Consider the following 57671-nt stretch of genomic DNA (forward strand, 5'->3'; position numbering starts at 1 on the left):
CGGCCCAGCAGGGCCAGGGTGCGTCCGCCCTCGGCGTACCCCCGAATCTGGTCTATGCCTTTCCGGCCGCGCACGCTCAGCAGAACAACCGGCACCCCCGGCGCGAGCTCGGCGAACTGCCGGGCCACCGCCTCCGGGTCGGCGGACGTGTCGGCCTTGCTCAGCACCAGCACGGGCTTCGCCCCGGACTCCCAGGCCAGCGCCAGCAGCCGCTCGATCCGGGCGTCGTCGGGCTCGGGGTGGATCGGCTCGACCACCGCGACCGTGTCCATGTTGGCGGCCAGTAACTGGCCGGTGGCGTCCTTGTCGGAGGTGCGGCGGATCAACGCGGTACGCCGGGGCAGCACCGCCTCCAGCGTGACCCGGCGATCGGGCCAGCGGCGGGTGACCACCCAGTCGCCGGCGCAGGGCAACTTGACCGGGTCGTTCGCGGCGGCGAGCAGAAGGCTGCCGGCCAGGCTGGCCCGGGTGACACCCGACTCGCCGAGCACGGTGCAGACACCACGGTCGGCCCGCAGCACCCGGGCCGGTTCGGCGTCGGGACGGTCGAAGGGACGGTACGAGGATGCGAGGGAGTCGTCCCAGCCGAGCCGGGACAGGTCTTGCGACATGGGAACCCTTTGCGGGACGGGAGGGCGCCTGGCCGGGCGGTCAGGCGTCGACCTCCGGGTGAAGGGACGCGAAAACGAGTAACGGCACGTTCCCCACCTCCTCCGCGGGTCGGACCGGCGCGTCTGCGATCGACGGTAGGTCGTGGGCTACTTTGGCGAAAGCGAATTCCGTGCCGCTCGGCGAACCCGAGCCCCTCCCCCGCCGTACCGATAGGGTTTGGCACGTGACGATGGATCCGCTCGTTCTGCTCACCGATGTCGACCGGGCCACCGACAACCTGCTGCGCGCCGCCGCGGACCTCGACCCGGCGGTGGTGTCGGCGCCGTCGCTGCTGCCCGGCTGGACGGTCGGGCACGTGCTGACGCACATCGCGCGCAACGCCGACGCGTACACGAATCTGCTGACCTGGGCCCGCACCGGCGTGGAGACGCCGGCCTACGCGTCGCCGGCGGCGCGCGAGGCGGCGATCGCCGAGGGCGCCGGGCGTCCGCTGCGCGAACAGCTCGCGGACATCCGGGCCGCGCACGAGCGGTTCGCCGACGCGGGCGCCGCGATGCCGGCCCAGGCATGGACCTTCCAGCTGGACTCGATCAAGCTGCCGGCCGCCGGGGTGCCGTGGGCCCGGCTGCGCGAGGTCGAGGTGCACCACGTCGACCTCGGCCAGGGCTACACCCCCGCGGACTGGTCCGACGCGTTCGCGCTGCGTCTGCTCCGCGAGATCGTCACCACCGCGAGCACCGACTTCCCGCCGATGATCCTGCGCCCGTACGGCATCGACCACCCGCTGACCATCGGCACGGCGGACGACCCGCCGGTCGTGGGCGGCCCGACCAAGTCCCTCGCCGCCTGGCTGTCCGGCCGCGGCGACGGCGCCGACCTGACCGTCTCGCCGGACGGCGAGCTCCCTACCCCAGCGAGGTGGAAGTGACCATGGCCTACACCGGAGACGTCTCCCGCGGCGGCGCGCCCGCCGTCCGCACGCTCGACCACCTGACCATCACGAAGGTCTCGGTCGGCCCGATGGACAACAACGCGTACCTGCTGCGCTGCGGCGACGACCAGCTGCTGATCGACGCGGCCAACGACGACGAGACGCTGCTGGCCCTGATCGGCGACGCCGGCCTGGCCACGGTGGTCACCACCCACCGGCACGGCGACCACTGGCAGGCCCTCGAGGACGTGGTCTCGGCGACCGGCGCCCGCTCGCTGGCACACGCCGACGACGCCGGCGAGATCCCGGTGGTCACCGCCACGCTGGCCGAGGGCGACACGGTCACCGTCGGCGACTGCTCCCTCGAGGTGATCCACCTGGTCGGACACACGCCGGGCTCGATCGCTCTGCTCTACCAGGACCCGAACGGCCACGGCCACCTGTGGACCGGCGACAGCCTGTTCCCGGGCGGCGTGGGCAACACGCACGGCGACAAGGAAAACTTCGCGTCCCTGATCGACGACGTCGAGCGCAAACTCTTCGACCGCCTCCCGGACGACACCTGGTTCTACCCGGGCCACGGCAAGGACTCGACGCTCGGCGCCGAGCGCCCCCACCTCGCGGAGTGGCGCGCCCGCGGCTGGTGAGCAGCCGTCCATCTGCCCACCCGACCGCCGGCCAGATGACCACCGAACTAGCGGCCAGATGACCACTGATATAGCGGCCAGATGACCGTTGATCATGATGCGCTCCACGGCCGCATGGAGATCATCGGGTTCTGGCCGTCCCTCAATCGAAGGGGTTGACCAGCGGGACGCCGGTTCGAGCGACGTCAGCGACGTTACCGGTGACCAACGTCAGCCGGTGAACACTTGCCGTCGCGGCCATCAGGCCATCGATGACCGGCGGCGGCTCATTCGTGGCGCTCATCCGGCCCCACTCCTCGGCGACCTGCACTGTCACGGGTAAAAGGCGTTCCCGGTACGCGGCCGTCAGCCCGGAAAGCCAGCGTTCCAAGACGTCGGCCTGCTTGGGGTCACGTGGCCGAAGCCGGCCGATGCCGCGCCTGATCTCGCCGATGACCAACGTGCTGAGATAGACATCGGCGTGGGAGTGGTCGGCGTGCCACTTCGCGACGCGGGGGTGTGGCGCGGTCTTGCGGAGCTCGGAGACGACATTCGTATCAAGTAGGTACGCCACGGTCATCCGGCCAGATCGATGTCACGTGGTTGCTCACGCGGACGGTCGATCTCGGCATCGAGGTCGACATCATCGAGGGTGTCGACACGCAGGTACTCCATCAGGCCGACCTGCTCGCCTCGGAGCCGTCGGTATTCCGCGATGTCGATGACCACGGCGACCTCCGCGCCGTGCTTCGTGACAATCTGCGGCTCACCCGCCTCCGCAGCGCGCAGCACCTCGCTGAAGCGTTGCTTGGCTTCTTGCATCTGCCACCGCACGGGGAACACCTCCATGTCTAGACAGTCTAGACTTTAGCCTACCGGGCGGCTTGCACCCACCTTTCTTCACGAGGCCCGTGGCGGAGTGACGCAAGCAGTCCGAGCAAACGTCCGGCTGCCCGGTTCGTGGCTGTTCCCGGGCGGCGTGGGCACCACGCACGGCGACAAGGAGAACTTCGCGGCCCTGATCGACGACGTCGAGCGCAAACTCTTCGACCGCCTCCCGGACGACACCTGGTTCTACCCGGGCCACGGCAAGGACTCGACGCTCGGCGCCGAGCGCCCCCACCTGCCGGAGTGGCGAGCCCGCGGCTGGTGACCGGCCGGTCACCCTGCCCACCCAACCAGCGGCCAGGTGACCACTCAAGCGGGCACTGGCGGGGATGCTGCCCGCTCAGAAATGCCGGTTGATTCCGTACGGCGTCAGCCGCTCGTCCCACCCGCTGAACAGGTTGGTCATCCCGCGCACGGTCTGGAACCCAGCCCCCGCCGGAATCTGCACCGGCGTCTGGGTGCCGACCGCTAGTCCGTCGCTCGCCGTCGTGAAGACCAGAAAGCCGCTGCGGCGACGGCCGTCCAGATCGGTGATCCGGCCGAGCTCCCGGGACCACCGCGGCCCCGTCCGCTCCACCAGTAGGAGACGATCGGCGGTCAGGACCAGCAATGCGATCTCCTGCCGGAAACTCGCCGGCAGGTACCCCAGGTCGGTGCCACGGCGGGCCTGACCCGGCTCGCCGTGATGGAACAACCGTACGTCCGGCAGGACCGCGACCGGCCCCACCGTGACGTACCGGGCGTCGGCCGGCACGATTGCGGCCACCAGGTCGGCGCGCGCCATCTCGGACACCGCGCCCATCTGACCGAAGAATCGTCGCAACGTGTCAGCCAGGCCCATCTACTTCTCGCTGCCTTTCCGATGAGCGGACGGTCTTTCCGATGAGCGGATGGTTCGGCGTCGATCAGATATTCGACGAGAACGCGGCGAAGGTAGCGGCGGCGCACAGTGCAGTGACCGGGATACCCCACCATCGGGCGCGGGGCACGAGGAACCACCACGCGACCATGGGAGCGACGACGAGCGCCGCCATCAGCAAGCCGAACGTCACGGCGCCGGGCGTTGACCTGTGTCCCCCCGGCCACGGGTGGATCTGCCACATCATCGCGAGGTAGCCGCCGAAGGCGAAAAGCGCCCCGAGGTACGCGAGCACCAGCGCGACCACCACCCGGACGACCAGCACGCCTGTCAACACCTTCCGAAGATCCTCGTACGGGCCGAGGCTGATGACGCCGCCTCGGGAATCAGTCGAGGCGGAACTCCCGGACGAGGTTGCGCAACTGCCCCGCAAGCCGGGCCAGATCGGTCGCCGCGTTCTGGGTCTCGCCCGCACCGACCCGGGTCAGCGAGGCGTCCTGCATCACGGCCTGGAGCTCGCTGGAGATCCCGTCGACCGCCGTGACGGCGCGGGACACGCTGTCGGTGATGTCGATCGTGGCGCGGCCCTGGTCGTCGACCGCGACGCCGATGACGTCCTGGGTGCCGTTGATGTCACCGACGATGCGGGTCACCTCGGCCGTGGCACGGCGCATCGCCTGCGAGTCGTGCTGGATCGCCTCGATCCGCCGGGAGATGTCCTCGGTCGCCGCGGCGGTCTCCCGGGCCAGGTCCTTGACCTCCCCGGCGACCACCGCGAAGCCCTTGCCGTAGTCCCCGGCCCGGGCGGCCTCGATGGTGGCGTTGAGGGCCAGCAGGTTGGTCTGCTCGGCGATCGAGTTGATCAGCTTCACCACGTCGCCGATCTCGGCGCTCGAGGTGTCCAGCTGCTCGGCGAGCCGGCCGGAGGTCGCCGCGGCCGCCGCCGCGTCGGCGGTGATCCGCCGGGCGTCGGTGGTACGCGCGGCGATCTCGTCGATCGAGGAGCTGATCCGGCCGATGCCGCCGGCGGCCGAGCCGACCACGTCGTGCACCGTCCCGGCCGCCGCGGCCAGCGTGTCGGTCCGGGCCACGGTCGCCTGGGCGCCGTCGGTCAGGCTTGCGCTGGTCGCGTGCAACTCCTCGGAGGCGCTGCTGAGGGTCGCGGCGGCCTCGTCGAGATCGAGGAACGCCGAGCGGACGTTCTCCGACGCGCGGCTCATCGCGATGGTCAGCTCGGTCAGCTCGTCCGAGCCGGTGATCCGGGGGTGCACCGACAGGTCCTTCTCGGCGATGGCGTTCGCCACCCGCAGGCAGTCCGCCAGCCGGCGGCTGATGTGCCGGGCCAGCAGCATCGCGGGGCCGAGCAGCAGGACCGCGGCCAGCGCGCTGGCGACGATCGTCAGGTTGCGGGCGGAGCGCTGGACGGAGTCGGCGTCGGCGCTCGCCTGCTGCGACTCGGCCGCGATGGCCTTCTCGACCGGGCGGAGCGCGCTGATCAGCGTGTCGGAGGCCTTCTGGAACTGGGGCAGCGCCGCCCGCGCCCGGTCCTGCGACGGGTCGGTGACGCCGAGGTTCGCGAGGCTCACCAGGCGCTGGCTGAGCGTGATCAGCGTCTCGACCTTGTCGTCCAGGCCCTCGGCCGCAGCGCGCACGGACGACGGGGCCGAGTCGGCGTGCAGCGCCTCGATGCTGTCGCGCAGCGTCGCGGCGTCGCCGCCGAGCCCGTCGAGGGCTGCCCGGCGCTGGTCGGCGGTGCGCGCGACCATGGCCGCGAGCACGTCGCCACGGAGAACGGCCTGCGCGGCGGCGACCGCCTTGTCGGCGCGTTCCGCGTCGGTGGCGCGGACCAGCCGCTCCTGCGCCTGCTGCTGCCGCGCCGCGGCGAGCAGCCCGATCCCGCCCACCGCGAGAACGAGCACCAGGCCGGCGATGGCCAACGCGCCGATCTTGCGCCCCAGGCTCAACCGTGGCATGAGATCCCCCCTGTGTTCATCCCCCTTCGCATCGGTGAGTGCGAGGACTAGTTGAGGATTGAAATTCCCTCATTTTCATGACGTGGCCGTCGATTGAACGGACGCTCCACCAGGCTCGGGAAGGAAGAGACGTGCTCGCCAAGCCAGCCCTCGCGACGTTCGCCGTCGTGGCTGCCGTCGTTGTCGGCAGCGCCACCCTCACCTATGCCGCCCCGACCGGAGCGGACTCCGCCGCCGCGGCCGTGCCGGCCGACGTGCGCCAGGCCGGGACTCTCGTCGTGGCTGCGGAGTTCGGCTACCCGCCCTTCGAGGACTACGATGACCAGAAGAAGCCCGTGGGCGTCGACGTCGACCTGGCCACCGCGATCGCCGAACGGCTGCAGCTGCGCCTGGACTTCCGCGACGTCCCCTGGGACGACCTGATCCCCAACGTCACCGGGCGCAAGGCCGACGCGATCATGTCGGCGATGACCGACAACGCGGAGCGGCAGAAGCAGCTCACCTACGTCGACTACCTGGTCGAGGGCTCGCAGGTCGTGGTCGCCGGCGGTAACCCGCGCAACATCAGTGGCATCGACGGCATCTGCGGTCGCCGTGTCGCCCTCCAGGCCGACACCACCCAGGACGACCTGGCGCAGGCCCAAGCCGCCCTGTGCGCCGCCGCCGGGCGGAAGAAGCCGACCATCTTGCGGCTCGGGTCGGACGAGACGTACCCGATGCTGAAGGCAGGCAAGATCGACGCGGTCGTCGACGGCTACACCAGCGCCGCCTCCCAGATCAAGGACGGCGGGGGCGCCTTCGCCCTGGCCGGGGTCCAGGTGGAGGCCAGCCCCATGGGCATCGGCATCTCCCGGGACCGCACCGACCTGCGCCACGCCGTGCAACTCGCGCTGCGCGAGATCATCGCCGACGGCACGTACGTGAAGATCCTCGACAAGTGGGGTCTGAAGGCCGAGGCGCTGACCACCGCGGCCATCGACGGCGGCGTCTAGCGCCGCCCGCCCCCGGCCCTACTCGCCGGCCGGGGGCTGCGCCGCCACGAACGCGGCATCCTTGTCGATCTTGCCAAGCTTCGCCGCGCCGCCGGGCGAACCGAGATCCTCGAAGAACTCGTAGTTCGCGTTCGTGTAGTCCTTCCACTGTTCCGGGACGTCGTCCTCGTAGAAGATCGCCTCGACCGGGCAGACCGGCTCGCACGCGCCGCAGTCGACACACTCGTCCGGGTGGATGTAGAGCATCCGGTTGCCCTCGTAGATGCAGTCGACGGGGCACTCCTCGACGCACGCCCGGTCGAGCACATCGACACAGGGCTCGGCGATGATGTAGGTCATTCAAGCAATGTAGAACAGGCCCTCAGCCCCGCCGCCAACCGGCCTCACAGAGCGGCTATCACCTGCGCCGACTCGACCGGGATCGAGAACATCGGATAGTCGTACGCGATCGCGTTGTCGTGCTCCTCGGGCGAGGTCGCCGCCGTGCAGTCGGTCAGCGTGATCACCCGATAGCCGTTCTCGTACGCGCTGCGCATCGTCGACTCCACGCAGCAGTTCGTCAGGAACCCGCCCAGGATCACCGTCTCGATGCCCCGGCTGCGCAGGATGAAGTCGAGGTTGGTGCTCGCGAACGTGTCGAGGCCGCGTTTGCCCTCGATCACGATGTCCCCCGCCGCCGGGGTCAGCCGGTCGACGATCGCCGCGCCCCACGTCCCCTTCACGAAGGCGTTCCCGTCGACAACACCTTTCAAGATGCCGTACGGGTGCCGCGACAGCTCGCCGTAGCCCGGCGCGAACGTGATCGGCGCATGCATGATCGTCACGCCGGCCCGGCGGGCGGCCTCGACCAGCGCCACGGTCTTGTCCAGCATCCCGGTCTTGTCCATGACCGGCGCCACCGCGCCGTGCAGCACGCCGCCGTCGGTGGTGAACTCGTTCTGGTACTCGATCAGCACGACCGCGGTCTTCGCCGGGTCCAGTTGCAGCGTCTCCGACATACCCAACCTCCTGTGGCCCTGGTCACCGTTCTCCAAAGCAAGCACGCCAGATCCTCCGAAGCAAGCACGCCCCTGGCTACGCTGGCAGGAAAGAGGCATCGGAGGTAATTCGGTGAACCTGCGACACGACCCGATGCGCTGGGGCCAGCCCCCGCACCACTCCCCCGAGCCCTGGCCGCCATCCCACCCCGGCGCCGGTCCCGCGCTGCCCGGCTGGCTCGAGGAGCGCCTCTTCGACCAGCGGATCGTCATGGTGCGCGGCCCGCTCACCAACGAGGCCGCCACCGGCATCGCCGCCGCCCTGCTCACCCTCGACACGGCCGGTCCCGCCCCGGTCCAGCTGCACGTGGCCAGCGACGGCGGCGAGCTCGGCGCCGCGCTCGCCGTGATCGATGTGATCGACGCGATGACCGCGCCGGTGCACGCGCTGGTCACCGCCCAGGCCGGCGGCGCCGTGGTGGCCGTGCTCGCGGCCGCCGACAAGCGCGCCGCCTACCGGCACGCCCGGTTCAAGCTCACCGAGCCCCGCGCGGCCGGGGTGACCGGCACCGCCGACGAGGTGACCCGCGCCGCCGGGCAGCACCTGCGCGAGCTGGAAGAGGTGGTGCTGCGGCTGGTCGAGGTCACCGGGCAGACCCGCAGCCGGATCGAGGACGACCTGCAGGCGGGCCGCTCCCTCACCGCGCAAGAGGCGGTGGAGTACGGCCTGATCGACGAGATCGTCGGGAAGGCATGAAAAAAGGGGCCCCGCGGGGCCCCTTTTTCACCGAAAAGCTCAGGCGACCTTGACGCCCATCGAGCGCGCGGTGCCGGCGACGACCTTGATCGCCGCGTCGAGGTCGTTCGCGTTGAGGTCGGGGAGCTTGCGCTCCGCGATCTCCTTGATCTGCTGCGCGCTGAGCGTGCCGACGGTCTGCGTCAACGGGTTCGACGCGCCGGACTGGATGCCCAGGGCCTTGCGGATCAGGAAGCTGGTCGGCGGGGTCTTGTAGGCCAGCGTGTGGCTGCGGTCCTCGTAGACCGACACGATCACCGGGATGATCTCGCCACGGTTCTTCGCCGTCGCCTCGTCGTACTCCACCTTCACGGCACGCATGTTGGCCCCGGTCGGACCAAGCATCTTGCCGAGGTCGACCATCGCGGCGTTACCCGCCTCAAGCGCGAGGGTTACCTCATGGGTCTTCTTCTTGGGCGGCATTGCGTAGGGCTCCTTTAGGTGAGCTGCACGGGCCGTAAGACGCAGCTCGCCAGCTAGAAATCAACACACGACAACCCCGGGACCTTACTACCGCGTCGCCGGACGGGTCAAAACGGGGGTCCCGGGTTCCACCGGCAAGTGTAGCGCGACGCTCGGGCGCACCCGTCAGTAGGTGTCACAGAAGCAGGACTTCATCAGCGAGCGCACCGTGTTCACGTAGTCGGCGGACGGCAACTTCTTGCTGGCGGCCGCCGCATCGACGGTGCCGGACCCGACGTGGTAGGCCGCGATCACGGCGTTGAGCAGGCACCACGATGTGGTCGAGGAGCACTTCGACGTACTCAAGCTGTAGTTGTCGCTCTTGAAGTAATGATCGCCCATCCACTTGGTCAGCCAGGCCAGGTAGTTGGCGCCGAGGATCGCGTTCTGCTTGTAGTCCCTGACGTCGTAGGACTGCTCGAACCGCGTGTTGATCATGTCGACCGTGCCCGGCATCAGCTGCATCAGGCCGAACCCGCCGTCGCAGTTCACGATGTTGGACTGCCAGCCGCTCTCGTTCCACGCCACGCTGCGCACCAGGTCGGACGACACGGTCAGGGTCGGCGCGCTCGTCGGCCAGTAGTGCTTGGCGGCCGCCGCGTTCAGCGCCGCCTTGGCCGACTTCTTCGAGACCGCCTTGCCATCGTAGTGGTAGCAGTCGGCGTGCTGGAAGTTGTTCACCGGCCCGGTGGGCGTCGGCTTGGTCGTCGCCTTCGTCTTCGGCTTCGCCGACGTCTTGGACGGGCTCGGCGACGGCGTCGGCGACTCGGCGGCCAGATCGTCGACCGTCGGCTCCGCCGACGGCGGCTCGGTGTCCCAGACCGGGCCGGAGTTCGGCTGCGTGGCCGCCGCGTTCTTGTCGTGGCCGGTCAGCCCGCACCCCGCCGCAACGACCAGCGCGACCGCCGCCGCCAGCACCTTCGCTCGAAGACCCATCGACGAAATACCTCCCCGTTAGACGCCGGAGGCGAAATCTAACAGGCTTCGCACAGTGTTCGCCGCCCGGCAAAACGGACAAAGGGCTCATCGTTCGTCGATTGACCCCGCACCCGCGACAGCAACCGAGACCGGCGACAATGGGAGCATGCAGACCCGCACCGACCTCCGCAATGTCGCCATCATCGCTCACGTCGACCATGGCAAAACCACCCTGGTCGACGCCATGCTCCGGCAAGGCGGACAGTCCCACGCGCGCGGCGAGATGACCGACCGCGTCATGGACTCCATGGACCTGGAGCGGGAAAAGGGCATCACCATTCTCGCCAAGAACACGGCCATCAGCTACCAGCCGGTCAACGGCGACCCGGTCACCATCAACATCATCGACACTCCCGGCCACGCCGACTTCGGCGGCGAGGTCGAGCGCGGCCTCACCATGGTCGACGGGGTGGTGCTGCTGGTCGACGCGTCCGAGGGCCCGCTGCCGCAGACCCGGTTCGTGCTGCGCAAGGCGCTGCAGGCCCGGCTCCCGATCATCCTGGTGATCAACAAGGTGGACCGGCCCGACGCCCGGATCAAGGAGGTGGTGGACGACACGTACGCCCTCTTCTTCGATCTTGATGCGGACGAGTCACAGATCGACTTCCCGATCGTCTACGCCTGCGCCCGCGACGGCATCGCCTCGCTCAGCCAGCCCGCCGACGGCACCGTCCCGCAGGACAGCGAGAACCTCGAGCCCCTGTTCACCACGATCCTCGAGACCATCCCGGCGCCGACCTACCACGAGGACGCGCCGCTGCAGGCCCACGTCGTCAACCTCGACTCGTCGCCGTTCCTCGGCCGGCTCGCCCTGTGCCGCGTACACGAGGGCACGATCCGCAAGGGTCAGACCGTCGCCTGGTGCAAGACCGACGGCACCATCGCCAACGTGCGCATCTCCGAGCTGCTGATGACCGAGGGCCTCGAGCGCAAGCCGGCCGAGAGCGCCGGCCCCGGCGACATCATGGCGATCGCCGGCATCCCCGACATCATGATCGGCGAGACCCTGGCCGACGCGGAGAACCCGCAGCCCCTGCCCCTGATCACCGTCGACGAGCCGGCCATCTCGATGGTCCTGGGCACCAACACGTCGCCGATGGTCGGCAAGGTCAAGGGCGGCAAGGTCACCGCCCGCATGGTCAAGGACCGCCTCGACCGCGAGCTGATCGGCAACGTCTCGCTGCGCGTGCTCCCGACCGACCGCCCCGACGCGTGGGAGGTGCAGGGCCGCGGCGAGCTCGCCCTGGCCATCCTGGTCGAGCAGATGCGCCGCGAGTCCTACGAGCTCACCGTCGGCAAGCCCCAGGTGGTCACCAAGACCATCGACGGCAAGGTGCACGAGCCGGTCGAGCGCCTCACCATCGACGCCCCCGACGAGTTCATGGGCGCGATCACCCAGCTGCTGTCCACCCGCAAGGGCCGGATGGAGCAGCTCACCAACCACGGCACCGGCTGGCTGCGGATGGAGTGGCTGGTCCCGGCGCGCGGCCTGATCGGCTTCCGCACCGAGTTCCTCACCGAGACCCGCGGCACCGGCATCATGCACCACCTCTTCGAGGACTACGAGCCCTGGTTCGGCGAGCTGCGCACCCGCAGCAACGGCTCGCTGGTGGCCGACCGGGCCGGCGTGGTCACCGCGTTCGCGATGACCAACCTCCAGGAGCGCGGCCAGCTGTTCGTCGAGCCCACCACCGAGGTCTACGAAGGCATGATCGTCGGCGAGAACTCCCGCCAGGACGACATGGACGTCAACATAACCAAGGAGAAGAAGCTCACCAACATGCGCTCGTCGACCGCCGACGAGACGGAGAAGCTGATCCCCCCGCGCAAGCTCTCCCTCGAGCAGGCCCTCGAGTTCTGCCGCGAGGACGAGTGCGTCGAGGTCACCCCCTCGGCGGTCCGCATCCGCAAGGTCATCCTCGACCAGCAGACCCGCGGTCGCCAGGCCGCCCGGCGCAAGCACCAAGCCTAAAAACATTCAGAGGTACGCCCGGCGGGCTCCCCAACCGCATCGAGGCCGTACCCGATTCACCTCGCGAGCTCTCCCGGTGGTCGCGCCTTTGCCGCGACCGCCGGGCTGAGCTGCCCACTCAAGCTTTCCAACCCTCAGGCTTTCGCGTGGTTCAGTTCTCTTTTGCGGTCGCGGCTCGACTTCGCCAGGCTGGCCAGCGTCGCGAAGGCCAGCGTGCCGATGATGATCAGCAGGCTCAGCCAGATCGAGATCTCCGGCGCCCAGTCCACCCCCGCTCCGCCGTTGATGAACGGCAGGGTGTTGGTGTGCAGCGCCTCGGAGAAGAGCTTGACGCCGATGAAGGCCAGCACCGCGGCGAGGCCGTAGTTCAGGTAGACCAGGCGCTCGAGCAGGCCGCCGAGCAGGAAGTAGAGCTGACGCAGACCCATCAGGGCGAAGACGTTCGCGGTGAAGACCAGATACGGCTCTTTGGTGATGCCGAAGATGGCCGGGATCGAGTCGAGGGCGAACAGCAGATCGGTGGTCCCGATCGCGATCATCACGATCAGCATCGGGGTGAACAGGCGCTTGCCCGCCGAGGTCACCGTGGTCAGCCGCCCGCTGCCGAACGAGGAGGAGACCGGCAGGGCCCGCTTCGCCCACCGGATCAGCACGTTCTCCTTGAAGTCCGACGCGTCGGCCTCACCCTCCTTCAGCAGCGTCACCGCGGTATACACCAGGAACGCGCCGAAGATGTAGAAGACCCAGGAGAACTGCGTGATCATCGCCGCGCCGGCCGCGATGAACAGGCCGCGCATCACCAGCGCCAGCACGATGCCGATGAGCAGCACCTTCTGCTGGAACTGCCGGGGCACCGCGAACCGGGCCATGATGATGACGAAGACGAAAAGATTGTCGACGCTCAATGAGTATTCGGTGAGCCAGCCGGTGTAGAACTCGCCCGCGTAACTACCGCCCGCAACGATCCAGACGCCGACCCCGAAGAGAACCGCCAAGCCGACGTAGAACGCGACCCAGGCGCCCGACTCCTTCATCGAGGGTTCGTGCGGTCGCCGGCCGATGATCAGCAGATCGACGGCCAGGACGGCGACGAGGGCGACAAGGGTGGCGATCCACACCCAGGCGGACACAATCAACGAGGACCTCCGGCAGACACGGGTCATCGCCGTGAACGCCCGAGGTCGAGCGAGCACAGCGACGTGCGGCTGTCGGAGGTCTCTTCCGCCGCCTGAGCGACCACCGGCCCCGGGTAGCCCCACCAGGGACATTCCGTGCTGACGAGACCGGTGCGAGGGAATACTCCCCTCCTACGGCAGCCATTGTGTCTCATCCCGAGACCAATGGCACGGCACCACGAAAAGGCATGTCCCGGCCGACGACCGAAACCACCCATCCAGTTAGGTTCCGCTAACCAGTCTAGCGCGCCGCCGACGGACCTCGTTCATCCCCAGCTGACGACCAGGTCACCCCCGCTGTGACCAGCGCCGCCCCGCTCAAGCTTCCTAGGAGGCTAGCTCACTCGCCCCGACCACCCGCACCCCGCACCCGACGGCCACCCGCACCGCATGAACCGCAGTCGCCCGCACCGAAACACGCAACCAGCGACAGCCACCCACCCCGCCGGACCGCACCGGGCCCCCGCCCGGCCGCACCGCACCGTGCCGATCCTGGCCGCACCGCACCGCCGGGCCGCACCGCGCCGCCGGGCCGCACCGCACCGGGCCGGACCGCACCGCGCCGCTCCTGATCGCACCACGCCGCACCGCCGGGTCGGACTGGGCCGCACCGCACCGCGCCCGGCCGCACCGCGCCGCCGGGCCGGACTGCATCGCACCGGACCGCGCCTGGCCGCACCGCACCGCACCGCACCACCGGGCACCGGGCACCGGGCACCGGGCACCGGGCACCGGGCACCGGGCACCGGGCACCGGGCACCGGGCACCGGGCACCGGGGCGAACGACGACCGCCCGCGCCAGGGCACCGGGGCGAGCGACTGCCGTCCCTACTTCACGCCGGCCATGTCCATGCCGCGGAGCTCCTTCTTCAGCTCGGCCATCTCGTCGCGGATGCGGGCGGCCAGCTCGAACTGGAGCTCTCGGGCCGCCGCCAGCATCTGGTCGTTCAGGTCCTGGATCAGCTGGGCCAGCTCGGCACGGGCCATGCCGGCGCGGGCCGTGCCGCTCGACGCGCGGGCCTTCGACCTGGTCTCGGGGACCGGGGCCTTGCCACGCGAGATCTGACGGCCGCCGCCGCCGACCATCGGGCCGCTGACCGCGGCGTCGGTGTCCTCGGCCTCGCGGTAGATGTCGTCGAGGATGTCGTGGATCTTCTTGCGCAGGGCCTGCGGTGTGATGCCGTTGGCCTCGTTGTGGGCGATCTGCTTGGCCCGGCGCCTGTCGGTCTCGTCGATCGCGTCCCGCATCGACGGGGTGACCTTGTCGGCGTACATGTGGACCTCGCCGGAGACGTTACGCGCGGCCCGGCCAATGGTCTGGATCAGCGACCGCCCGCTGCGCAGGAAGCCCTCCTTGTCCGCGTCGAGGATCGCCACCAGCGACACCTCGGGCAGGTCGAGGCCCTCGCGCAGCAGGTTGATGCCGACCAGCACGTCGTAGTCGCCCTTGCGCAGCTCTTTGAGCAGCTCGACCCGGCGCAGCGTGTCGACCTCGGAGTGCAGGTAGCGCACCCGGATGCCGTTTTCCAGCAGGTAGTCGGTGAGGTCCTCGGCCATCTTCTTGGTCAGCGTGGTGACCAGGACCCGCTCGTTGCGCTCGGTGCGCAGCCGGATCTCGTGCATCAGGTCGTCGATCTGGCCCTTGGTCGGTTTCACCACGACCTGCGGGTCGACCAGGCCGGTCGGCCGGATCACCTGCTCGACGAACTCGCCCTGCGCCTGCTGCATCTCCCACGGCCCGGGGGTCGCCGACAGGAACACCATCTGGCCGACCCGCTCGAGGAACTCGTCCCACCGCAGCGGCCGGTTGTCGGCGGCGCTGGGCAGCCGGAACCCGTGCTCGATGAGGATCCGTTTGCGGGAGGCGTCACCCTCGTACATGCCGCCGATCTGCGGAATGGTCTGGTGCGACTCGTCGATGACCGTGAGGAAGTCGTCGGGGAAGTAGTCGAGCAACGTGTACGACGGTTCGCCGTAGGTGCGGCCGTCCATGTGCATCGAGTAGTTCTCGATGCCGTTGCAGAAGCCGACCTGGCGCATCATCTCGACGTCGTACGTCGTGCGCATGCGCAGCCGCTGCGCCTCGAGCAGCTTGCCCTGCCGCTCCAGCTCGGCCAGCCGCTCCTCCAGCTCGGCCTCGATGCCGCGGATCGCCCGCTCCATCCGCTCCGGGCCGGCCACGTAGTGCGTGGCCGGGAAGATGATCAGCTCGCTGACCTCGCGGATCACCTCGCCGGTCAGCGGGTGCAGGTAGTACAGCTTCTCCACCTCGTCGCCGAACAGCTCGACCCGGACGGCCAGCTCCTCGTACGCCGGGATGATCTCCAGCGTGTCCCCGCGCACCCGGAAGGTCCCCCGTTGGAAGGACATGTCGTTGCGCGCGTACTGGATGTCGACCAGGCGGCGGAGCAGCTTGTCGCGGTCGACCTCCTCGCCGACCTTCAGCCGGACGGAACGGTCCACGTACTCCTGGGGGGTGCCGAGGCCGTAGATGGCGCTCACCGTGGCGACCACGACCACGTCCCGCCGGGTCAGCAGGGACATGGTGGCGGAGTGGCGCAGGCGCTCGACCTCCTCGTTGACCGAGGAGTCCTTCTCGATGTACGTGTCGGTCTGCGCGATATAGGCCTCGGGCTGGTAGTAGTCGTAGTAACTCACGAAGTATTCGACGGCGTTGTTGGGCAGCAGCTCGCGAAACTCCTTCGCCAGCTGGGCGCAGAGCGTCTTGTTGGGCGCCAGCACCAGCGCGGGCCGCTGCAGCCGCTCGATCAGCCACGCGGTCGTCGCGCTCTTGCCGGTGCCGGTGGCGCCGAGCAGCACCGTGTGCCGGTCGCCGCGCCGGACCCGTCGCTCCAGCTCGTCGATGGCCGCCGGCTGGTCACCGGCGGGCTGAAACTCACTGACGACCTCGAACCGGCCGTCGAGAACTGGGATGTCGAGCGCCATGGGGACAACCGTACGTCGGGGGTATGACAAGTTCTCCGGGTCGCGGGACCCTCTCGGCGAACCTCTGTGCTGAGGGTGCACATTCGCCGTGTTGTCCGGCCTTGCGGGCCTCGCCTAGCCTGTTCGGGTAGGCCGCTCGCGGCGGCCGCCCGGCACGATGACGGATCACCACACGGTCCGTCCGTCCGGACCGTGGTCGATGCGCCCCGGACTCTTCCGGGCATGCGCACCCACGGGGGTCGCGCTGAGCGCTGACCGGCCGCCGCGAGCGCCCTTCTCGTCTCGGCACAGGTACGGCCTGGGCCGCGCCCGCCGCCTATCCACCCGCGCACCGTCGGGCACCCGCGCGGCCGTCACGCCACCTCGCGCACCATCGGGCACCCGCACGGCCGTCACGCCACCCCGCGCACCCGCGCGGCCGTCACGCCACCCCGCGCACCATCGGGTACCCGCACGGCCGTCACGCCACCCCGCGCACCCGCACGGCCGTCACGCCACCCCGCGCACCATCGGGCACCCGCGCGCCCGTCACGCCACCCCGCCCACCGTCGGGCACCCGCGCGGCCGTCGGCCAGCGACTCGTCGACCAGGCCGGGCCGGGTTACTCGCCGGGCTCCCAGCCGGTTTCCTCCGCCCAGTCGTCGGCCGCCCGCGCCTCCGCGTCGAACCACGGCTCCTTGGCCTCGCCGTACGCGAAACGGTCTTGGTGCTCGCAGGACCACTCGGCCTTCGCCGCGGCATAGGCGTCCCGCGCCGCCGGGATCGCGCGCAGGTGGTCCCGCATGAGCAGGGCGAACCGCCAGCCCGGCGAACCGGCCACCCGGACGTGCAGGTTGACCGGGCGACCGGGGTCGGCGTTGCCGTGCAGCCTCTTCGGCCAGGTCTCGCCGGGCACTCCGCGCGCGTTGTCGGCCCACTCCCCCGCGCGCCGCGGGAAACCGGCCTCGGCCAGCCGGTCGGCCAGCGCGTCGGCCTCGTCGAGGGTGCGCACGGCCAGCATCAGGTCGATGACGTCCTTGGCCGGCAGCCCGGGCACCGCGGTCGAGCCGATGTGCTCGATCGCGGCCTCCGCGCCGATCGCGTGCCGGATCCGGGCGATCAGCCGAGCCGCCTGCCCGGGCCAGCTCGGGTCGGGCTCGGCGATCACCAGCTCGTGGCCGGCCGGGGCGGCGACGTGCAGCCGCAGGTGCTGCTCGAACGGCACGAGCCGCTCCCGGTAGAGCAGGTCGACCTGCCCGTGCAGTTGCTCCATCGTGCCGTTGTTGTCCACCACGACGTCGCAGGCGGCCCGGCGCCGGGCGTCGTCGGCCTGCGCGCCGATCCGCGCGGTCGCCTCCTCGGCGGTCATCCCGCGGGTCTGCTCGAGACGCCGCAGGCGCAGCTCATGCCGGGTCTCCACGACCAAGACCAGGTGGTACGTGGGTGGCAGCCCCGTCTCGACCAGGAGCGGCACGTCGTTCACCACGATGGCGTCGGGCGCGGCCGCCCGGGTCATCTCGACGGTCCGCTCGCGCACCCGGGGATGGATGATCCGCTCGAGCCGGCGGCGGGCTTCCTCGTCGCCGAAGACCTTGGCCGCCAAGGCCGGCCGGTCGAGGTCACCCGCGCCGGTGAGCACGCCGGACCCGAACACCTCGACGATCTCGGCGAGCCCCGGCGTCCCGGCCGCCACGACCTCGCGGGCCAGCTTGTCCGCGTCGATGATCACCGCACCGCGCTGCGCGAGCCGCCGCGCGACCGCACTCTTGCCCGCCCCGATCCCGCCCGTCAACCCGACCCTCAGCACCGCCCAATTATCGCCGTTGAACGCGGCCTGAGCCCGTCCGCCCCCGCCCGCACATGCCCAAGGCCACCCGGGCCGCCCGCGCATGGCGAAGGCCCGGACACCCACCCAACGCGGCCCGGACACGGCGAACTGCCGCCGCCCGGACACGGCGAACGGCCCCCGCGGCCCGGACACGGCGAAGGGCCGCCCCTAACCGGGACGGCCCTTCGTGCTGCTGCTACGTGCTACCTCAGTTCTTGCCGCCGGCCAGCTTCTCGCGCAGGGCAGCGAGAGCCTCGTCGGTGGCCAGGGTGCCGGACGGCTCCTCGGCGGCGCGCGCCGGAGCCGGCGAGCTCGACGAGGTGGCCGAGGCGGCGGCAGGGCCACCAGCGGCGGCCGGCGCCGGGTTGAGCGCGGCCTCGGCGTCGGCGTCGCGGGACGCCTGCACCTGCTTGGTGTGGGCCTCCCAGCGCTCGCGGGCGTCGGCGTACTGCTTCTCCCACGTCTCGCGCTGCTTCTCGAAGCCCTCGAGCCACTCGCCCGTCTCGGGGTCGAAGCCCTCCGGGTAGATGTAGTTGCCCTCGGCGTCGTAGGTCGCGGCCATGCCGTAGAGGGTCGGGTCGAAGTGCTCCTCGCCCTCGACGAAGCCCTCGTTGGCCTGCTTGAGCGACAGCGAGATGCGCCGGCGCTCCAGGTCGATGTCGATGACCTTGACCAGGACGTCGGAGCCCACCTGGACGACCTGCTCGGGCAGCTCGACGTGCCGCTCGGCCAGCTCGGAGATGTGCACCAGGCCCTCGATGCCGTCGTCGACGCGGACGAACGCGCCGAACGGAACCAGCTTGGTGACCTTGCCCGGGACGATCTGGTTGATCGCGTGGGTGCGGGCGAACTGACGCCACGGGTCTTCCTGGGTCGCCTTCAGCGACAGCGAGACACGCTCGCGGTCCAGGTCGACGTCGAGCACCTCGACCTCGACCTCCTGGCCGACCTCGACGACCTCGGAGGGGTGGTCGATGTGCTTCCAGGAGAGCTCGGAGACGTGCACCAGGCCGTCGACGCCGCCGAGGTCCACGAACGCGCCGAAGTTGACGATCGAGGAGACGACGCCCTTGCGGACCTGGCCCTTCTGCAGCTTGTTGAGGAACTCGGTGCGCACCTCGGACTGCGTCTGCTCGAGCCACGCACGGCGGGACAGGACCACGTTGTTGCGGTTCTTGTCCAGCTCGATGATCTTCGCCTCGAGCTCGCGGCCGACGTACGGCTGCAGGTCGCGGACGCGCCGCATCTCGACCAGCGAGGCCGGCAGGAAGCCGCGGAGGCCGATGTCGAGGATGAGACCACCCTTGACGACCTCGATGACGGAGCCACGCACGACGCCGTCGTCTTCCTTGATCTTCTCGATCGTGCCCCAGGCCCGCTCGTACTGAGCGCGCTTCTTGGACAGGATCAGGCGGCCTTCCTTGTCCTCCTTGGTGAGAACAAGAGCCTCGATGTGGTCACCGACCGACACCACTTCCGCGGGGTCCACGTCATGCTTGATCGACAACTCGCGCGAGGGGATGACGCCCTCGGTCTTGTAGCCGATGTCGAGCAGGACCTCGTCCCGATCGACCTTGACGACGGTGCCTTCGACAATGTCGCCGTCGTTGAAGTACTTGATGGTCTCGTCGATGGCGGCGAGGAATGCTTCCTCGGACCCGAGATCGTCGACGGTGACCTTGTTGGCGCTCGAGGTGGCCTCGATGCTGCTCGTCATGTGGACAGTTGCTCCGAACGGATGGTTTTGTGGTGTCTCTCGCGCTCCACGAAACTGCCGACGGGCACGACACAACCGAGCGAGAAAGACCGGACCGGGAAAGATCAGATCCTTGCAGTCGATCGTGCTGCGACCGACGACCACGGAGCCTGCTCCCTGCCGAGGCACACGATCCGCGAGCGCATCGACTAGCTTACCGTGCGCATTACCACAGGTTGCAAGCCCTCCCGACGACCGCGGCACAATGTTCGGAGGAAACCCCCCAGTCTGCCCGAAATATGCCGAATCAGGACCGCGACACGCCCTCGCGTACCGTGGTTGTGTGATCGATGTTCCGAGTCCCGGGACGGCTGTCCCGGCCACCGAGACGACGGTGCTGCGCCGGCCGGTTACCGACGACGAGAGCCGACATGCCAGCCGCGCCTGGTGGGATCTCGACGCCGACGCCTACCAGGGCGAACACGGCGCTTTCCTGGGCGACAACGACTTCGTCTGGTGCCCCGAGGGGCTTCGCGAGGCGGATGCCCGGCTGCTCGGCGACGTGCGCGGCAAACGGGTGCTCGAGTTGGGCGCCGGTGCCGCCGCCGGCGCGCGCTGGCTGGAGGGGCAGGGCGCCGACGCGGTGGCCATGGACCTTTCCGCGGGCATGCTGCGCCAGGCGCGGGGCGGGGAGGAGCGGTCCGGCGTACGCGTGCCGCTCGTGCAAGCCGACGCACTGGCCCTCCCGTTCGCGGAGAGCATATTCGACATCGTCTGCACCGCCTTCGGGGCGATCCCGTTCGTGGCCGACTCGGGTGCCGCGATGCTCGAGGTGGCCCGGGTGCTCAAGCCCGGCGGCCGATGGGTGTTTTCGATCACTCACCCGATGCGCTGGATCTTCTGGGACGAGCCGGACGAGAGCGGCCTGATCGCGCGGAACTCGTATTTCGACCGGCGGCCGTACGTCGAGGTCGACGAGCAAGGCCGGCCGACCTACGTCGAGCAGCACCGCACGCTCGGCGACCGGGTGCGCGAGCTGGTCGCGGCCGGCTTCGTGCTGCGCGACCTGATAGAGCCCGAGTGGCCCCCCGGCCACGACCAGATCTGGGGCCAGTGGAGCCCCCTACGAGGCCGCCTGTTCCCCGGCACCGCCATCTTCATAGCCACCCTGCCAACAGCCCAACCCACCTAAGGCCCAGCCCACCAAGGAGCCGCCCCGCCCAGAGGCCAACCCACCCAGAGCCGACCCACCAGAGCCGACCCGCCCAGGAGCCGACCCCGTCCGGGGCCAACCCGCCCGGGGCCAACCCGCCCAGGGCCAACCCGCCCAGGGCCAACCCGCCCGGGGCCAACCCGCCCGGGGCCAACCCGCCCGGGGACCACAATTCACCCCGGTGTCTGCGGGGTGCCCCCCATCCGGCAACGGCCCGCGATCGCCCCGCTGATGAGGAGAGGCCGCTTTTCGGCACCGCGGGGTTTGCGGTACCGAAAAGCGGCCTCTCCTCATCAGCCTCGAAGGGGCGATCGCCCGCGGAGCGAAGCGAAGCCAGCCAGCTCAGCCGCACGTGACAGTCCCCCCACGCGACTCATCCGGTCAACCGCACCCACCCGGCCAAGCCAGAGCAAAGCGAAGCCAGCCAGCTCAGCCGCACGTGACAGTCCCCCCACGCGACTCACCCGGTCAACCGCACCCACCCCGCCAAGCCAGAGCAAAGCGAAGCCAGCCAGCTCAGCCGCCGGTCAACCGCACCCACCCGGCCAGCCAGCTCAGCCCAGGAAGTTCTGCCCAGCGTCGAGAAGGGCTGCCAAGACCGTGAGACCCGCCGGTATCAGCCGGTAGTAAACCCACGTACCCCGCCGGTCCGCGTCGACCAGGCCGGCCTCGCGCAGCACCCGCAGGTGGTGCGAGATGGTCGGGCCGGTCAGGTGGAAGGCGCCGGTCAGGTCGCAGACGCAGACCTCGCCGCCGCCCGCGGAGGCGATCATCGAGAGCAGCCGGAGGCGCACCGGATCGCCGAGTGCCTTGAACATCGGAGCAAATCTGCTCGCCTGCGCCGGGTCCATCGGGCCCTGCGCGATCGGAGCGCCGTCGGCCGGCACGACCGCGGGCTCCCCGCTCGATTTTCTCAGCATCGGCCCAGCCTTTCCACGGGCCACCAGCCGCACACACGCCGGTCAGTCGTGTTCCGCAACCGGCACTCATCGCCGCCCACGACACCTCCGCTCTCCGAACAAGCCGCGCCGACCATACATCTACAACCTGTAGGGGGGAATCGCACCCGCCAAGCGGCCGAATCGCGTGTCCTAGTGATCGGCGCCGTTCCAGTCGCGGCCGGAGCCCACCGAGACCTCCAGCGGCACCGACAGCGGGTGCGCGCCGCCCATCTCGCGGCGGACCAACTCTTCGAGCACCTCTCGTTCGCCCGGGGCCACGTCGAAGACCAGCTCGTCGTGCACCTGCAGCAGCATCCGCGAGCGCAGGCCGGACTCCCTGATGGCGGCGTCGACCCGGAGCATCGCGACCTTGATGATGTCGGCCGCCGAGCCCTGGATCGGCGCGTTGAGGGCCATCCGCTCGGCCATCTCGCGGCGCTGACGGTTGTCGCTGGACAGGTCGGGCAGGTAGCGGCGCCGGCCGAGGATGGTGGCCGTGTAGCCGTCCTGCACCGCGCGCCGCACGACCGCCTGCAGGTATTCGCGGACGCCGCCGAACCGCTCGAAGTATTCCTCCATCAGCCCGCGGGCCTCGTCCACCCCGATGGTGAGCTGGTTGGACAACCCGTACGCGGAGAGGCCGTACGCCAGTCCGTAGTTCATTGCCTTGATCTTGCGACGCTGGTCGGGCACGACCTCCTCCACCGGGACGTGGAAGACCGACGAGGCGGTGGCGGCGTGGAAGTCGAACGCCGAGTTGAACGCCGCGATCAGCGCCTCGTCGCCGGAGAGGTGCGCCATGATACGCATCTCGATCTGGCTGTAGTCGGCGGTCATCAGCTGTTCGAAGCCCTCGCCGACGACGAACGCGCGACGGATCCGCCGGCCCTCCTCGGTGCGGATCGGGATGTTCTGCAGGTTCGGGTCGGTCGAGGAGAGCCGGCCGGTCGCGGCGACGGTCTGGTTGAACGTGGTGTGGATGCGCCCGTCGTCGGAGACCGACTTGAGCAGACCGTCGACAGTGGATTTGAGCTTGGCGACGTCGCGATGCCGTAGCAGGTGCGCCAGCAGCGGGTCCGCGGTCTGCGCGTACAGGCTCTGCAGGGCGTCGGCATCCGTTGTGTACCCGGACTTGATCTTCTTGGTCTTGGGCAGGCCGCGCTCGGTGAACAGGATCTCCTGCAGCTGCTTGGGCGAGCCGAGGTTGAACTCCCGGCCGACCACCTCGTGCGCGGCCTGCTGCGCCGCCTTGACCTCGGCCGCGAAATGCGCCTCGAGCTCGGAAAGGTAGTGCGTGTCGGCGGCGATGCCCAGGTGCTCCATCTCGGCGAGCACGCGGGACAGCGGCTGCTCGACCTCGGTCAACAACAGCTGGGAAGCGCCGCCATCGCGGGACAGCTCCTCGGTCAGCACGTCGGCCAGGTCGAGGGTGGCGCGGGCCCGCAGCATCAGGCCCTCCTCCGCCGCGGAGTCGTGATCGTCGAGACCGGCCAGCAGGTCGAGCTGACCGCTCGGCGGCTCCTCGACGCGCAGCTCGCGCTTGAGGTAGCGCAGGGCGAGGTCGGTCAGGTCGTACGCCCGCTGGTCGGGTTTCGCCAGGTAGGCCGCGAGGGCGGTGTCGACGCGGACGCCCTCGAGGCGCCAGCCGTGCGCGCGCATGGCCAGCGACGCGGGCTTGGCGTCGTGCACCACCTTGGGCCGGTCGGGGTCGGCCAGCCACGCCGCGACCGCGGTCTCGTCGGCCTGGTCGAGCGCGGCCGGGTCGAACCACCCGGCCGGGCCGTCGCCGGTGGCGACCGCGATGCCGGTGAGGGTGCCCGTGCCGCGGCCGAAGGTGCCGGTGACGGCGACGCCGACCGGCGCCTCGGCGGCGTGCCGGGTGAGCCACGCGGCGACCTCGCCGGCGCGCAGTTTTTGCCCGGACAGGTCGAACCCGGCCTCGGCCTCGGGCTCGACCGCGTCGAGGTACGAATACAGCCGCTCCCGCAGGACCCGGAACTCGAGCGCGTCGAAGACCTGGTGGACCGCCTCGCGGTCCCACCCGTGCCATTTCGCGTCGGCCGGCGTCAGCGGCAGGTCGAGCTCGCGCTTGAGCGCGTTGACCTCGTAGTTGCGCAGCACCCCGGCCAGGTGGGCGCGCAGGTTGTCGCCGGCCTTGCCCTTGATCTTGTCGACGTTGGCGACGATGCCGTCGAGACCGCCGAACTCGGTGATCCACTTGGCGGCGGTCTTGTCGCCGACGCCGGGCACGCCGGGCAGGTTGTCGCTGGCCTCGCCGACGAGCGCCGCCTTCTCCCGGTAGCGGGACGGGGGCACGAAGTATTTCGCCTCGATGGCCTCGGGGGTCATCCGCCACACCTCGGAGACGCCGCGCACCGGGTAGAGGATCGTGGTGTGCTCGTCGGCCAGCTGGAACGCATCCCGGTCGCCGGTCGAGATGATCACTTCCATGCCGGCCTCACGGCCCTGGCGGGAGAGGGTGGCGATCACGTCGTCGGCCTCGAAGCCCTCCTTTTCCACCACCGGGATGCGCAGAGCGTCGAGGACCTCCTTGATCAGGCTGACCTGGCCCAGGAACGGCTTCGGCGTCTCGGAGCGGCCGGCCTTGTACTCCGGGTAGATCTCGGTGCGGAAGGAGATGCGGGAGACGTCGAACGCGACCACGATGTGCGTCGGCTTCTCGTCGCGCAACATGTTGATCAGCATTGAGGTGAAGCCGAACACCGCGTTCGTCGCCTGGCCGGTGGCGGTGCTGAAGTTTTCCACCGGCAACGCGAAGTAGGCCCGGTATGCCAGCGAGTGGCCGTCGAGCAGCAGCAAACGGGGGGTCAGGGCGTCGTCGCTCACGTCCAGGAACTCTAGCCCTGGGGTACGACAGAAACTCCGACCGCCCCGGTCGCCTTTACAACACCTTGCTGAGGAACGCCTTGGTCCGGTCCTGCTTCGGATTCGCGATGACCTCGGCCGGCGGCCCCTGCTCGACCACGACGCCGCCGTCCATGAACACGACGGTGTCGCCGACCTCCCGGGCGAAGCCGATCTCGTGGGTCACCACCAGCATGGTCATCCCGTCCCGGGCCAAGTCCTTCATCACGTCGAGGACCTCGCCGACCAGTTCCGGGTCGAGCGCGCTGGTCGGCTCGTCGAACAGCATCAGCTTGGGCCGCATCGCCAGCGCGCGGGCGATCGCCACCCGCTGCTGCTGTCCACCGGAGAGCTGGCCGGGGTAGTTGTCCTTCTTCGCACCGAGCCCGACCCGCTCGAGGAGGCCGGCCGCGCGGTCGCGTACGGCAGCCTTGTCCTCCTTCTTCACCCGGCACGGCGCCTCCATGACGTTCTGCAGGACGGTCATGTGCGGGAAGAGGTTGAACCGCTGGAACACCATGCCGATCTGCTGGCGCTGGCGGGAGACGTCGCTGTCCTTCATCTCGTGCAGCTTGCCGCCGCGCTCGTGGTAGCCGACCAGGTCGCCGTCCACGAAGATCTTGCCGGCGTTGATCTTCTCGAGGTGGTTGACGCAGCGCAGGAACGTCGATTTGCCGGAGCCGGACGGGCCGAGCACGCAGCACACCTCGCCCGACTTGACGACCAGGTCGATGCCCTTGAGCACCTCCAGCGAGCCGAACGACTTGTGCACGTTGTCGGCCCTGACCATCTCGGTCATGTGGACCCCCCTCCGTCGGCGGCGATCCGGCCGCTCTGCTCGGCCTCGATGTCGCGCAGCTTCTGCCGGGCGCGACCGGTAGCGCCGTAGCCCTTGCCGAAATGCCGCTCCAGGAAATACTGACCGATCATCAGGATCGTGCACAGGATCAGGTACCAGATCACGGCGGCGACCAGCACCGGGAACACCACGAACGTCCGGGCCGCCACCGCGTTGAGCTGGAAATACAGCTCGAACGTGACCGGCACGTAGGCCACCAGCGAGGTGTCCTTGACCATCGCGATGACCTCGTTGCCGGTCGGCGGCACGATCACCCGCATCGCCTGCGGCAGCACCACCCGGCGCAGCACCTGCGCCCGGGACAGGCCCAGCGCGGTGGCCGCCTCGGCCTGACCGGAGTCGACCGACTGGATGCCGGCCCGGACGATCTCGGCCATGTACGCGGCCTCGGACAGGCCCAGCGCGAGCATGCCGGCCACGAACCCGGCCAGCAGGTCGCTCGCCTTCACGCTGAAGAACTGCGCGTTCAGGTCGTCGATGCCGAACAGCTTGCCGATCTGATGGTCGAACGGCAGGCCGAACCCGATCCGGGTCCACAGGATGTTCAGGTTGCCGAACAGCACGGCGAGCACGAGCCGTGGCACCGCCCGGAAGAACCAGGTGTAGACGAACGCGACCGACTTCAGGACCGGGTTGTCCGACAACCGCATGATCGCGATGAAGACGCCCAGGACGATGCCGATCAGCATCGACGTGATGGTCAGCAGGATCGTGCCGCGCAGGCCCTCGAGCACCGGTTCGGTGAACATCACGCCGCGCTTGCCCGGCGCGTACGAGACGAAGATGAACTTCCAGTTGAACTGGTGGTTCGTCAGCAGCACGTGCACGAACATCGCGGTCAGCACGCTCATCACCGCGATGAGAACCCAGCGGCCGGGGTGCCGCACGGGCACGGCCTTGATCGGTTCAGGCCGTGCCCGCTCGGTGGTTGTCTGGTCGGTCATCGACGGATCAGACGGTCGGGTTCACCGCGGGGTCGGTGATCCCGCCCGCGTCGACGCCCCATTTCGCCAGGATCGTCTTGTAGGTGCCGTCGGCGATCAGCGCCTTCAACGCGCCCTGGACCGCCACCGCCATCGTGTCGGCCTGGTCCTTGGGCAGCACGTAGCCGTACGGCGCCGAGTCGTAGATGGAGCCGAGCAGGGCCAGCTGGCCGTTGGTCTGCTTCACCGCGTACGCGCAGACCGGCGAGTCGGCGAGCATCGCGTCGTCCTTGCCGGTCACCACGGCGTTGGTGGCGTCCGACTGGGCCTGGTACTGGTCGACGGTGATCTTCGCCTTGCCGCCGTCGGTGCACTTCTTCGACCGGGCCGCGATGTCGTCGGCCTGGACCGTCGAGGTCTGCACGGCGATCTTCTTGCCGCAGGCGTTGTCCGGGTCGATCGTGGCGCCGGCCTTGGCCGCCCACTGGGTGCCGGCGCTGAAGTAGCTCACCATCGTGACCTCCTTCAGCCGATCCTTGTTGATCGTGAAGGAGGAGACGCCGGCGCCGTACTTCTTGCTGTTCACGCCCGGGATGATGCTGTCGAACTTCGCCGACTGCCACTCCGCCGTCAGGCCCAGCTTCTGGGCGACGGCGTTGAACAGGTCCACGTCGAAGCCGATGACGGTCTTGCCGTCGGCGTCCAGGAACTCACTGGGCGCGTACGTCGAGTCGGTGCCGATGACGAGCTTGCCGGCCGCCTTGATGTCGGCCGGGACCTTCTCGGCCAGGCTCGTGTCGGCCGAGGCGCTGGTCGTCGGCGTCGTGCCGCTGCCGGTGCTGCCGGACTCCGAACCGCAGGCGGCCACGGAGGTCGTCAGCGCCACCGCGACGGCCAGCCCGAGGATCGCCCGACGGCCTGAGGGGGTGCGGAACATAAAAAACTCCTCTGTTGCAAGAAATATCGGGTTAAGCGACGCCCAGGTAAGCGTCCTTGACCGCCGGGTCGTGCAAGAGCTCGGCCCCGGTGCCTTCCTTCACGATCCGTCCAGTTTCCAGAACGTACGCCCGGTGTGCGCGGGAAAGCGCCTGCTGAGCGTTCTGCTCGACCAGCAGGATCGTCGTGCCCTGCTGGTTGATCTCCACGACGATGTCGAAGATCTGCTGGATCAGCATCGGTGCCAGACCCATCGACGGCTCGTCCAGCAGCAGCAGCTTCGGCCGGCTCATCAGGGCCCGGCCCACCGCGAGCATCTGCTGCTCGCCGCCCGACAGCGTGCCCCCGGACTGCTTCTCCCGCTCCTTCAACCGCGGGAACAGGCCGAACACCCGCTCCATGTCCTCGTCGATCTCGGCGCGGACCCGGCGCGTGTAGGCGCCCATCTCGAGGTTTTCCCGCACCGTCATGCCGGGGAAGATGCCCCGTCCCTCCGGCGACTGCGACACCCCGCGGACCACGCGCAGGTCGGCGCGCATCTTCGTGATGTCCTGGCCGTCGAACTTGATCGTGCCCTGCGACACCGGCCGCAGGCCCGAGATGGCCCGCATGGTGGTCGACTTCCCGGCGCCGTTGGCGCCGATCAGGGCGACGATCTCGCCCTCGCCGACGGTCAGGTTGATCCCGTGCAGGGCCTGGATCCGGCCGTACGCGAGGGAGATGTTGTCCAGCTCAAGCAGCATCGGTGGGCACCCCCAGATACGCGGCGACGACCGCCGGGTTGTCCCGCACCTCGGCCGGAGTCCCCTCGGCGATCTTCTTGCCGAACTCCAGCACCACGATCCGGTCGGTCACGCCCATCACCAGGCGCATGTCGTGCTCGATCAGCAGCACCGTCACGCCGAGATCCCGGATCCGGCGGATCAGCTGCAGCAACTCCACCTTCTCGGCCGGGTTGAAGCCGGCCGCCGGCTCGTCCAGGCAGAGCAGGGTCGGGTTCGTCGCCAGGGCCCGCGCGATCTCCAGCCGGCGCTGCTCGCCGTACGAGAGATTGCGGCTGACGTCCCCGGCCCGGTGCGCGATGCCGACGAAGCGCAGCAGCTCGAGCGAGCGTTCCCGGCCGGAGCGCTCCTCCTGCCAGTGCCGTGGCAGCCGGAACAACGCGCTGATCACGCTCGTCTTGTGGTGCGCGTCCGCGCCCACCATGACGTTCTCCAGCGCGGTCATCTCCGGGAACAGCCGCACGTTCTGGAAGGTACGGGCGATGCCACCGCGGGTGATCTCGTGCTTCTTCTTGCCGACGATCGACTCGCCGTTGAACCGGATCCCGCCGCTGGTCGGCCGGTACACCCCGGTCATCGCGTTGAAGCAGGTCGTCTTCCCGGCGCCGTTCGGCCCGATCAGGCCGAAGATCTCGCCCTTGCGCAGCGAGAAGCTGACGTCGTTCAGCGCGACCACACCGCCGAACCGCAGCGTCACGTGATCGACCTCGAGAAGAACATCCGGATCGTGTACGCCGGAATCCTCGCCACCGGTGCCGCCCGTCGGAGCGGGCTCGTCGATCGGGCGAGCGTTGAGACGGTCGAGCTCCTCGGGAGTCTCCATATGCGGCTCACTCACTGCGGAGCCACCTCCTTCTCCCGGTCCTTGAGCTCCATGGCCCGGCGCCGGCTCGGGATGAGTCCCTGCGGCCGCAGAATCATGATGACGATGATGATGACGCCGAACATCGCGAACCGGTACTCGTAGAGGTCCGTGCCGCCCAGCGAGATGCCCCGCAGCCGGTCCGGGATGTACGAGATCAGCGCGCCACCCAGGATCGCGCCTGCCATGTTGCCGGAACCGCCCATGACCACGCCGGCCAGCACCAGGATCGAGAACTGCAGGATGAACGTCGACGAGTTGATGAAGCCCTGCTCGCCGGCGAACAGCACGCCGCCCAGGCCACCGATGAACGCGCCGACCGAGAACGCCCACAGCTTGAACTTGGTGGTCCGCACGCCCATGATCTCGGCGGCCTCCTCGTCCTCCCGGATCGCCAGCCACGACCGGCCCACCCGGCTGCGGTCGAGGTTTCGCACCCCGAAGACCACCGCGATGATGACCACCAGACCCAGCCAGAAGTACGGCGTCGCGTCGGTCACGCCGAAGATCGGCCTACCGCCCGACGAGCCCGGCGGGTGCGGCAGCTCGGTGAAGCCCCGGTCGCCGCGGAACGTCTGCGTGTTCGTCGCGACGATCCGGATGATCTCAGCGAAGCCCAGCGTCACGATCGCCAGATAGTCGCCGCGCAGCCGCAGCGTCGGCCAGCCCAGGATCAGGCCCGCCAGCATCGTCGCCGCCAGCGCCACCGGCGCCGCGGCCAGCCACGCCCACCCGGTGTGCGAGTACAGCACGCTGTCCTTCGAGGTCAGCAACGCCGTCCCGTACGCGCCGATGGCGAAGAAGCCGACATACCCCAGGTCCAGCAGGCCGGCGTAGCCGACCACCACGTTCAGGCCCAGCGCCAGCAGCACGTAGTAGGACATGTTGAACAGCGACGACGGCCAGTCAATGCCCGTGGTGACGATCTGCGGGCCGATCACCGGGATGTCCCCGGCGTACGGCAGCAGGAACGCCAACGCCGTGAACGCCAGGATCACGATCCAGCGCACCCACACCGGCAGCCGGCCGAACCAGCCCCGCACCCCACCGTTCGCCCGGAAGCTCGCCTTCTCCTTCTCCGGGGCCACCGCAGTGTCGCTCATGCTCGCGCCCTTCCGAGAGACTCACCCAACAGACCCGTCGGACGGAACATCAGGATCAGCACCAGCAGCACGAACGCCGCGCCGTGCAGCCAGCTCGAGCCGAACAGGCCGGCCGCGTAGTTCTGCAGCACACCCAGCAGCAGGCCGCCCAGCAGTGCGCCGCGCAGGTTGCCGATACCGCCCAGCACCGCCGCGGTGAACGCGTCGATGCCGAGCAGGAAGCCCGCGTCGTACTTGGTCACGCCGATCTTCAGGTCGTACATCACCGCCGCGATGCCCGCCATCAGGCCGCCCAGCAGGAAGACCAGCGAGATCACCCGCGACTTGTTCACACCCATCAGGGCCGCGCTGTCCGGGTTCTGCGCCACCGCGCGAATGCCCCGGCCCAAACGCGAACCGTTGATGAAACGATCCAGGACGAACATCATCACCAGCGCCAGCACCACGATCAGGATCTGCAGGTTCGTGATGTGCGTGTGGCCGATCGTGATGACCGTCCGCGCCTCGATGATCGGCGGAACACCCCGCTGGACCCGGTGCGTCGCCACACCCACGGTCTCCGAGATGGCCAGCGACGCGCCGATGGCGGTGATCAGGAACGCCAAGGGCGGCGCGTTACGGCGCCGCAGCGGCCGGTATGCCACCAGCTCCACCAGCAGCGCCAACAAGCCCGAGGCGATGATCGCCACGACCAGGCCCAGCGCCATGTAGCCAAGCATCGCGCCAAAACTCGGAGGGGCTGAGTTCTGGTCGAGACCGAACCATCCCCAAGCGATCAGACACGCGTACGTGCCGATCAGAAAGACCTCGGAGTGGGCAAAGTTGATGAGCCGCAAAACACCGTAGACCAGGGTGTATCCCAGGGCGAACAACGCGATGATCGCGCCCTGCGCCAGACCGGCGACGGTGAGCGGCCCGAAATTGTCAATCAGACCGGAGAAGTTCACGGGGGGCTCCAAACAACGAGGTCGGTGCGGCCGGAGATCATCCGGCCACACCGGCCCTACGAAGAGTTACGACGCGTTCAGGAGACCTTGATCTCCTGGTCCTTCACCGGGTTACCGGTCGCGTCGAACTTGAACGCCCACACCTTGATCAGGGACGGGTCCAGCTCGCCGGTCGACGTGAACTTGTACGTGTTCGCGATGCCCTTGTAGTTCACCGTGGACAGGTAGTCGTTCAGCTTCTGCGGCGTGGTGTTACCCGCGTCGATACCCTGCAGCAGGATGTTCGCCGCGTCGAACGCCACGTCCGAGTACGTGCCGGCGTCCTGGTTCCACTTCGCCTTGTAGTCGTTCACGAAGGTGCCGCCGGCCGCCTCGGGCGGCGAGCACGGGCAGGTCACCACGGTGCCGACCGCAGCGGCCGTGCCGGACGCCTTGGCCAGACCCGGGTCCTTCATGCCGTCGCCGCCGAGCAGCGTGCCCTTCCAGCCCGCCGCCGACAGCTGCTTACGGATGATGCCCGCGTTCGTGTAGTAGCCGCCGTAGAACAGCGCGGTTGCGCCGGACTGCTGCACCTTCGTCACCAGCGCCGAGAAGTCCGACTGCTTGCCGTCGCCCTCGGTCTTGTCCGTCTGCACGACGAGCGAGCCGAGCTTCGACTTCACCACGTCGGCCAGACCCGCGCCGTACGCCGACTGGTCGTCCGCGACGAACACCTTCTGCGCCTTCAGCACATCCTTGATGTACGAAGCGGCCGCCGGGCCCTGCGCGTCGTCGTTCGCCACCGCGCGGTGGAAGACCTTCCAGCCGCTCGACGACAGCGACACCCGGGTCGCCGACGGGGTGATCGTCGGGATACCGGCTTCCTGGAAGATCGGGTCGGCCGCCTCGGACTCACCCGAGAACGGCGGGCCGACGATGCCGAGGATCTTCTTGTCCGCCACCAGGCTCCGTGCGACACCGGGAGCGACCTCGGCCGCGCCCTGCGAGTCGAACTTCGCGACCGTGATGCAGTCGGAGCCCTTCTGCTTGTTGAACTGATCCACAGCCAGCTCGAAGCCCTGCTCGATGTTGACACCGAGGTTGGCAGCCGAGCCGGTGAGAGCGCCGAAGAATGCGAGCTTGTAGCCGCAGTTCGAGCCGCCCGCCGTGTTGTCGCTGCTCGAAGACTTATTGCAAGCAGCGGCACCGGCGATGAGCCCGATGATGGCCACCCCGCCGATGGCTCGTGCGAGAACCTGCCTCAAGGTTGGAACCCCTCCTCCATACCGAACCCACCGAGCCACCGGCGGCCGATTGGCACTTGCGTGCGCTCACGACCGCACCGCGCTCGTCATGGGGCGGGACGCTATCCCAGTTCTCGGGCCTGCCAAAAGACTTCGATCGGGCTTTCACCGAACCGTTACGTCAGGTCATTCGCAGGCGGGAGCAGGTGTTACAACATGAGTGTTACGCCAAGGTCAACTGGTGGCCGGCTGGGCGCCCCCCGCTTCCTGACTCTCCGCCAGGATCCGATCCGCCACCTCACGCATCGTCATCCGGTGGTCCATCGCCGTCCGCTGAATCCACTTGAACGCCTGCGGCTCGGTCATCTGGTACTTGGTCATCAGCTCGCCCTTGGCGCGCTCCACCGACTTGCGCGTCTCCAGCCGCTCGCTCAGGCCGGCGACCTCGGACTCCAGCGCCGCGATCTCCGCGTACCGGGACAGGGCGATCTCGATCGCCGGCACCAGGTCCGACTTCTGGAACGGCTTCACCAGGTACGCCATCGCGCCCGCCGCCCGCGCCCGCTCCACCAGGTCACGCTGGCTGAACGCGGTCAGGATCACCACCGGTGCGATCCGGCCACCGGCGATCCGCTCGGCGGCCGCCAGGCCATCCATGATCGGCATCTTGATGTCGAGAATCACGAGGTCCGGCCGGAGATCCTCGGCCAGGCGCACGGCGGTCTCGCCGTCACCGGCCTCCCCGACCACGTCGTAGCCCTCCTCGACCAGCATCTCGGCCAGGTCCAGACGGATGAGGGCTTCATCCTCGGCGATCAGCACCCGCTTGCGATCGGCCCCAGCCTGCGTGTCGGCCACGGAACCCCTACCCCCAACGCTCCCGAAGTCGCGACACCCCGGTATGTGGGTACCGCCGCCCTAAGCGTAGTAGGTAGGCTGTGGGAAGCTCATCGTGGCGTGGACAACTCGCGCGGGATGAGTTTGCTGGCCCCTGTATTCCAACCGGCAGAGAAGATGGTCTCAAACACCATACAGTGTGGGTTCGAATCCCACCGGGGGCACAAAAACCGTCGTACCCACGCGCAATGATTTCCGCGTGCGCCCTTCTCTCTTGCGTCTCGCAGCGCTCGGACTGCGCGCCGAGGGTGCGCCATTCCGCGAGATCCGCCGCGAGCCGGGATTGTCGCGCACCACGGTCGCCGGCGGGCTCCACAACCGGCGCGCCGCGCACGTAAAGATCGACAAGAGGTGCCCGCGATGTGATCGACCGCCCCGGCCGATCGACGAACCGCGGGCGTATGCCTACCTCTCGGGGCAGTTTCTCGGCGATAGCCATCTGCTCACCACCCAACGCGTGCCACTGCTGACGGTCACCTGCGACGTGCGCTGCCCGGGCTCATCCGTGCGGAGCCGCCCGCGATGCAGGCGTGCGGCGCCCGGACGGTCGGATATCCGGAGCGCGTCGGCTGCATGAGCGTTCGCGCACATTTGGATGCATTGGCCGTGCCCATTTCCGCAGCACCGCCCCGGCGCCCAAACATCTTCCGAAGATCGAGTTGGTGGATTGGCGGACAAATTGGTCGCCGTCGAGCAGAAAAGATTTCTGCGCGGCCTTTCCACTCCGACGGCAGCCGGTTCACCAATGGAACCGTCCGGAAGGGCACGACTAACACCTGTCCGCGTTACACCTTGGTTAACGAATCCACGGACATCATGGCCCGGCCCGACGTGGTGGACGACGACCGACGTGCCCGATCCCACACCGGCCGGCGGCAATCGGGCACCACCCGGTCACGCTGCGCGGTCTTGCTCTCGGCAAGGTGCTGAGTTGGTAATGACCGGCCAAGACCGCTGGTGCTCACCGCCGCGGCCTGGCCCAGGTTGTCGGAGGGACCGCTCGGCGCCGGTGAATCTGGGCGAACGGCGGATCGCCGCCGGACCCGGATGTTGTCATGGCAGGGGACACCTTCGGCAGGAGGCCTCATGTTGTGGTCTGGTTCCTCCCCCATGACGGTCATTCGCGACAGCATGTGGGGTGTTCTGCTGTTCGCGGGGGTGGCGTGGCTGGCGATCGGGTGGACCGTGTTGCGGCTGGAGCCCGCCGTGACGCAGGTGGCCGGGCCGGTGGTGCTGTTCGGGGCGTTGTGCGAGGCGGTCCGGGCGCTGTCCGGGACGCGTACCTGGTGGTTGAGCGCGGGGATGGCGGTGCTGTTCACGGCGACCGCGGCGATTCTGCTGCTCGATCAGGACGCCACGTACGCCACGTGCGCCTCGCTGGTCGGCTGGTTCCTGATGGTGCGGGGCGCGATGGACGTCGCGGTGTCGACGATGAACCGCGGGATCGACCGCACCTGGGGGCTGATGCTGGCGGTCGGGATGGCGGAGGTGGCGCTGGGCTACTACGCGGCCGGGCCGCTGGCGCGTACGTCCGACTCGCTGATCCTGGTGCTCGGCGCGCTGGCCGTGCTGCGGTCGGTGGCGGATCTGGTCACGGCGCTGCGACTGCGGGAGGTGTCCGTCGGCCGTGACATCTTGCATCTGACGCCGGAGCGGATGGCGGGCGTGGTCGGGTACTCGGCGGGGCTGGCCGATTTCGAGGAGAACCCGCCGACGAAGGCGAAGCACCGGGCCGACTCGCCGCGGCCGAAGTCGTTCCACGAGGAGGTCCTGCGCAGCACGATGGACCTGGATGCCAAGATCGCGCAGGCCGGTGTGATCGGCACCGGCAAGCCGCCGCCGATACCGAAGGAATGGCCGCCGGTGCCGGACTCACCCGCGGGAGTCGAGTCGGCAAAGAAGATCGAGCCGGCCAAGACCACCGAGCCGGCGAAGAACATCACTGAGGAATGAAATGTCCCCCGCTCCGCCGGGCGGGATCCGCGATTCGGCCAGTCGCCAGGCCGGCGTCCCGTCCGGCGGGGCCGGCAATCGGTCAGGCCCGGGAGCCGACCCGGCGCAACAGACCCTCCTGCACCGCGCTGGCGATGTGCCGCCCGTCCTGGGTGAACATCCGCCCCATGGCGAGCCCTCGGCTCCCGCTGGCCGACGGGCTGGTGCAGTCGTACAGGAACCACTCGTCGGCTCGGAACGGCCGGTGCAACCACAACGCGTGGTCGAGGCTGGCACCGATCACCCCGCCGGGCCCCCAGACCTCGCCGTGCGCCGAGAGTACCGAGTCGAGCAGCGACAGGTCCGACGCGTACGTGAGGGCACAGGCGTGGATCAGCGGGTCGTCCGGCAGGACGCCGTTGATCCGCATCCACACCCGCTGCTGCTCGCTGACCACCCGGTCGCCCGGCGGCACCCAGCCCGGCACCCCGACGTACCGGACGTCGATGGCCTGCGGCGACGTCGCGAAGATCCCGGCCCGCGAGGGGTACCGCTCCACCCAGTCGGCCATCGTCGGCACCTCGTCCGGGCCGGGCACGTTCGCCGGGGCGGGCAGATAGTGGTCGAGGCCCTCCTCGCGCACCTGGAAGGAGGCCGACATGAAGAAGATCGTCCGCCCGTGCTGCTGGGCCACCGAGCGCCGCACCGAGAAGGATCGGCCGTCGCGGATGTTCTCCACGGTGAACCGGATCGGCTCGTTCGGGTCGCCGGGGCGCACGAAGTAGCCGTGCAGCGAGTGCACGAACCGGTCCGGCTCCACCGTGCGGCCGGCGGCGACCAGGGCCTGGCCGGCGACCTGGCCGCCGAAGACGCGTTGCGCACCGGTCTGCGGGCTCTCGCCCACGAACGTGGCCGCGTCGACCTGCTTGAGGTCGAGGATCTCGAGCAGCTGGTCGACGGCGGCCTGTCCGCGAAGAGGCGCATTCACGCCCCTGAGCCTAAGCCGCGGTCAGGGGCGTGAAACCGGCCGAGTGGCCCGCGATGATAGCGATCACACCGTGGCCGGGTCGACCAGCGAGCCCAGCTGGTGCACCCGGAGCGTGTTGGTGGAGCCCGGCGCGTTCGGCGGGGAGCCGGCCACGACGAGCACGTAGTCGCCGGGCTTGGCCAGCCCGAGACCCAGCATCTTCGCGTCGACCTGCCGGAACATGTCGTCGGTGTGCTGCACGAAGTCGGTGAGGAAGGTCTCCACGCCCCAGCTGAGCGCCAGCTGGTCGCGCACCGCGGGGACCGGGGTGAACGCGTACAGCGGGAGCTCGCAGTGCAGCCGGGCCAGCCGCCGCACGGTGTCGCCGGTCTGCGAGAACGCGACCAGCGCCTTCGCACCGATGTTGCGGGCGATCTGGGACGCCGCGACGGTCAGCGCGCCGCCGTGGGTGCGCGGGTCGTGCTGCAGGCGCGGCACCGGGATCGAGCCGGCCTCGGTGGTCGAGACGATCTTCGCCATCGTGCTGACCGTGAGCACCGGGTACTTGCCGACCGAGGTCTCGCCGGAGAGCATCACCGCGTCGGTGCCGTCGAGCACGGCGTTGGCCACGTCGGAGGCCTCGGCGCGGGTCGGCCGGGAATTCTCGATCATCGAGTCGAGCATCTGGGTCGCCACGATGACCGGCTTCGCGTTTTCCCGGCACAGCTGCACGGCGCGCTTCTGCACCAGTGGCACCTGGTCGAGCGGCAGCTCGACGCCGAGGTCGCCGCGGGCCACCATGACGCCGTCGAAGGCGAGCACGATCTGCTCGAGGTGGTCGACCGCCTCGGGCTTCTCCACCTTGGCGATGACCGGGATGGTGCGGCCTTCCTCGGCCATCACGTTGTGCACGAGCTTGATGTCGTCGGGCGAGCGGACGAACGACAGCGCGATCAGGTCGACGCCGAGGCCGAGGGCGAACCGCAGGTCCTCCTCGTCCTTGTCGCTCATCGCCGGGACACTGACCGCGACGTTCGGCAGCGAGACGCCCTTGTTGTTGCTGACCGGGCCACCCTCGATGACCAGGCAGCGGATGTCGTTGCCCTCGACGCCGGCGACCTCGACGGCCACCTTGCCGTCGTCGATCAGCAGCCGGTCACCGGTCTTGACCTCCTGCGGGAGCTTCCGGTAGGTGCAGGAGACGCGGTCGACGGTGCCCGGGATCTCGTCACTGGTGATGGTCACCAGGTCGCCCGTGTTCCACACGTGCGGCCCGTCGGCGAACTTGCCCAGGCGGATCTTCGGACCCTGCAGGTCGGCGAGGACGGCAACCGCGCGGCCGGTCTGCCGGGCGGCCTCGCGCACGAGGTCGTACACCTTCTGGTGGTCCTCGTGGCTGCCGTGGCTGAAGTTCATGCGGGCCACGTCCATGCCCGCCTCGACGAGCCCGAGCATGCGCTCTGCCGATGCGGTGGCGGGACCCATGGTGCAGACGATCTTTACGCGGCGTGTCACAGCCATCAGGCTAGTCTCTCTTCCGGATCGGCCCTCTGACCGACCCCCGTCATGCGGATGAACGGTTGGCGAGGCCTTCCCACCAGGATCTTCCGGTGGACGCGCTGCGCCTTCGAGCGGGCTTCGACGACCGCGCGCAACAGCTTAATCGGTTCCGATTTGTGTTTCCTACGACAACCCCATATCCCGTACGAGGCGGTCGCCGTCACCGACCGCAACAACGGCCGTCCCCGCCTCGCCAACGCGAGCCGGGTGCATGGGGACGCCGTGGACGCGAGTCTCGCGTGTGGCGGTTGGTCACCCGACACAGGCCGCCCGCCGGAGCGGGCGGCACCCGTGTCAGACGCCCAGGGGCTGGGCGGACGAGCGGACCGGCGCCGGCAGCTCGCCCTTGGCGCCGAGGTAGGCGTGGATCGCGGCGGCCGCCGAGCGGCCCTCGGCGATCGCCCAGACGACGAGCGAGGCGCCGCGGTGCATGTCGCCGGCCACGAAGACGCCCTCGGCGTCGGTCTGCCAGGTGGCGTCGGCGTCCAGCACGCCCCGCCGGTTGCGGGTGATCCCGAACTGTTCGAGCAGCGGCTGCTGCTCGGTGCCGTCGAAGCCGATCGCCAGCAGCACCAGGTCGGCGCGCAGGTCCCGCTCGGTGCCGGGGGTGACGCTGACGGTGCGGACGCCGTCGATCCGCTCGACCACGACCTCGGCGACCCGGATCGCCCGGACGTTGCCCTCGCCGTCGTCGATGAACTCCTGCACCGCGACGCCGAAGACCCGGTCGCCGCCCTCCTCGTGTGCCGGGTAGTTGCGCAGGATCACCGGCCAGGTGGGCCACGGGTGCAGGTCGCCGGAGCGCACCTCGGGCGGCAGCGGGTACTGGTCGAGCTGGATGACGTTGGCCGCGCCCTGCCGGTGGGCGACGCCGAGGCAGTCCGCGCCGGTGTCGCCGCCGCCGATGATCACGACGTGCTTGCCGGCCGCGTCGATCGGGGTGGTGTCCTGCAGGCCGGCCACGACCCGGTTGGCCGGGACCAGGTGGTCCATGGCCAGGTGCACGCCGTTGAGCTCGCGGCCCGGCGTGGACGGGGTGTCCCGGCCGGCCAGCGCGCCGGCCGCGAGCAGCACCGCGTCGAACCGCTCGCGCAGGTCCTCGGCGGTGATGTCGACGCCGACGTTGACGCCGGTCTGGAAGACGACGCCCTCGGCCTCCATCTGGGCGAGCCGCGCGTCCACCACCGCCTTCTCGATCTTGAAGTCGGGGATTCCGTAGCGCAGCAGGCCGCCGATCCGGTCGTCGCGCTCGAACACGGTGACCGCGTGCCCGGCCCGCGCCAGCTGCTGGGCGGCGGCCAGCCCGGCCGGGCCGGAGCCGACCACCGCGACCCGCTTGCCGCTGGGCTCGGGCGCCTGCTGCGGGCGCACGTAACCGCGCCGGAACGCCTCGTTGGCGATCTCGACCTCGACCTGCTTGATGGTCACCGGGTCGTCGGCGATCCCCAGCACGCAGGCGGCCTCGCACGGCGCCGGGCAGAGCCGGCCGGTGAACTCCGGGAAGTTGTTGGTGGCGTGCAGCGCCTCGGCCGCCGACTGCCACGCCCCGGTGCGCACCAGGTCGTTCCAGTCCGGGATGCGGTTGCCCAGCGGGCAGCCCTCGTGGCAGAACGGGATGCCGCAGTCCATGCAGCGGGTCGCCTGGTCGCGGATCAGGTCCTCGCCGGCCGGCGGGTAGACCTCCCGCCAGTCCCGGATGCGCACCGGCACCGGGCGCCGCTTGGGCAGCTGCCGCTCGTAGCGGAGAAAACCGTTCGGATCAGGCACCCTTGACCCCCATGACCGCCTCGTCGACGTTGCGACCGGCGGCTTCGGCGGTCCTGATCAGTTCCATCACACGCTTGTAGTCGCGCGGCACCACGGCGGTGAACCGCCCGACGGCGGCCGGCCAGTCGGCCAGCAGCCCGTCGGCGACCGACGAGCCGGTCTCGGCCAGGTGCTTGCCCACCAGGCCGCGCAGCACGTTCTGCTCGTCCGGGGTGAGCGGGGCCAGGTCGACCAGCTCGGGGTTGACCCGGGTCGGCACCAGGTCGAGCACGAACGCGGTGCCGCCGCTCATGCCGGCCGCGAAGTTGCGCCCGGTCGGGCCGAGCACCACCACGGTGCCGCCGGTCATGTACTCGCAGCCGTGGTCGCCGACACCCTCGACGACGGCGGCGGCGCCCGAGTTGCGGACCGCGAACCGCTCGCCGGCCCGGCCGCGCAGGAACAGCTCGCCGGCGGTCGCCCCGTACAGGATGGTGTTGCCGGCGATGATGTTGTCCTCGGCGACGAACGGCGCCCGCTCGTCCGGCCGCACGATCACCCGGCCGCCGGAGAGCCCCTTGGCGACGTAGTCGTTGGTGTCGCCGATCAGCCGCAGGGTGACGCCGTGCGGCAGGAACGCGCCGAACGACTGCCCGCCGGTGCCGCGCAGGGTGAACGTGATGGTGTCGTCGGGCAGGCCGGCGCCGCCGAAGCGGCGGGTCACCTCGCCGCCGAGCATCGCGCCGACGCTGCGCTGGTCGTTGCGGACCGGCAGCTCCTCGGCGACCTTGTCGCCGCCGTCCAGCGCCGGGCGGGCCAGCTCGATGAGCTGGTTGTCCAGCGCCTTGTCCAGGCCGTGGTCCTGCGCGACGATGCCGCGACGGGCGGCGTCGTCGGGCAGCTCGGGGACGAACAGCACCGGCGACAGGTCGAGGCCGTGCGCCTTCCAGTGGTCGACCGCGGGCCGGATGTCCAGCACCTCGGCGTGGCCGATCGCCTCGTCGACGCTGCGGAACCCAAGCGACGCCAGGTACTCGCGGACCTCCTCGGCGAGGAACATGAAGAAGTTCTCGACGAACTCCGGCTTGCCGGTGAACCGCTCGCGCAGCACCGGGTTCTGGGTGGCGATCCCGACCGGGCAGGTGTCCAGGTGGCAGACCCGCATCATGATGCAGCCCGACACGATCAGCGGCGCGGTGGCGAAACCGAACTCCTCGGCGCCCAGCAGCGCCGCGATCACCACGTCCCGGCCGGTCTTGAGCTGGCCGTCGACCTGCACGGTGACCCGGTCGCGCAGCTTGTTGAGCAGCAGCGTCTGCTGCGCCTCGGCCAGGCCCAGCTCCCACGGGGAGCCGGCGTGCTTGAGCGAGTTCAGCGGGGACGCGCCGGTGCCGCCGTCGTGCCCGGAGATCAGGATGACGTCGGCCTTGAGCTTCGCGACGCCGGCCGCGACGGTGCCCACGCCGATCTCGCTGACCAGCTTGACGTGCACCCGGGAGGCCGGGTTCACCATCTTCAGGTCGTGGACCAGCTGGGCGAGGTCCTCGATCGAGTAGATGTCGTGGTGCGGCGGCGGGGAGATCAGGCCGACGCCCGGGGTGGCGTGCCGGGTCTTGGCGATCCACGGCCACACCTTGTTGCCGGGCAGCTGGCCACCCTCGCCGGGCTTCGCGCCCTGCGCCATCTTGATCTGCAGGTCGTCGGCGTTCACCAGGTATTCGCTGGTCACGCCGAAGCGGCCGGAGGCGATCTGCTTGACCGCCGAGCGGCGCTGCGGGTCGTACAGCCGCTCGACGTCCTCGCCGCCCTCGCCGGTGTTGGACTTGCCGCCCAGCCGGTTCATCGCGATCGCGAGGGTCTCGTGCGACTCGGCGGAGATCGAGCCGTAGCTCATCGCGCCGGTGGCGAACCGCTTGACGATCTCGGTGGCCGGCTCGACCTCGTCCAGCGGCACCGGCGTACGGTCGCCGCGGAACTCGAACAGGCCGCGCAGCGAGCCGGCCTGCGACGCCAGCTCGTCCACCTTCGCCGTGTACTTGCGGAACACGTCGTACTGCTTGGAGCGGGTGGCGTGCTGCAGCAGGAAGACCGTCTCGGGGTTGAACAGGTGCACCTCGCCCTCGCGGCGCCACTGGTACTCGCCGCCCACCTCCAGCCGGCGGTGGCTGCGCTCGGCCGGGTTCGCCGGGTAGCCCTTCTCGTGCCGGGCCTTCACCTCGGCGTGGATCTCGGCGAGGCCGGCTCCGCCGATCCGCCCGCTGGTGCCGGCGAAGTAGCGCTGCAGCAGCTTGTTGTCCAGGCCGACGGCCTCGAACACCTGGGCGCCGCAGTATGACGAGACGGTCGAGATGCCCATCTTCGACATGATCTTCAGGACGCCCTTGCCGAGCGCCTTGACGTAGTTGCGGACCGCCACGCGCGGGTCCATGCCGGCCAGCGGACCGGTGGCGATCAGGTCGTCCACGGTCTCGAACGCCAGGTACGGGTTGACCGCCGCGGCGCCGTAGCCGATCAGCACGGCGGCGTGGTGCACCTCGCGGCAGTCGCCGGACTCGACGACCAGCGCCACCTGGGTGCGCGTCTGCTCACGAACCAGGTGCTGGTGGACGGCCGCGGTGAGCAGCAGCGACGGGATCGGCGCGAGGTTCGCGTTGGAGTCGCGGTCGGAGAGGACCAGGATGCGTACGCCGTCCTCGATCGCCTCCGAGACGTGCCGGCAGATCTGGGTGAGGCGCGCCTTGATGCCGGCCGCGCCGTCCCGCAGCGGGTACAGGCCGCTGACCCGCACCGCCTTGAAGCCGGGCAGGTTGCCGTCCTCGTCGATCGACAGCAGCTTCGCCAGCTCGTCGTTGTCGAGGATCGGGTAGGGCAGCACGATCTGCCGGCAGGACGCCGGGCCCGGGTCGAGCAGGTTGGACTCGGGGCCGAGGGTGGCGGCCAGGCTGGTGACCAGCTCCTCCCGGATCGCGTCCAGCGGCGGGTTGGTGACCTGCGCGAACATCTGGTGGAAGTAGTCGAACAGCAGCCGCGGCCGGGCGGACAGCGGCGAGATCGGCGTGTCGGTGCCCATCGAGCCCAGCGGCTCGGCGCCGGTCCGGGCCATCGGCGCCACCAGGATCTTCAGCTCCTCCTCGGTGTAGCCGAACACCTGCTGGCGGCGGGTCACCGAGTCGTGCGTGTAGATGATGTGCTCGCGCGGCGGCAGATCGGCCAGGTTGATCAGCCCGGCGTGCAGCCACTCGTCGTACGGCTGCGCGGCGGCCAGCTCGGCCTTGATCTCGTCGTCGTGCACGATCCGGCCCGCGGCGGTGTCGACCAGGAACATCTTGCCCGGCTGCAGGCGGCCCTTGGCGACCACGGTGGCCGGGTCGAGGTCGAGCACGCCCGCCTCGGAGCCCAGCACGACCAGGCCGTCGGCGGTGTGCCACCAGCGGCCCGGGCGCAGGCCGTTGCGGTCGAGGACGGCGCCGATCTGGGTGCCGTCGGTGAACGCGACCGCCGCCGGGCCGTCCCACGGCTCCATCAGGCTGGCGTGGAAGCGGTAGAACGCGCGCCGCTTCGCCTCCATCCCCGGGTCATTCTCCCACGCCTCGGGGATCATCATGAGCATCGCGTGCGGCAGCGTACGGCCGGCCAGGTGCAGCAGCTCGAGCACCTCGTCGAAGCTGGCCGAGTCGGACGCCTCCGGCGTGTTGATCGGGAACAGCCGCTTGATGTTGCCGGGCAGCACCGACGACTGCAGCAGCGCCTCGCGCGCCGCCATCCAGTTCTTGTTGCCGCGGATCGTGTTGATCTCGCCGTTGTGCGCGATGAACCGGTACGGGTGCGCCAGCGGCCAGGACGGGAAGGTGTTGGTGGAGAACCGGCTGTGCACCAGGGCGATCGCGCTGGCGACCCGCTCGTCGGTGAGGTCCGGGAAGAACTCGGGCAGCTGGTCGGGCGTGAGCATGCCCTTGTAGGTGATGGTCCGGGCGCTCAGCGAGGGGAAGTACGCGCCGACGCCACGCTGCGACGACTCCCGCTCGGCCTGCTTGCGGATGGTGAAGGCGACCCGGTCGAGCTCCAGCCCGCTCAGCGCCTCGTCCTTCGGGCCGGCCGGCGTGTCGGTGAGCCGGTGCGCCGCCAGGAAGACCTGCTTGATCGCCGGGCGGGCCTCCTCGGCCGTCGCGCCCAGCCCGTCGGCGCGCACCGGGACGTCGCGCCAGCCGAGCACCTCGCCGCCCTCGACGAGCGCGTACTTCTCCACGATTTTGATCGCGCGGGCCGCGGCGTCGCCGTCGTTGGGCAGGAAGACCAGTCCGGTCGCGTAGTAGCCGGGAGCGGGCAGCTCGAACTCGGCGACGGCACGATAGAAGGAGTCCGGGACCTGGATCAGGATGCCGGCCCCGTCGCCGGTGTTTTGCTCGGCGCCGCGGGCGCCCCGGTGGTCGAGCCGGATCAGCGCCGACAGGCCCTTGGCGACCACGTCGTGGGAACGGCGGCCGTGCAGGTCGGCCACGAAGGCCACGCCACAGGCGTCACGCTCCTGCGAAGGGTCGTACAGTCCGCTCTTCTGTGCGAGCTGACGCGGTCCCTGGGGGTGCGGATATGCCACCGGGCCTCCTGTCGTCTCTGGTGTTACAGATCAAGGTCGGGACGACGTCGGCCCTGCAGAGTCTCTAGAGTCTACGTTAAGGGGGACCGATCTCCGCCAGTTCGGATGGATCACACTTGGATCGGGGCGAACTCGCACGTACGCGGGCAATTTGCTAAGGAGTTCTCGGCGGCGCTTCGTCGCGCCATTCGATAGTCTCGCGCGGTGGCGTACCCGGATTCCGACGTCTTCGTCAGGCTCGAGCGTTTCTACGACGCTCTCCCCCGACCCTACGCACGGGTGGAGAACGTCGGGGGGCTTGTGCTGTTCATCCGCGAGGGCGAGGGGTGGCCCTATTACGCCCGGCCCCGGATAGGGGCTCCGACGCCATCCGCTGCTGATATTACTGCCGTCCGGCGCAGACAGCGAGAATTAGGGGTTCCCGAGGCTTTCGAGTGGGTTCACGAGACCAGCCCCAACCTGCTGGCCGTGGCCCGCTCGGCCGGGCTCGAGGTGCTGCTCGCCCCGCTGCTGGTGCTCGACCCGGCCGCGCTCGTGCCCGACCTGCCGGTCCCCGGCGCCACGGTCAGCCTGCTCGACCCGTCCTCCCCGGCGTACGCGAGCGACCTGGCGGCCTCGCGCGCGGTGGCCCAGCTGGGGTTCGCCTACCCGCCGGCCGCGACCCCGCTCGAGGAGGTCGCCATCGCCTCCGAGTCCGCCCAGCCGTTCGAGCCGGCCCTGCTGGTCGAGCCGGCCGGCCCCGCCGAACGCGACGCCGCGACCGAGGTGCTGAGCGGCGCCCTGGTCGAGGGCTTCCGTACCCGGGCGGAGGCCGGCTCCTATCTCACCGCCGTGGTGACCTCGCCGGGCGAGGGCGTCCTCGCCAGCGGCGTCCTGATGCGGGTGGACGACGTCGCCGAGATAGCCGGCGTGGCCACCCTGCCGTCGGCGCGCGGCCGGGGTTACGCCTCCCAGCTCACCGCCACCCTGGCCCGCCGGGCGCTGACCGACCGGGTCTCCCTGATCTTCTTGTCGGCCGGCGACGACGACGTGGCCCGCCTCTACACGCGGGTCGGCTTCCGCCGCATCGGCACCGCCTGCATCGCCGAGCCCGCCGCCGCCTCGCTCTGAGGCCCGGCGGCGGGACTACAGCTGGGCGTCCAGCACCAGGGCCGCGTTGATCAGCGCCAGATGCGTGAAGGCCTGCGGGAAGTTGCCGATCTGCTCGCCGGTCAGGGCTATCTCCTCGGAGTAGAGGCCCAGGTGGTTGGCGTAGGTGAGCATCTTGGCGAAGGTCATCCGGGCCTGGTCGACCCGGCCGGAGCGGGCCAGGGCCTCGGCGTAGTTGAAGGTGCACAGGGAGAAGGTGCCCTCGGAGCCGCGCAGGCCGTCCGGCGAGGCCGCCGGGTCGTAGCGGTAGACGAGGCTGTCGGTCACCAGTTCGGCGGACATGGCGTCCAGGGTGGAGAGCCACATCGGGTCGGTGGGCACGATGAACCCGCTGCTGGACATGCGCAGCAGGGACGAGTCCAGGACGTCGGACGCGTAGTGCTGGCGGAAGGCCTGGCGGGACGGGCTCCAGCCGAGCTGCATGATCTGGTCGTAGAGGGCGTCCCGTTCGCGGATCCAGCGGGACAGCGGCGCCGGGCGGCCGCGCTCGGTGGCCAGGCGGATGCCGCGGTCGAGGGCCACCCAGCTCATCAGGCGGCCGTAGGTGAAGTCCTGACGGCCGCCGCGGGTCTCCCAGATGCCCTCCTCGGGCTGGTCCCAGTTGTCGCAGAGCCAGGAGAGCAGGTCGCAGATCTTGCGCCAGCCCAGGTGGCCGGCCGAGATGCCGTGGCGGTCGGCGAAGTAGAGGCTGTCCATCGCCTCGCCGTAGATGTCGAGCTGCAGCTGGCCGGCGGCGCCGTTGCCGATCCGGACCGGCGCGGAGTCGCGGTAGCCGCGCCAGTGGTCGAGGGTCTCCTCGGAGAGGTCGCTGGAGCCGTCGACCCGGTACATGATCTGGAGTGGGCCGCCGGCCGTGGCGCCGTCCTGCTCGTCCACCCGGTCGGCCAGCCAGCGGCCCAGGTCCAGCGCCTCCTCGGTGAAGCCCAGGCCGAGCAGCGCGTAGACGGAGAAGGACGCGTCCCGCACCCAGGTGTAGCGGTAGTCCCAGTTGCGTTCGCCGCCGATCTGCTCGGGCAGCGCCGCGGTGGGCGCCGCCACCAGGCCGCCGGAGGGTGCGTAGGTCATCAGTTTGAGGGTGATCGCGGACCGCTCGACCGCCTCCCGCCATCGGCCCCGATAGGTGGATCTGTCGAGCCAGTTCGTCCAGTACGCGACGGTGTCGTCGAGCAGGCGGCGCGCCTCGGCCACCCGGACCGGGCGGACCGGACCGGCCGTGCCCGTCGCCAGCACCAGGCCGCGCAGTTCCCCGTGCCGCAGGGTGACCTCACCGTGGACATCGCCGCCGTCGTCGACCCAGGTGCGGGCCAGCCGAGGGTCGTCGGGTTCGCGAACCAGGTGGACGGTGATCGCGTCGCCGCCGGCCTCGAAGACCGCGCCGTCGTCGGTGGTGTGGGTCTCGTGCTGCCGGCGGCCGTAGTCGAAGCGGGGGGCGATGTCGATCGCGAAGGTCATCGCGCCGCGGACGCAGCGGACCAGGCGGACCAGGCGGTGGACGTCCGTCCGGGTCTTCCCGGCGACGGGCATGAAGTCGATGACTTCGCCGACGCCGGCCTCGGTCAGGAACCGGGTGACCAGGATGGCCGTGTCGGGGACGTAGAGCTGCCGGACCGTCACCTGCCCGGCTTGCGCCGGTCGAATCCGGAAGTAGCCGCCGGAGTCGGCGTCGAGCAGCGCGCCGAAGATGCTGGGTGAGTCGAAACGGGGGGCGCAGAACCAGTCGACCGAGCCGTCGGTGGCGACCAGTGCGGCCGTTTGCAGGTCGCCGATCAAGCCGTGCTCGGCGATGGGCGGAAAATCAGCCATGGTGCCGAGCGTTCGGGGTGGCCGGGCGATCGCGCATCATGCGTCGCGGATGATGCGCGACTCGATCACCTGCCCGGGGATCCGCTCCTGCTCCCGGGCGAGCAACGCGAGCGCCCGCTCGTCCGCCTCGGTCGGGTTCGCGTTGTCGAGGGTGCGCGGCCACAGCCGGCCGTGCCGGACGGCGGCGACCTCGGCCACCGCGACCAGCGCCTGGCTGACCAGATAGAGCAGGGTGAACAGGCCGGCCACAGTGGCGAACGCGCCGTACACCGGGCCGGCCTTGCGGACCAGGAGGCTGAGCACGGGGGCGCCCACGTGCAGGACCACGGCCAGCAGCAGCGCGCCGGAGGCGGCCGGGCGCCACAGCGCGGACAGCGGCGCCGGGCGCAACAGAAGGATCTTGACGCCGAGGAGCAGGACGCCGAACGCGGCGATGCCGGTGCCGAGCGCGGCGAACAGCCGGTCGGGCAGGCCGAAGTCCGGCAGCGCGGCCGCCGCCACGGTGAGGCCACCGCCGGCGATCACGCCGGCCAGGGTGAGCAGGGCGACGCCGATGACCCGGGTGTAGGCGCCGATCGGGTACGGCAGGTCGCGCATCCGCACCCCGGCCACGTGGTTGACCGTGCGGTACGACGCGTACACCACGCCGGTCGCCGACCAGATCAGGCCGATCGCACCGATCACGAACGCCACCGGCGAGGTGGGCAGGGCCGCCGCGGCCGCGTCCACCGTCGGCTGCAGCGCGGGCGGGACGATCGCGGTGATCACGTCGTGCCGCAGCTCGGGGTCGGTGGCCAGCAGGCGGGAGACGACCGCGACACCCAGCAGCAGCAGCGGGAAGATGCTGAGGAATCCGTAGTAGGTGATCAGCGCGGCGTGGCGGAAGCCGTCATCGTCGAGGTACTTGATGATCACCGCGTACGGGAAACCGATCGCGCCGTGCTCCCGCTGGAACCGGTCTAGGCGGGCCAGCACACCAGTCATGGTCCGGTCGCCGAGGCCCTGCCGGTGTCATCCGGGCGGGATGAACCTGTCCCTCCGGTGGCATCCCGTCGGCCGATCACTCCGGTGGCATCCCGTCGACCGAGCCCTCCGGTGGCATCCCGTCGGCCGATCACTCCGGTGGCATCCAGTCGGCCGAGCCCAGCACGTTGCCGCCGAGGATGCGCGGGCGCATGTGGTTGAGCGCGGCGTCCCGGGCGCGCAGCGCGAGCCGGCCGCGAGCCTGCACGACCGCGGACATCCGCCGGGTCTGCCGGACCACGCTGGTGGTCCGCGGACGGCGCAGCCGGCTGTACTCGTCGATCGCCGCGACCAGGGCCTCGCCGGGCGCCGCGTCGGCGGCCAGCGAGCGCAGCGTGGCCGCGTCCTCGAAGGCGAGGCAGGCACCCTGGCCCAGGTGGTGCGGCATGGCGTGGGCCGCGTCGCCGAGCAGCACCACGCCGCCCGGGCCGGAGCGGAACCCGTACGCCCGGGGCAGCGGCCGCAGCTCGCGCACCTCCTGCGGCACCAGGTCGTCGGCGTGCGTCGCCTCGATCAGCGCGGCCACCGGCGAGTGCCAGTCGGCGAACCAGCGGCGCAGCAGCGCGAGCTGGGTCGCGGGCGGCTCGGGCCGGGGCGCGCCGGCCGCGGTCGCCACCCAGTAGACACCGCCCCGGCCGGCGGCGCGCTCGCCGAGCGGGATGGAGACGAACCGGTAGCCGGCGCCGAGCGTCTCGCCGCCGGCCGCCTCCTCCGCGGACAGGTGCGGCACCCGGTACGCCGGGATCACCGCCTGCCAGGCCGCGAAGCCGGAGCCGACCGCCACCGACTCGGGAGCGAGCGCGCGGCGCACCTGGCTGTCGATGCCGTCGGCGGCCACCACGAGGTCCGCCTCGATCGCGGTGCGGCCGACCGCGACCACCGGCCGCCGCCGGGTGCTGATGCGGACCGACGACACCGCGCAGCCGGTGCGGATCTCGACGCGGTCGCCGAGGCCGGCGACCAGCGCGTCGTACAGGTCCTGGAGGTGTACGACGGCGGGTGCCGGTCCGGACCCGGAGGGGTTTGGGTGCTCCGCGCCGTCGGTAGGACCAGGCGCCGGCTGCAGCACAGTGCCGTTGCGGGCGCGGGGAGCGACCAGCCACTGACCGTCCGGGCGGCGCACCCCGCCGTCGGGCAGCGGCGCGGCGATCGCCGACCAGCCGCCGTCCGGGTCGAGCGACTCCAGGGCGCGGCGGCCGTTGGACCAGAGCACCAGGGCGGTGGGCGAGGCGGCGATCCGCTCGCCCCGCTCCAGCAGGATCACCTGCCAGCCGGCGCGCGACAGGGCCCCGGCGGTGGCCAGCCCCGCCATCCCCGCGCCCACCACCACCGCCGTGCGCACGACGACCGCGCGTCAGTGCTCGTCGGAAGGACGCTTGTCCACCTCGGCGTCGCCGCCGGGGCCGGTGATCTCGGCCGTGCCGGTGGCGAAGACCGCCTCGGTGTCACCGTCCGGCTTCGTGTCGCCGTCCGGCTTCGTGTCGCCGTCCGGCTTCGTGTCGCCGTCCGCCTCCGTGTCGCCGGCCGGGCCGGCCTCTTCCGAAGCGGCATCGGCCGGGCTGGGATCGGCCAGTTTGGCGTCGACCACGGTGGCTTCGACCGCAGTGGCCTCGACCGGAGGGGCTTCGATCAGCTCGGGCTCGGCCGGGTGGCCGCCCGCGGCGATCTCCAGCGCCCGGTCCGCCGGCGTGTCGGGCGGGAGGACGCCGGTCTTCCGGTACGCCTCGAACCGCGCCTCGCTGACCACCTGGTAGCCCTTGGGCGCGCGCCGCGGAGCCTCCTCGCCCGGCTCGGGCGCGGTCGTCGGCGCGTCGTCGGGCACCACGTACGCCCGCGGGCCCCGCACGATCACGAAGTAGGCCAGCGCGCCGGCGAAGACGATCCCGGCGGTGAACACGTTGAGCCGGACGCCGAAGATGTGGTTGGCGTCGTCGATGCGCAGCATCTCGACCCAGAACCGGCCGACCGTGTACGCCATGACGTACAGCGCGAACGCCCGCCCCCGCCCGAACTTGTACTTGCGGTCGAGCGCCCAGACCAGCGCCGCCACACCCAGGTCCCAGACCAGCTCGTAGAGGAAGGTCGGCTGGTACAGCCCGGCCTTGGTGACCGGCTGGCCGTCGATGGTCAGCGCGTGCCCGGGGTTGTTCGAGTCCATGTCGTGCACGCGCAGGCCCCACGGCAGGGTGGTGGCCTTGCCGTACAGCTCGTTGTTGAACCAGTTGCCGAGCCGGCCGATCGCCTGCGCCACCGGCAGGCCGGGGGCGAGCGCGTCGGCGACCAGGCCGAACGGCAGCCGCAGCTGACGGGCGCCGATGTACGCACCGAGCGCACCGAACGCCACCGCGCCCCAGATGCCCAGGCCGCCCTTCCAGATGTACAGCGCGTCGATCGGGTGCCCGCCGGAGCCGAAGTAGTCCTGCGGCGAGGTGATCAGGTGATATATGCGGGCGCCGATGATGCCGAACGGCACCGCCCAGACCGCGATGTCGAGCGAGGCCCAGGGGGCCACGCCGCGGTTACGCATCCGCTGTTCCATGATCAGGACGGCGGCGACGATACCTACGACGATGCAGAGCGCGTACGCCCGGACGGGGAGGCCGAGCACGTGCCAGACGGACGTCGTCGGGCTGGGGATGGCGGCAACTATCACGGGTGCACACGCTACCGTCGCGTCGCTCGCGCGGAAGTACCAGGGCGCATTACTTTTCGTGCACACCCCCGGCCGAGTTCGGCCCTCCGGCGCAAGCACCACGGCGCGTTACTTCGCGCGCACACCCTCGGCGAGTTCGGCGCTCAGCGCGCGCAGCCGGCCCAGCCCGGAGGCCCGGTCCGGCGCCTCCAGCACACAGCGGATCAGCGCGCTGCCCACGATCACCCCGTCGGCGAACGCGGCCACCTCGGCGGCCTGCTTGCCGTTGCCGACGCCGAGGCCGACCCCGACCGGCATCTCCCGGTCGGCGTCCCGCACCCGGGCGACCAGCTCGGGCGCCTGCTGCGACACCGAGGTGCGGGCGCCGGTGACCCCCATCAGCGCGGTGGCATAGACGAAGCCCCGGCAGTTCGCCACGGTCATCGCGATCCGCTCGTCGGTCGAGGACGGCGAGACCAGGAACGTGCGATCAAGGCTTTGCTCGTCGGCGGCGGCGATCCACTCCTGCGCCTCGTCCGGGATCAGGTCGGGCGTGATCATCCCGGTGGCGCCGGCCGCGGCGAGGTCGCGGGCGAACGCGTTCACCCCGTACTTCTCGATCGGGTTCCAGTACGTCATCAGCACGACCGGGGCGCCGGCCTTCGCCACCGACTCGATGATGTGCAGCGTGTCCCGGGTACGCACGCCGGCGGCCAGGGCGATGTCGCTCGCCTTCTGGATCACCGGGCCGTCCATCACCGGATCGGAGTAGGGCAGCTCGACCTCGATGACGTCGCAGCCGGCCTCGTGCATGGCGATCATCGAGGCGATGCTGTCCTCGACGGTCGGGAACCCGGCCGGCATGCAGCCCACAAGGACGGCACGACTCTCCGCGCGCGCTTTGTGGAAGACGTCGGAAATGCTCACTCTTGCTCTCCCGGGACCAGCGTCTCGACCTGGTCGAGGATGCCGAAGTAGGCGCCCGCGGTGTGCACGTCTTTGTCCCCACGGCCGGACAGGTTGATGACGATCGTCGGTGGCCGGCCGATTTCGGCCGACAGCTCCGGAATGATCCGGATCGCGCCGGCGACCGCGTGCGCACTCTCGATCGCCGGAATGATCCCCTCGGTGCGGCACAGCAACTGGAACGCCGCCATCGCCTCGGCATCGGTCACCGGCTGGTACTCCGCCCGGCCGGTGTCGTGCAGCCAGGCGTGCTCGGGGCCGACACCCGGGTAGTCCAGGCCCGCCGAGATCGAGTGCGACTCGACGGTCTGGCCGTCCTCGTCCTGCAGCACGTAGGTGCGGGCGCCGTGCAGCACGCCGGACGAGCCACCGGTGATCGAGGCGGCGTGCCGGCCGGTCTCGACGCCCTCGCCGCCGGCCTCGAAGCCGTACAGCCGGACGTCCTCGTCGGGCACGAACGCGTGGAAGATGCCGATCGCGTTGGAGCCGCCGCCGACGCACGCCGCCACCGCATCGGGCAGCCGGCCGAGCTGGTCGAGGCACTGGGCCCGGGCCTCGGTCCCGATCCCGCCCACGAAGTCGCGGACGATCTCCGGGAACGGGTGCGGGCCGGCCGCCGTACCGAGCAGGTAGTGCGTGGTGTCGACGCTGGCCACCCAGTCGCGCAGGGCCTCGTTGAGTGCGTCCTTGAGGGTGCGGGAGCCGTTGGTCACCGGCACGACCGTGGCGCCGAGCATCCGCATCCGGGCGACGTTCAGCGCCTGCCGCTCGGTGTCCATCTCGCCCATGTAGACCACGCACTCGAGGTCGAGCAGGGCGGCCGCGGTCGCGCTGGCCACGCCGTGCTGCCCGGCGCCGGTCTCGGCGATCACCCGGGGCTTGCCCATCCGCTTGGCGAGCAGGGCCTGGCCCAGCACGTTGCGGACCTTGTGGGCGCCGGTGTGGTTCAGGTCCTCCCGCTTGAGCAGGATCTCGGCGCCGACCGCCCGGCTCAGCCGCTCGGCGCGGTAGAGCAGCGACGGCACGCCGGCGTAGTTCGTGAGGAGATTTCCGAACTCCGCCTGGAAGGCCGGATCGGTCTTGGCGCTCCGGTAGGCGGCATCCAGCTCGTCGAGCGCCCGGACCAGGGCCTCCGGAACGAACCGGCCGCCGTATCGACCGAAATGCCCGGAGAGGTCGGGAAGAACCGGCGCGCTCACCGCACCGGCCTCGGGGTAGCCGGGTGGTTGCCCGCGTTCACCAGTTCGGCGACCGCGTCGCGCGGCGACTTCTGGGTCACCAGGCCCTCACCCACCAGGACGGCGTCGGCGCCGGCCGACGCGTACCGAATGAGGTCGTGCGGCCCGCGCACCCCCGACTCGGCGATCTTCACGACGTTGTTCGGCAGGCCCGGGGCGATCCGCTCGAACACCGACCGGTCCACCTCCAGCGTCCGCAGGTCCCGGGCGTTCACCCCGATCACCTTCGCGTTCGCCTCCAGCGCCCGATCGGCCTCTTCCTCGTTGTGCACCTCGACCAGCGCGGTCATGCCCAGCGACTCGATCCGCTCCAGGAGGCCCACCAGAACGTTCTGCTCCAGCGCCGCCACGATCAGCAGGACCAGGTCGGCGCCGTGCGCGCGGGCCTCGTGCACCTGGTACGCGGAGACCACGAAGTCTTTCCGCAGCACCGGGATGCGCACCGAGGCACGCACCGCGGCCAGGTCGGCCAGCGAGCCGCCGAACCAGCGGCCCTCGGTGAGCACGCTGATGCAGCGGGCGCCACCCGCCGCGTACTCGCCGGCCAGCTCGGCCGGGTCGGGGATGTCGGCGAGCGCGCCCTTCGACGGCGACGACCGCTTCACCTCGGCGATCACCGCCACGCCGGGCTTGCGCAGCGCCGCGTAGGCGTCGATGGCCGCCGGGGCCGCCGCCGCCGCCTTGCGAACCTGCTCCAGCGGCACCCGCTCCTGCCGGGCCGCCACGTCCTCGCGCACTCCGGCGAGAATCTCCTCCAGCACGTTCTGCGGCCCGCCAGTGCCCGCTTCCGCCTGCTGATCGGATGTCACGAAATGACTCCCCTCTCCGGGTGTCCTCCGCCCGATGCTAGGAGGTCGCGGTACCCGGCAAGCCCCCGGGGTATGGCGCGCCTCACGAGGTGGGCTGCGGCATAATGCCGCCTGCTCGCGCATCTTGTCAGCTCAGTCACAGGGCTCCCACCGGCCTGCGCAGGCATACCTCATCTGTTCGGTGGATGCCGAAACCCGTTGACGCGGCCGTCATGATGCGGAAACAGGGCTCCGCCATGCTTGCTGCAGGGCACACTTGTTCGCGGCGTACCCGACCGGTGTCCCGAAGGTGACCAGGCAAACAGTGATCGACGTGGAGTAGACCGTGGCCTCTGTGCAATCCAGTCCGGCCCAGCCGGCCGGCCTCGCAGCCGTCTCCCGAGTCGTCGTCTCCACCGCCGCCGATCTGATCAGCACCGTGCAGCGCGCGGTGGTCGGCGACGAGAACGTCCGCACCGCCCGGGACAACGCATGGGACGCGATGCTCGCCGACCGCGCCCGCAACCAGGCCCGCGCCGATCTCACCCGCGAGGTCGCCGCCATGGTCGCCCGCCGCGCCCCCCGCGCCCGCAAAAGGACCAAAACCCCGCATATCGTACGCGGCTGAAGCTCGCCCGTCAGGAGCACTCTTGCAGGTGGGCGATCAAGCGGCCCAACTGCTCCCGGTAGTTCTCGCGGAACTCGGGTGACTCCGGGGACAGCCCGGTGAAGTCCTCGGCGAACTGGGCCAGCACCATCGGCGCCAGCGCCGCCCCGAACAGCGCCAGCTGCAGGTACGCCGGGTCGAGATCGGCCGCGATCTCCCCCGCGTTCCGTCGGCGCCGCAGATCGTCGACCATCGCGCGCCGATACTCCGCGTCCCCCTCGTCGCGGTGGCCGGCCAGCGCCTGCCAGATCAGCAGCCGCACCCAGTGCCGCTGCTCGGCGCTCACTCGCACGAAACCGGCGACGACCTCGGCCAGCGGCGCGTCCGGCGGGTTCAACGCGGCGCTCAACCGCCGCCACCGCTCGATCAACGCGGCGTGCAGGCCCGCCTTGCCGTCGAAATAGTACGAGATCAGCTGCTGGTTGACCCCGGCCCGGCGGGCGATCGCCCCGATCCGCGCCCCGGCGAACCCGTGCTCGCCGAACTCGACCAGCGCCGCGTCCAGGATCCGCTCCCGGGTCCGTTCGGCGTCGCGCACCCGCTCGCCCGCGGACGGCGAACGCCGCGGTCTCCGCTCCTCAGTCACGTGCCTGATCTTATCAATCAAACGTTTGGTTGACAGAGTCACTGATTCGTATGACAGTGGGAGGCATGACGAACCTGAGCGTGACGATCATTGGTGGCGGCATCGGCGGTCTGGCCCTCGCGCACGGCTTGCGGCGGGCCGGCGTCCGGGTCGGTGTCTACGAACGCACCCACGAGCGCACCGACTGGCTGCAGGGCTACCGCATCCACATCAGCCCGGCCGGCGCGCACGCCCTGCACGACTGCCTGCCCCCACCCAACTGGCAGGAGTTCCTCGCGGCGGCGACCTCCGGCGGCGGCTTCGGTTTCCTCACCGACCGGGCGACGGCCCTGCTGGCCTTCGACGAATCCGAGATCAACCGGCCCGGCGCGCCGGAGACCGACCGGCACTACGGCATCGGCCGCATCCCGCTGCGCGCCGCCCTGCTGTCCGGGCTGGACGACTCGCTGCGCCTCGGCAAGACCTTCATCCGGTACGAATCGGCCGACGACCGGGTGACCGCCCACTTCGCCGACGGCACGACCGCGACCGCCGACGTCCTGATCGGAGCGGACGGCGCCAACTCCGCCGTTCGCGCCCAACTGCTTCCGCACGCCCACCGCGTCGACACCGGCGTCCTCACCATCGCCGGCCGCAACCCACACGCCGCGGCCCTGGCGCCCGTCCTCTCCGCCCGCGCCAACATCGTGATCCCGCGTTCCCGGGGTTCCCTGTTCACCGCGGTCGAGTCCGGCCAGGCCATCTGGGGCTACTCGGACGCGGCGACCCGTTTCCCCATCGACGTGACCGGCTACGACGGCCCGGCGCTACGCACCCTGGTCCGCTCCCGCATCGGGTCGTGGTCGCCGGCCTTCCACGCCCTGATCCAGGAGAGCGACCCGGCAACCATCAATGCCTTCAACGTGAAGAGCGCGAGCCCGGTCACCCCGTGGCCGACCACCCGGGTGACCCTGCTGGGCGACGCCATCCACAACATGACCCCGATGGCCGGCATCGGCGCCAACACCGCCCTGCGCGACGCCGCCCTGCTGACCCGCGAACTGACCGCGGCCGCCACGCCGATCGCCGCACTGCACCGGTACGAGGCGGCGATGCTCGACTACGGCTTCCAGGCCGTCCGCCGGTCGCTGCGCAACGCCCGCCAATCGGCGACCTCGTCCTACCTCGGCCGCGCCGCCTTCCGCAGCACCCTGCGCGCGACCGCCGCGATCCCGCCGATCCGGCACGCGATGGCCCGCGCGCTCGGCCGGTAGCCCTCGGGCCCACGCCCCGGGACCGCGCGGCGACCGGTCAGCCGGCTGTCGGGTCGTCGCCTCGGTCGAGGGCATCCCAGGCGGCTCGATGGTCGGCGACCGCAGCCGATTTGTCGCGCTCCTCGCCGGTCGGCGGCTCGGAGCGGGGCGGTGGAACCGGTTTGCGGTCGTACCGGGCCGACATGCGCGGCCAGCGATGGCCCTGGCGCACCGCGGTCACCCCGCCCGCCAGGATGATGACGCCGCCGGCGACGCAGAGGATCGGCCACGTCGTGCCGCCCCGAGCCGAGCCGGGGTCGAGACCGACTCGGCCGGCGATCGCGCCGACGATGACGCCGAGACCGGCCAGGGAAAGCAGCACGCCGACCGCCTGGCGGAGCCGGCCGGACGTGGCCAGCAGGGCGCCGGTGCCGGCCAGGGCGACCACGGCCAGGCCGGTGACCCACGGCTGAAGGTCCGTGCCGGTCTGCACGTCGCGCAGGTCGGACATGCCGGTACGCGGGGTGAGGTGGACCGACCAGGTGCGGGTGATCGCGTACAGGGCGACGGCCGCGCCGGCCAGGCAGGCAGCCAGCGACAGCAGGTAGGAACGGCGGCTCATCGGGCGGCGCGCAAGGTTTCCGCGGAGGCTATCGCGGCCAGCACGGCGGCCGCCTTGTTGCGGGACTCGGTCTCCTCGGCGGCCGGGTCGGAGTCGGCGACGATGCCGGCGCCGGCGCCCACGTAGGCCGTGCCGTCCTTGAGCAGGGCGGTGCGGATCGCGATCGCCATGTCCATGTCGCCGGCGAAGCCGAAGTAGCCGACCGTGCCGCCGTACAGGCCGCGGCGGGTGGGCTCGAGCGACTCGATGATCTCCATGGCGCGGACCTTCGGAGCGCCGGAGAGCGTGCCGGCCGGGAAGGTGGCGGCGAGCGCGTCGAACGCCGAGCGGTCGTCGCGCAGCTCGCCGGTCACCGTCGAGACGATGTGCATGACGTGGCTGTAGCGCTCGATCCGGGCGAACTCCGGCACCTCGACCGTGCCCGGCTTGCACACCCGGCCCAGGTCGTTGCGGCCCAGGTCGACCAGCATGACGTGCTCGGAGCGCTCCTTCGGGTCGGCCAGCAGCTCGGCGGCGAGCGCGGTGTCCTGCTCGGGCGTGGCGCCGCGCCAGCGGGTGCCGGCGATCGGGTGCAGCAGCGCCCGGCGTACCCCGGCCTCGTCGGCGTTGACCTTGAGGTGCGCCTCCGGGGACGAGCCGACGATGTCGAAGTCGTCGAAGCGCAACAGATACATGTACGGACTGGGATTGGTCGCCCGCAACACCCGGTAGACGTCCAGCGAGTTCGCGTCGGTCGGCCGCTCGAAGCGCTGAGCCACCACGATCTGGAAGCACTCGCCGGCCCGGATCGCCTCCTTGGCCTCCTCGACCGCCTTCTGGTACTCCCCCGGCGCGGTGCGGCTGACCGGCTCGCCGGCCGGTCGGCGCTCCACAGTGGAGATCATCGGCGGGGTGGGGCGGGACAGCGCGGTGGTCATCGCATCGA

At 70.3% G+C, this 57671-nt stretch carries 49 protein-coding genes, 1 tRNA gene and 1 pseudogene (2 of these 51 running past the window's edge); 12 read left to right on the forward strand and 39 right to left on the reverse strand.

Annotated elements, in window-relative coordinates:
- A protein-coding gene (gene rsgA, locus ODJ79_RS06960; protein ID WP_263022474.1) for a ribosome small subunit-dependent GTPase A crosses the window boundary here: on the reverse strand, nucleotides 1–611 show its 5' portion. The gene continues 427 nt to the left of window position 1, outside the view; the window shows 611 of its 1038 coding nt (coding positions 1–611); the start codon lies at nucleotides 609–611; the stop codon falls past the left edge of the window.
- Nucleotides 612–835: 224 nt separating this feature from the next.
- On the opposite strand from rsgA, the gene ODJ79_RS06965 reads away from it, so the two are divergent.
- Nucleotides 836–1540, forward strand: coding sequence for a maleylpyruvate isomerase family mycothiol-dependent enzyme (locus tag ODJ79_RS06965; protein WP_263022475.1), 705 nt, complete (start codon nucleotides 836–838; stop codon nucleotides 1538–1540).
- A 2-nt stretch (nucleotides 1541–1542) separates the two neighbouring features.
- Nucleotides 1543–2190, forward strand: a complete 648-nt coding sequence (locus ODJ79_RS06970) for an MBL fold metallo-hydrolase (protein WP_263022476.1) — start codon at nucleotides 1543–1545, stop codon at nucleotides 2188–2190.
- A gap of 142 nt (nucleotides 2191–2332) precedes the next feature.
- Here ODJ79_RS06970 and ODJ79_RS06975 read toward each other — a convergent pair whose 3' ends face one another.
- Entirely contained in the window at nucleotides 2333–2749 is a 417-nt protein-coding gene (locus ODJ79_RS06975; protein WP_263022477.1) for a type II toxin-antitoxin system VapC family toxin, read from the reverse strand.
- Nucleotides 2746–3018 (reverse strand): type II toxin-antitoxin system Phd/YefM family antitoxin, encoded by a 273-nt coding sequence (locus ODJ79_RS06980; protein ID WP_263022478.1) that lies wholly within the window; start codon nucleotides 3016–3018, stop codon nucleotides 2746–2748. Before ODJ79_RS06980 ends, ODJ79_RS06975 begins: the two co-directional genes overlap by 4 nt.
- Before the next feature lie 106 nt (nucleotides 3019–3124).
- Between ODJ79_RS06980 and ODJ79_RS06985 the strand changes: the two are divergent.
- Nucleotides 3125–3322: pseudogene (locus ODJ79_RS06985) on the forward strand (MBL fold metallo-hydrolase); the annotation flags it as partial.
- 75 nt (nucleotides 3323–3397) lie between these two features.
- On the opposite strand, the gene ODJ79_RS06990 reads toward ODJ79_RS06985, so the two are convergent.
- From ODJ79_RS06990 to ODJ79_RS07000, 3 genes are all read right to left on the reverse strand, one after another.
- Nucleotides 3398–3898: a hypothetical protein gene (locus ODJ79_RS06990; RefSeq protein ID WP_263022479.1), complete on the reverse strand. Its 501-nt coding sequence runs from the start codon at nucleotides 3896–3898 to the stop codon at nucleotides 3398–3400.
- 64 nt (nucleotides 3899–3962) lie between these two features.
- Nucleotides 3963–4241, reverse strand: a complete 279-nt coding sequence (locus ODJ79_RS06995) for a hypothetical protein (RefSeq protein ID WP_263022480.1) — start codon at nucleotides 4239–4241, stop codon at nucleotides 3963–3965.
- 61 nt (nucleotides 4242–4302) lie between these two features.
- Nucleotides 4303–5889: a methyl-accepting chemotaxis protein gene (locus ODJ79_RS07000; RefSeq protein ID WP_263022481.1), complete on the reverse strand. Its 1587-nt coding sequence runs from the start codon at nucleotides 5887–5889 to the stop codon at nucleotides 4303–4305.
- 131 nt (nucleotides 5890–6020) lie between these two features.
- Here ODJ79_RS07000 and ODJ79_RS07005 point away from each other — a divergent pair, with 131 nt between their 5' ends.
- Complete coding sequence (locus ODJ79_RS07005; RefSeq protein WP_263022482.1) at nucleotides 6021–6881, forward strand: ABC transporter substrate-binding protein; 861 nt, start codon at nucleotides 6021–6023, stop codon at nucleotides 6879–6881.
- Nucleotides 6882–6899: 18 nt separating this feature from the next.
- Here the strand turns inward: ODJ79_RS07005 and fdxA are convergent, their stop codons facing one another.
- Both fdxA and ODJ79_RS07015 read right to left on the reverse strand, forming a co-directional pair.
- Nucleotides 6900–7220 carry a ferredoxin gene (gene fdxA, locus ODJ79_RS07010; RefSeq protein ID WP_263022483.1) on the reverse strand — a complete coding sequence of 107 codons (321 nt, stop codon included), beginning with the start codon at nucleotides 7218–7220 and terminating at the stop codon, nucleotides 6900–6902.
- A 44-nt stretch (nucleotides 7221–7264) separates the two neighbouring features.
- Entirely contained in the window at nucleotides 7265–7879 is a 615-nt protein-coding gene (locus ODJ79_RS07015; RefSeq protein WP_263022484.1) for a cysteine hydrolase family protein, read from the reverse strand.
- A gap of 112 nt (nucleotides 7880–7991) precedes the next feature.
- On the opposite strand from ODJ79_RS07015, the gene ODJ79_RS07020 reads away from it, so the two are divergent.
- Complete coding sequence (locus ODJ79_RS07020) at nucleotides 7992–8615, forward strand: ATP-dependent Clp protease proteolytic subunit (protein WP_263022485.1); 624 nt, start codon at nucleotides 7992–7994, stop codon at nucleotides 8613–8615.
- Nucleotides 8616–8654: 39 nt separating this feature from the next.
- Here the strand turns inward: ODJ79_RS07020 and ODJ79_RS07025 are convergent, their stop codons facing one another.
- Both ODJ79_RS07025 and ODJ79_RS07030 read right to left on the reverse strand, forming a co-directional pair.
- Nucleotides 8655–9077 (reverse strand): uL11 family ribosomal protein, encoded by a 423-nt coding sequence (locus tag ODJ79_RS07025; protein WP_263022486.1) that lies wholly within the window; start codon nucleotides 9075–9077, stop codon nucleotides 8655–8657.
- 165 nt (nucleotides 9078–9242) lie between these two features.
- Nucleotides 9243–10052 carry a lytic transglycosylase domain-containing protein gene (locus ODJ79_RS07030; protein ID WP_263022487.1) on the reverse strand — a complete coding sequence of 270 codons (810 nt, stop codon included), beginning with the start codon at nucleotides 10050–10052 and terminating at the stop codon, nucleotides 9243–9245.
- A gap of 148 nt (nucleotides 10053–10200) precedes the next feature.
- Here ODJ79_RS07030 and typA point away from each other — a divergent pair, with 148 nt between their 5' ends.
- A complete protein-coding gene (gene typA, locus ODJ79_RS07035; protein WP_263022488.1) occupies nucleotides 10201–12066 on the forward strand; it encodes a translational GTPase TypA in 1866 nt (621 codons plus the stop codon).
- A gap of 134 nt (nucleotides 12067–12200) precedes the next feature.
- Here the strand turns inward: typA and ODJ79_RS07040 are convergent, their stop codons facing one another.
- The 4 genes from ODJ79_RS07040 to rpsA all read right to left on the reverse strand — a co-directional run bounded on the left by ODJ79_RS07040 (nucleotide 12201) and on the right by rpsA (nucleotide 19711).
- Complete coding sequence (locus ODJ79_RS07040; protein WP_411267270.1) at nucleotides 12201–13229, reverse strand: TerC family protein; 1029 nt, start codon at nucleotides 13227–13229, stop codon at nucleotides 12201–12203.
- A gap of 840 nt (nucleotides 13230–14069) precedes the next feature.
- The gene (gene uvrB / locus ODJ79_RS07045; RefSeq protein ID WP_263022490.1) at nucleotides 14070–16187 is read right to left on the reverse strand and encodes an excinuclease ABC subunit UvrB; all 2118 of its coding nucleotides are present in this window, start codon (nucleotides 16185–16187) and stop codon (nucleotides 14070–14072) included.
- Nucleotides 16188–16788: 601 nt separating this feature from the next.
- Nucleotides 16789–17973 (reverse strand): dephospho-CoA kinase, encoded by a 1185-nt coding sequence (coaE, locus tag ODJ79_RS07050; protein ID WP_263022491.1) that lies wholly within the window; start codon nucleotides 17971–17973, stop codon nucleotides 16789–16791.
- Between the two features lie 229 nt (nucleotides 17974–18202).
- Nucleotides 18203–19711, reverse strand: a complete 1509-nt coding sequence (rpsA, locus tag ODJ79_RS07055; protein ID WP_263022492.1) for a 30S ribosomal protein S1 — start codon at nucleotides 19709–19711, stop codon at nucleotides 18203–18205.
- Nucleotides 19712–20033: 322 nt separating this feature from the next.
- On the opposite strand from rpsA, the gene ODJ79_RS07060 reads away from it, so the two are divergent.
- Nucleotides 20034–20882 (forward strand): class I SAM-dependent methyltransferase, encoded by an 849-nt coding sequence (locus tag ODJ79_RS07060; protein WP_263022493.1) that lies wholly within the window; start codon nucleotides 20034–20036, stop codon nucleotides 20880–20882.
- A 575-nt stretch (nucleotides 20883–21457) separates the two neighbouring features.
- On the opposite strand, the gene ODJ79_RS07065 is transcribed toward ODJ79_RS07060, so the two are convergent.
- The 11 genes from ODJ79_RS07065 to ODJ79_RS07115 all read right to left on the reverse strand — a co-directional run bounded on the left by ODJ79_RS07065 (nucleotide 21458) and on the right by ODJ79_RS07115 (nucleotide 33202).
- Nucleotides 21458–21823 carry an ArsR/SmtB family transcription factor gene (locus ODJ79_RS07065; protein WP_411267271.1) on the reverse strand — a complete coding sequence of 122 codons (366 nt, stop codon included), beginning with the start codon at nucleotides 21821–21823 and terminating at the stop codon, nucleotides 21458–21460.
- A gap of 171 nt (nucleotides 21824–21994) precedes the next feature.
- Nucleotides 21995–24691: a DNA polymerase I gene (gene polA / locus ODJ79_RS07070; protein WP_263022494.1), complete on the reverse strand. Its 2697-nt coding sequence runs from the start codon at nucleotides 24689–24691 to the stop codon at nucleotides 21995–21997.
- Between the two features lie 55 nt (nucleotides 24692–24746).
- Nucleotides 24747–25508, reverse strand: a complete 762-nt coding sequence (locus ODJ79_RS07075) for an amino acid ABC transporter ATP-binding protein (RefSeq protein ID WP_317620641.1) — start codon at nucleotides 25506–25508, stop codon at nucleotides 24747–24749.
- Complete coding sequence (locus ODJ79_RS07080; RefSeq protein WP_263022495.1) at nucleotides 25505–26512, reverse strand: amino acid ABC transporter permease; 1008 nt, start codon at nucleotides 26510–26512, stop codon at nucleotides 25505–25507. Before ODJ79_RS07080 ends, ODJ79_RS07075 begins: the two co-directional genes overlap by 4 nt.
- Nucleotides 26513–26519: 7 nt before the next feature.
- Nucleotides 26520–27428: an ABC transporter substrate-binding protein gene (locus ODJ79_RS07085; protein WP_263022496.1), complete on the reverse strand. Its 909-nt coding sequence runs from the start codon at nucleotides 27426–27428 to the stop codon at nucleotides 26520–26522.
- A 31-nt stretch (nucleotides 27429–27459) separates the two neighbouring features.
- A complete protein-coding gene (locus tag ODJ79_RS07090) occupies nucleotides 27460–28170 on the reverse strand; it encodes an ABC transporter ATP-binding protein (RefSeq protein ID WP_263022497.1) in 711 nt (236 codons plus the stop codon).
- On the reverse strand, nucleotides 28160–29032 hold the full coding sequence (locus tag ODJ79_RS07095) for an ABC transporter ATP-binding protein (RefSeq protein WP_411267276.1): 873 nt from the start codon (nucleotides 29030–29032) through the stop codon (nucleotides 28160–28162). The genes ODJ79_RS07090 and ODJ79_RS07095 overlap by 11 nt, the downstream gene beginning before the upstream one ends.
- 11 nt (nucleotides 29033–29043) lie before the next feature.
- Nucleotides 29044–30174, reverse strand: a complete 1131-nt coding sequence (locus ODJ79_RS07100; protein ID WP_263022499.1) for a branched-chain amino acid ABC transporter permease — start codon at nucleotides 30172–30174, stop codon at nucleotides 29044–29046.
- A complete protein-coding gene (locus ODJ79_RS07105; protein WP_263022500.1) occupies nucleotides 30171–31121 on the reverse strand; it encodes a branched-chain amino acid ABC transporter permease in 951 nt (316 codons plus the stop codon). The genes ODJ79_RS07100 and ODJ79_RS07105 overlap by 4 nt, the downstream gene beginning before the upstream one ends.
- Before the next feature lie 77 nt (nucleotides 31122–31198).
- Nucleotides 31199–32365, reverse strand: coding sequence for a branched-chain amino acid ABC transporter substrate-binding protein (locus tag ODJ79_RS07110; RefSeq protein ID WP_263022501.1), 1167 nt, complete (start codon nucleotides 32363–32365; stop codon nucleotides 31199–31201).
- 213 nt (nucleotides 32366–32578) lie between these two features.
- Entirely contained in the window at nucleotides 32579–33202 is a 624-nt protein-coding gene (locus tag ODJ79_RS07115) for an ANTAR domain-containing response regulator (RefSeq protein WP_263022502.1), read from the reverse strand.
- 129 nt (nucleotides 33203–33331) lie between these two features.
- On the opposite strand from ODJ79_RS07115, the gene ODJ79_RS07120 reads away from it, so the two are divergent.
- Nucleotides 33332–33405: transfer RNA gene (locus ODJ79_RS07120), tRNA-Leu, on the forward strand.
- A gap of 946 nt (nucleotides 33406–34351) precedes the next feature.
- On the forward strand, nucleotides 34352–35194 hold the full coding sequence (locus ODJ79_RS07125; protein WP_263022503.1) for an HdeD family acid-resistance protein: 843 nt from the start codon (nucleotides 34352–34354) through the stop codon (nucleotides 35192–35194).
- A gap of 82 nt (nucleotides 35195–35276) precedes the next feature.
- On the opposite strand, the gene ODJ79_RS07130 is transcribed toward ODJ79_RS07125, so the two are convergent.
- From ODJ79_RS07130 to gltB, 4 genes are all read right to left on the reverse strand, one after another.
- Entirely contained in the window at nucleotides 35277–36161 is an 885-nt protein-coding gene (locus ODJ79_RS07130) for an acyl-CoA thioesterase (RefSeq protein ID WP_263022504.1), read from the reverse strand.
- 63 nt (nucleotides 36162–36224) lie between these two features.
- Nucleotides 36225–37661: a pyruvate kinase gene (pyk, locus tag ODJ79_RS07135; RefSeq protein ID WP_263022505.1), complete on the reverse strand. Its 1437-nt coding sequence runs from the start codon at nucleotides 37659–37661 to the stop codon at nucleotides 36225–36227.
- Between the two features lie 333 nt (nucleotides 37662–37994).
- Nucleotides 37995–39467, reverse strand: a complete 1473-nt coding sequence (locus tag ODJ79_RS07140) for a glutamate synthase subunit beta (RefSeq protein WP_263022506.1) — start codon at nucleotides 39465–39467, stop codon at nucleotides 37995–37997.
- Nucleotides 39460–44040: a glutamate synthase large subunit gene (gene gltB / locus ODJ79_RS07145; RefSeq protein ID WP_263022507.1), complete on the reverse strand. Its 4581-nt coding sequence runs from the start codon at nucleotides 44038–44040 to the stop codon at nucleotides 39460–39462. Before gltB ends, ODJ79_RS07140 begins: the two co-directional genes overlap by 8 nt.
- Before the next feature lie 468 nt (nucleotides 44041–44508).
- Between gltB and ODJ79_RS07150 the strand changes: the two genes are divergently transcribed.
- Nucleotides 44509–45150, forward strand: coding sequence for a GNAT family N-acetyltransferase (locus ODJ79_RS07150; RefSeq protein ID WP_317620642.1), 642 nt, complete (start codon nucleotides 44509–44511; stop codon nucleotides 45148–45150).
- A gap of 15 nt (nucleotides 45151–45165) precedes the next feature.
- On the opposite strand, the gene ODJ79_RS07155 is transcribed toward ODJ79_RS07150, so the two are convergent.
- The 7 genes from ODJ79_RS07155 to trpC all read right to left on the reverse strand — a co-directional run bounded on the left by ODJ79_RS07155 (nucleotide 45166) and on the right by trpC (nucleotide 53612).
- Nucleotides 45166–46992, reverse strand: a complete 1827-nt coding sequence (locus ODJ79_RS07155; protein WP_263022509.1) for a glycoside hydrolase family 15 protein — start codon at nucleotides 46990–46992, stop codon at nucleotides 45166–45168.
- Between the two features lie 36 nt (nucleotides 46993–47028).
- Complete coding sequence (locus tag ODJ79_RS07160) at nucleotides 47029–47976, reverse strand: YihY/virulence factor BrkB family protein (RefSeq protein WP_263022510.1); 948 nt, start codon at nucleotides 47974–47976, stop codon at nucleotides 47029–47031.
- A gap of 130 nt (nucleotides 47977–48106) precedes the next feature.
- Nucleotides 48107–49357: an FAD-dependent oxidoreductase gene (locus tag ODJ79_RS07165; protein WP_263022511.1), complete on the reverse strand. Its 1251-nt coding sequence runs from the start codon at nucleotides 49355–49357 to the stop codon at nucleotides 48107–48109.
- A 12-nt stretch (nucleotides 49358–49369) separates the two neighbouring features.
- Nucleotides 49370–50668 (reverse strand): prolipoprotein diacylglyceryl transferase, encoded by a 1299-nt coding sequence (gene lgt / locus ODJ79_RS07170; protein ID WP_263022512.1) that lies wholly within the window; start codon nucleotides 50666–50668, stop codon nucleotides 49370–49372.
- Between the two features lie 108 nt (nucleotides 50669–50776).
- Nucleotides 50777–51574 (reverse strand): tryptophan synthase subunit alpha, encoded by a 798-nt coding sequence (gene trpA, locus ODJ79_RS07175; RefSeq protein ID WP_263022513.1) that lies wholly within the window; start codon nucleotides 51572–51574, stop codon nucleotides 50777–50779.
- Nucleotides 51571–52812 (reverse strand): tryptophan synthase subunit beta, encoded by a 1242-nt coding sequence (gene trpB, locus ODJ79_RS07180; protein ID WP_263022514.1) that lies wholly within the window; start codon nucleotides 52810–52812, stop codon nucleotides 51571–51573. Before trpB ends, trpA begins: the two co-directional genes overlap by 4 nt.
- Complete coding sequence (trpC, locus tag ODJ79_RS07185; RefSeq protein ID WP_263022612.1) at nucleotides 52809–53612, reverse strand: indole-3-glycerol phosphate synthase TrpC; 804 nt, start codon at nucleotides 53610–53612, stop codon at nucleotides 52809–52811. The genes trpB and trpC overlap by 4 nt, the downstream gene beginning before the upstream one ends.
- Before the next feature lie 373 nt (nucleotides 53613–53985).
- Here trpC and ODJ79_RS07190 point away from each other — a divergent pair, with 373 nt between their 5' ends.
- The gene (locus tag ODJ79_RS07190) at nucleotides 53986–54267 is read left to right on the forward strand and encodes a hypothetical protein (RefSeq protein WP_263022515.1); all 282 of its coding nucleotides are present in this window, start codon (nucleotides 53986–53988) and stop codon (nucleotides 54265–54267) included.
- A gap of 10 nt (nucleotides 54268–54277) precedes the next feature.
- On the opposite strand, the gene ODJ79_RS07195 is transcribed toward ODJ79_RS07190, so the two are convergent.
- Nucleotides 54278–54892, reverse strand: a complete 615-nt coding sequence (locus tag ODJ79_RS07195; RefSeq protein ID WP_263022516.1) for a TetR/AcrR family transcriptional regulator — start codon at nucleotides 54890–54892, stop codon at nucleotides 54278–54280.
- A 65-nt stretch (nucleotides 54893–54957) separates the two neighbouring features.
- Here ODJ79_RS07195 and ODJ79_RS07200 point away from each other — a divergent pair, with 65 nt between their 5' ends.
- The gene (locus tag ODJ79_RS07200) at nucleotides 54958–56145 is read left to right on the forward strand and encodes an FAD-dependent oxidoreductase (RefSeq protein ID WP_263022517.1); all 1188 of its coding nucleotides are present in this window, start codon (nucleotides 54958–54960) and stop codon (nucleotides 56143–56145) included.
- A gap of 37 nt (nucleotides 56146–56182) precedes the next feature.
- Here the strand turns inward: ODJ79_RS07200 and ODJ79_RS07205 are convergent, their stop codons facing one another.
- Both ODJ79_RS07205 and ODJ79_RS07210 read right to left on the reverse strand, forming a co-directional pair.
- Nucleotides 56183–56746: a Trp biosynthesis-associated membrane protein gene (locus tag ODJ79_RS07205; protein ID WP_263022518.1), complete on the reverse strand. Its 564-nt coding sequence runs from the start codon at nucleotides 56744–56746 to the stop codon at nucleotides 56183–56185.
- Nucleotides 56743–57671: the 3' portion of an anthranilate synthase component I gene (locus ODJ79_RS07210; protein ID WP_263022519.1), read on the reverse strand. The gene runs 604 nt beyond the window's last position; the window shows 929 of its 1533 coding nt (coding positions 605–1533); the start codon falls outside the window, past its right edge; its stop codon occupies nucleotides 56743–56745. Before ODJ79_RS07210 ends, ODJ79_RS07205 begins: the two co-directional genes overlap by 4 nt.

It is taken from the genome of Actinoplanes sp. KI2 (assembly GCF_025630775.1).
GTDB lineage: Bacteria > Actinomycetota > Actinomycetes > Mycobacteriales > Micromonosporaceae > Actinoplanes.

Coding starts and splice junctions, on each gene's coding strand:
- ODJ79_RS06970 (WP_263022476.1), top strand. CDS start 1,543: ATGGCCTACACCGGAGACGTCTCCCGCGGCGGCGCGCCCGCCGTCCGC.
- ODJ79_RS06975 (WP_263022477.1), bottom strand. CDS start 2,749: ATGACCGTGGCGTACCTACTTGATACGAATGTCGTCTCCGAGCTCCGC.
- ODJ79_RS06980 (WP_263022478.1), bottom strand. CDS start 3,018: ATGGAGGTGTTCCCCGTGCGGTGGCAGATGCAAGAAGCCAAGCAACGC.
- ODJ79_RS06990 (WP_263022479.1), bottom strand. CDS start 3,898: ATGGGCCTGGCTGACACGTTGCGACGATTCTTCGGTCAGATGGGCGCG.
- ODJ79_RS07000 (WP_263022481.1), bottom strand. CDS start 5,889: ATGCCACGGTTGAGCCTGGGGCGCAAGATCGGCGCGTTGGCCATCGCC.
- fdxA (WP_263022483.1), bottom strand. CDS start 7,220: ATGACCTACATCATCGCCGAGCCCTGTGTCGATGTGCTCGACCGGGCG.
- ODJ79_RS07015 (WP_263022484.1), bottom strand. CDS start 7,879: ATGTCGGAGACGCTGCAACTGGACCCGGCGAAGACCGCGGTCGTGCTG.
- ODJ79_RS07025 (WP_263022486.1), bottom strand. CDS start 9,077: ATGCCGCCCAAGAAGAAGACCCATGAGGTAACCCTCGCGCTTGAGGCG.
- ODJ79_RS07030 (WP_263022487.1), bottom strand. CDS start 10,052: ATGGGTCTTCGAGCGAAGGTGCTGGCGGCGGCGGTCGCGCTGGTCGTT.
- typA (WP_263022488.1), top strand. CDS start 10,201: ATGCAGACCCGCACCGACCTCCGCAATGTCGCCATCATCGCTCACGTC.
- ODJ79_RS07040 (WP_411267270.1), bottom strand. CDS start 13,229: ATGACCCGTGTCTGCCGGAGGTCCTCGTTGATTGTGTCCGCCTGGGTG.
- uvrB (WP_263022490.1), bottom strand. CDS start 16,187: ATGGCGCTCGACATCCCAGTTCTCGACGGCCGGTTCGAGGTCGTCAGT.
- rpsA (WP_263022492.1), bottom strand. CDS start 19,711: ATGACGAGCAGCATCGAGGCCACCTCGAGCGCCAACAAGGTCACCGTC.
- ODJ79_RS07065 (WP_411267271.1), bottom strand. CDS start 21,823: ATGCTGAGAAAATCGAGCGGGGAGCCCGCGGTCGTGCCGGCCGACGGC.
- ODJ79_RS07075 (WP_317620641.1), bottom strand. CDS start 25,508: ATGACCGAGATGGTCAGGGCCGACAACGTGCACAAGTCGTTCGGCTCG.
- ODJ79_RS07080 (WP_263022495.1), bottom strand. CDS start 26,512: ATGACCGACCAGACAACCACCGAGCGGGCACGGCCTGAACCGATCAAG.
- ODJ79_RS07085 (WP_263022496.1), bottom strand. CDS start 27,428: ATGTTCCGCACCCCCTCAGGCCGTCGGGCGATCCTCGGGCTGGCCGTC.
- ODJ79_RS07090 (WP_263022497.1), bottom strand. CDS start 28,170: ATGCTGCTTGAGCTGGACAACATCTCCCTCGCGTACGGCCGGATCCAG.
- ODJ79_RS07095 (WP_411267276.1), bottom strand. CDS start 29,032: ATGGAGACTCCCGAGGAGCTCGACCGTCTCAACGCTCGCCCGATCGAC.
- ODJ79_RS07100 (WP_263022499.1), bottom strand. CDS start 30,174: ATGAGCGACACTGCGGTGGCCCCGGAGAAGGAGAAGGCGAGCTTCCGG.
- ODJ79_RS07125 (WP_263022503.1), top strand. CDS start 34,352: ATGACGGTCATTCGCGACAGCATGTGGGGTGTTCTGCTGTTCGCGGGG.
- pyk (WP_263022505.1), bottom strand. CDS start 37,661: ATGGCTGTGACACGCCGCGTAAAGATCGTCTGCACCATGGGTCCCGCC.
- ODJ79_RS07155 (WP_263022509.1), bottom strand. CDS start 46,992: ATGGCTGATTTTCCGCCCATCGCCGAGCACGGCTTGATCGGCGACCTG.
- ODJ79_RS07160 (WP_263022510.1), bottom strand. CDS start 47,976: ATGACTGGTGTGCTGGCCCGCCTAGACCGGTTCCAGCGGGAGCACGGC.
- ODJ79_RS07200 (WP_263022517.1), top strand. CDS start 54,958: ATGACGAACCTGAGCGTGACGATCATTGGTGGCGGCATCGGCGGTCTG.
- ODJ79_RS07205 (WP_263022518.1), bottom strand. CDS start 56,746: ATGAGCCGCCGTTCCTACCTGCTGTCGCTGGCTGCCTGCCTGGCCGGC.